A 57,671-nucleotide genomic window follows, 5' to 3' on the forward strand; every position below is an offset into this window, starting at 1 on the left:
TCCTACATGTATCCAACAATTGACGAGGTCCGCTTCCAACCCGTTGCGGCCGCTTCTCCCCTCCCTGGATAGGAGGGGGATAATATCGCTGCTCCCGCCCAACGGATTCGGCCCTCAAAACGCCGTGCGGCCATATTCCTGCCGGTAGAAGGGGTGAGACGAGGAGAGGCCGCCGTCAACGACCAAAGCATGGCCGTTGACGTAGCTGGCTTCGTCCGAGGCGAGGAAGAGGGCGGCCCTAGCGATCTCGTCCGGCTCGCCGCCGCGCTTCATGGGGTTGAGGTGGCCGATCATGTCTTCGCGCCCTACCGCGCGGGCATTGTCGTAGAGCGGCTTCGTCATGCCGGTTTCGATGAGGCCCGGGCAGATCGCGTTGACGCGGATGTTCGCGCCGGCCGTCTGGGTGGCGGCGACCTCGACCAGGCTGATGACGCCGGCCTTGGACGCGGAATAAGCCGGGCCGCCCGCCCCGGCGCGCAGGCCGGCGACGCTGGCGGTGCAGATGATCGACCCGCCGCCGCGCGCCCTCATCACCGGAGCGGCATATTTGATCGCCAGAAACGGACCGATCAGGTTCACGCGCAGGATTTCCTGCCAATCGTCCGGCGATTGTTCGAAGATCGACGCGAGGCCGCCGGAGATGCCGGCATTGGCGAAGAAGATGTCGAGCCCGCCATGATCGGCGACGGCCTTGTCGACGAGGCCGCGCACGTCCTCCTCGCGGCCCGCATCGGCGGCGATCACCCCTTCGGACGCGGCGAGGTCGGCGGCGACGACGGCGGCGCCCTCGGCGCGGAACAAAGCGACGGTGGCCTTGCCGATGCCCGACGCGGCGCCGGTGACGATGGCGGTTTTTCGTGCAAGCCTCATGCGCTGTATCCTATGTCCGCTGCTGCAATTCGGTTCGCGCGAAGGCGCGAAGGCGCGAAGAGTCCGAGTTTCCAGCGCCCTTCCGGCGAAGCCGGATATCGACACCCGCTATCGCGGGATGGCGCGCGCAATCGAAACGCTACGGGCGCGGCATCTTCGCGCCTTCGCGCCTTCGCGCGAACCAAAAGCGGCATATGACGCGGCACCACGCTCACAGCCCGGCGCCGGTGGTGGCGCCGCCGTCGACGATGATCGACTGGCCGGTCATGAAGGTGGACGCATCCGAGGCGAGGAAAACGGCGGCGCCGGCGATCTCGCGCGGCTCGCCGATGCGGCGCATCGGGGTGTGGCGCGTCACCGCCTTCAGCGTGTCCGGATTTTCCCAGAGCGCGCGGGCGAAATCGGTCTTCACCAGGCCCGGCGCGATGCAGTTCACGCGCACGCCGGACGGGCCGAATTCCGCCGCCAGATTGCGGGCGAGCTGGAAATCCGCCGCCTTGGAGATGTTGTAGGCGCCGATCGTCGCCGAGCTGCTGAGGCCGCCGATCGAGCTGACGATGACGATCGATCCGGCCTTGCGCTCCAGCATTTCCGGCGCGACCATCGCGATCAGCCAGTGATTGGCGATCACATTGTTGTCGAGGATCTTGCGGAACTGTTCGTCCGTGATCCCCGCCATCGGCCCGTAATAGGGATTGGAGGCGGCGTTGCAGACGAGGATGTCGATCTTGCCCAGTTGGGCGCGGGTCTCGTCGACCAGGCGCTGCAATTCCTCCTTGGACGAGATGCTGGCGGGGACGACGATCGCGGTGCCGTCGCCATGCTTGGCGTTGATCGCGTCGGCGACTTCGGCGCAGGCCTGTGCCTTGCGGCTGGAGATCACCACTTTCGCCCCCTGCTCCGCCAGCGCCTCCGCGATCGCCCGGCCGATGCCGCGCGAGGATCCGGTGACGATGGCGACCTTGCCGGTGAGATCGAACAGGGACATGTCATTCCTTTCCTCATTTTCGTCATGCCGGACTTGATCCGGCATCCACCTTTTCTTCCCTGCCTTCGCAAAGGCAGGTGGACCCCGGATCAAGTCCGGGGTGACGGAAAACTAAAACACCACCACCGAGCGCGCCGCATCGCCGCGCTTCATCTTTTCGAACCCTTCGTTGACCTGTTCCAGCGGGATCGTCTCGGCGACGATCGAGTCCAGATCGAGCAATCCGCGCAGATAGAAATCGACGAGCCGGGGAATGTCCACCGGGAAGCGGTTCGCCCCCATGAAGGCGCCCTGCAGCTTCTTGCCCGAGAGCAGGTCCATCGCGCCGAGGCCGACCCGGTGATCGAGCGGCATCATGCCGAGGATCGTCGCCGTGCCGCCGCGCCGCAGCGCCTTCACCGCCAGCTCGCCCGAGGCCGGGCGGCCGACCGCCTCGATCGCGTGGTCGACGCCGCCTTTGGTGAGCTCGACGATCTGCTTGGCCGCATCCTCGGCCAGCGGATCGATGGTGTCGGTGGCGCCGAGCCTTTCGGCCAGCGCGCGTTTCTCCGGCACCGGATCGGCGGCGACGATGCGCCCTGCCCCGGCGATCTTCGCGGCGTTGATCGCGGCGAGGCCGACGCCGCCGCAGCCGATCACCGCGACGCTCTCGCCCGGCGTGACCTTGCAGGCGTTGAAGATCGTCCCCGCCCCGGTCGTCACCGCGCAGCCGATCACGGCGGCCTTGTCGAGCGGCATGTCCGGCGGGATGGCGACGCAGGCATGTTCGTGGACGAGCATCTCCTCCGCCAGCGCGGAGAGATTGAGCATCTGGGCGACGGGCGTGCCGTCCTCGGCGGTGATGCGGGGCGGAGCGCCCTTCGGCCGGCGGGTGTCGCCGCCGAGGCAGAGCGCCATGCGGCCGGTGACGCAAAACTCACAATGGCCGCAGAATGCGGAGAGGCAGGTGACGACCGCGTCGCCGGGCTTCAGATTGCGCACCTCGCTCCCCACCGCCTCGACGATGCCGGCGGCTTCGTGGCCGGGGATGCAGGGCATGGGGTGCGGATAGGTGCCGAGCATGAAGTGGAGGTCGGAATGGCACAGGCCGCAGGCGATGGTGCGGATGCGGACCTCGTGCGGGCCGGGGGAATCGAGCCGCGCCTCGCCGATGACGAGGGGCTGGCCGGGGGCGGTGAGGAAGGCGGCTTTCACAGCCCTTTTCCTCCCCTGCTTTTGCAGGGGAGGGGGACCATGCGGAACATGGTGGAGGGGCTTTTTTGGTGAACAAGGAAGCCCCTCCACCGCACTTCGTGCGGTCCCCCTCCCCTCGAAATCGAGGGGAGGAAATTAGGCCGGCGCATGCTTGGCATATTCGATCTTCGCGATGGCGCGGGCGTGGACTTCGTCGGGGCCGTCGGCGAGGCGCAGGGTGCGGATGCCGGCATAAGCGGCGGCGAGGCCGAAATCCTGGCTGACGCCGGCGCCGCCATGGGCCTGAATGGCATCGTCGATGATCCTGAGAGCCATGCGGGGTGCCTTCACCTTGATCATCGCGATCTCGGCGGCGGCGGCCTTGTTGCCGGCCTTGTCCATCATGTCGGCGGCCTTGAGGCAGAGCAGGCGCGAACATTCGATGTCGATCCGCGCCTCGGCGATGCGCTGCTCCCAGACGCTGTGCTCGGAGATGCGCTTGCCGAAGGCGACGCGGCTTTGCAGGCGGCGGGCCATCGCGGCCAGCGCTTCCTCGGCCGCGCCGATCGTGCGCATGCAATGGTGGATGCGGCCGGGGCCGAGGCGGCCCTGCGCGATCTCGAAGCCGCGGCCTTCGCCGAGCAGCATGGCGGCGGCGGGGATGCGGACGTCCTTGAGCTCGACCTCCATATGGCCGTGCGGGGCGTCGTCATAGCCGAAGACGGTGAGGGCGCGCTCGACCGTGACGCCGGGCGCGTCGAGCGGCATCAGCACCATCGATTGCTGCTGGTGCTTCGGGCCGTCCGGATCGGTCTTGCCCATCACGATGGCGACCTTGCAGCGCGGATCGCCGGCGCCGGACGACCACCATTTGCGGCCGTTGACGACATAATCGTCGCCGTCGCGCCTGATCTCGCACTGGATATTGGTCGCGTCCGACGAGGCCACGGCCGGCTCGGTCATCAGGAAGGCGGAGCGTATCTCGCCGTGCATCAGCGGCTTGAGCCACGCATCCTTCTGCTCGCGCGTGCCGTAGCGGTGCAGCACCTCCATGTTGCCGGTGTCGGGCGCGGAGCAGTTGAACACTTCCGAGGCCCAGGGGATGCGCCCCATCTCCTCGGCGCAGAGCGCATATTCGAGATTGGTGAGCTGCGTGCCTTCGAAGGGGAAGCTTTCGTCGACATGGCGGAGCGCATGGCCGGGCGGCATGAACAGATTCCACAGGCCCGCCGCCTTCGCTTGCGGCTTCAGCTCCTCGATCACCGGCAGGGGTTGCCAGCGGTCCCCGCTGTCGAGCTGGCTTTTGTAATCGCCGACGCGCGGGCGAATCCGGGTTTCCAGAAAGTCGCGAATCCGGTCGCGATACGAAGCTTCGCGTTCCGTAAGGGAAAAATCCATGCCGCCTTTCGCCTCCCGTCCGTGTTGACCATTCCTGTCAGAAATGGCGGTTTCTGGCCAGTGGCGGGCGGGATCGGCGCGGTTCGCGCGGTCTTGCGCACGGTCCGCCGCGCACCCCCGTATTATCCCCGTGGAAAGAAACCCTTTTTCGGGCTTTCCAGGAAGCGCGGCGCGATATCCGGCGTCGCCAGAGGGAGATAGCGATGTTTTCGAGGAAGCTGGCGGTCCTGGCCGCCTTTTCGCTGGCAACCGCCGGCACTGTGGCCCACGCCCAGTCGGCGGCGTCGCTGAGCCTGGCCCCCGCCGCCGTGGAGCGCGCCGGCGCCGACGTCGAAGGCGCGAACGAACTGGCCGGCACCACGGTCTGGATTCTGGGCGCCGTGGCGCTCGGCCTGGTCATCTGGGGCATTATCGAGCTCACCGACGACAACGACGAGCCCACCAGCCCCTGATCGGTGCCGACCGCAACCGGTCCGAAGCGCCCCGCAATGCCGGGGCGCTTTTCGTTTCAAAAATATATTGCATAAATATGCAATAATATGCATAGTACTACGATGATTCAGGTGGTCATCCTCGGCGCGTCCGGATTCGTGGGCGCGGAACTGCTGCGGCTTTGCGCCGGGCATCCGCGGCTGCGCGCGGCGCGCCTGTTCGGGGACAGCCAGGCGGGCGCGGCGCTGGCCGAGGCGCATCCGCATCTCGCCCTTGCCTATCCGGACGCGCTTGTCGAGCGTTTCGAGCCGGCGGCGCTGGACGGCGTTGATCTGGTCTTCGCCGCCCTCCCCCACGGCCATTCGCAGCGGATCGCGCCGGAGATCATCAGGCGCGGCATTCCGTTCGTCGATCTGGGCGCCGATTTCCGGCTGAACGACGCGGCGACCTATCAAAGCTGGTACAAGGAGCCGCATGAGGCGCCCGAGCTGCTCGGCGACTTCGTCTACGGCATCCCCGAACTGCACCGGGGCGCCATCGCCGCATCCAAGACTGTGGCGGCAGCCGGCTGCTACCCGACGACGACGATCCTGGCGCTGAAGCCGCTGCTCGGCCTGATCGACCCGGACACGATCAGCGTGAGCGCCGCCTCCGGCGTCAGCGGCGCGGGCAAGGCGCTGAAGGAAGAGACGCATTTCAACAGTGTCGACGAGAATTTCACCGCCTACGGCCTGCTCTCCCACCGGCACACCGCCGAGATGGAGATGGAGCTGGGCGGCAAGGTGCTGTTCACGCCGCATCTCGCGCCGATGAATCGCGGCATCCTCGCCACCTGCACGGCGATGGCCAAAGGCCCGTGCGATCCGCTGGCGGCGCTGACCGCGGCTTATGCGGGCGAACCGTTCGTCCATGTCTCGGCGCGCTCGCCTTCCGTCAAATGGACTTTGGGTTCGAACGCGGTCCACATCACCGCGCGCTATGACGAGCGGACCGGCCGCGTCCTCGCCATCGCCGCACTCGACAATCTGGTGAAGGGCGCGGCGGGCCAGATGGTCCAGTGCGCCAATCTGATGCTCGGCCTCGACGAGACGGCCGGGCTCGCGAGAGTGGGAGTCTGGCCGTGAGCCTCTCCCTTTCCGTCATTCCGGCGGAAGCCGGAATCCATCTTTCCTCTCTGCGATCTCCGCGTCTCTGCGCGAACTCCCTGTTGTTGCGCGCAGAGACGCAGAGACGCGGAGGAAAGGGAGAAAAAGGAAGGTGGATTCCAGCTTGCGCTGGAAGGACGGTTTTAAGGATTGTGAGATGAGCGTGACCGCCGCGCCGGGGTTCGTGGCCTTCGGGCTGCATGCCGGCATCAAGTTCGCCAAGCATGACATGGCGCTGATCGCCACCGACGACGGCCGGCCCGTCACCTGCGCCGCATTGTTCACCCAGAACAAATTCGTCGCGCCGCCGGTGGTGCTGGACCGCGAGCGGCTGGCGGCCAATGGCGGCTTGGCGGCGGCGATCGTCGTCAATTCGGGCAATGCCAATGCGGGAACGGGCAAGCCGGGTTATGCCGACGCCGATGCGATGACGCAGGCGACGGCGGCGGCGCTCGGCATCGACAAGGCGCATGTCCTCGTCTCCTCGACCGGGATCATCGGCGGACGGCTGCCGATGGACAGGATCCTCGCCGCGGTGCCGAAGCTGGCCGCAGGGCTGTCGGCGGACGGCGGCACCGAAGCGGCGAAGGGCATCCTCACCACCGACACCGTGGCCAAGGAAGCGGTGGTCAAGGGATCGACCTTCACCGTCGGCGGCATGGCCAAGGGCTGCGGCATGATCGCGCCGAACATGGCGACGATGCTGGCCTATCTCACCACCGACGCGGACGTAGCGCGGGACGACCTGCAGCGCATATTGAAGGACGCGGCGGACCGGACCTTCAACACGCTCAACGTGGATGGCGCGACCTCGACCAACGACACCGCCATCCTGCTCGCCAACGGCCGGGCCGGGGCGCCGGACATGGCCGAGTTCGCCGACGCCGTGCACAAGGTCTGCGAAGACCTCGCCTTGCAGATGGCCAAGGACGCCGAGGGCATGACCAAGATGGTTATGCTGAAGGTGACCGGCGCGGCCAGCGATGCCGAGGCGCGGGCGGCGGCGAAGAACATCGCCGAGAACAATCTGGTCAAATGCTCCTGGTACGGCTCCGACCCCTATTGGGGCCGGCTGCTCGCCGCCGCCGGATCGTGCGGCGTGGACTTCGACAGCGACGCCTCTTCGGTCGCCTATGGCGGCATCGCGGTGTCGCACGGCGGGATCGAGATCGACCATGACCGCGCCGCCGTCGCCGCGCACATGAAGAACGAGACTGTCGAGATCGAGGTGAATGTCGGCGCCGGCGGCAGCGGCGCCGCGCAGGTGATCGGCATCGATCTCGGCCCCGGCTACATCAAGGAAAATTCGGTCACGTCATGAGCGATAAAAGCCCCGCCCTTACCGCCGAAGTCCTCGTCGAGGCGCTTCCCTATATCCAGCGCTTCGCCGGCAAATCCGTCGTCGTGAAGCTGGGCGGCGCGGCGATCGACAAGGAACTCGACCGCGCGCTCGCGCAGGACGTGCTGCTGCTCCGCTCGGTCGGCGTGCGCTGCGTGCTCGTCCATGGCGGCGGGCCGCAGGTCGACGCGATGATGAAGAAGCTCGGCAAGGAGCCGGAGTTCAAGCATGGCCTGCGCGTCACCGACGAGGAGACGCTGGACATCGTGCGCACCGTATTGGTCGGCAAGGTCAATCGCGACCTGGTCGCGGCGATCAACCGCGAGGCCAATGGCACGCCGGTCGCGGTCGGCGTCGCGGGCGAGGATGGCGGGCTGCTCGTCACCACGCCGCGCGATGCGGCGCTCGGCTTCGTCGGCGACGTGGCGCATGTCCGCGCCGACCGGCTGCACGGCCAGCTCGACCAGGGCTATGTCCCGGTCGTCTCCACGATCGGCGCCGATCCGTCCGGCCAGCCCTACAACATCAATGCCGACGAGGCGGCGATGGCGATCGCGGTGGCGATGGGCGCGGAGAAGATCGTCTATCTGACCGCCGCGCCCGGCCTGCTCGCCGATCCGAAGGACGAGGCCAGCCTGATCCCCCGCCTCACCGCCGCCGAACTGCGCGAACGGATCAGCCATGAGAGTATTTCCAGGGGCATGATCCCGAAGCTGCGCGCCTGCGCCGACGCGGTGGAGGGCGGCGTGGGCTCCGCGCACATCATCGACGGCCGGGTGGCCCATGCGCTGCTCATCGAAATCCTGACCGACAAGGGCATCGGCACGATGATCAAGACGGAGGCCGACTGGTGACCCATTTGCTGAGCATCGCCGATCTGGACGCCGAGGCCTTTCACGAAATCCTGGCGCTGTCCGAGCGCACCGATCTCGGCGCCCCGCTTGCCGGGCAGGGCGTCGCGCTCGTTTTCCAGAAGCCGAGCGCGCGCACCCGCAACTCGATGGAGATGGCGGCGGCGCAGCTCGGCGCCCATCCGGTCTATATCCAGAAGGAGGAAGTCGGCCTCGGCACCCGCGAGACGCCGGAGGACGTGGCCCGGACGCTCGCCTGCTACCACGCCATCGTCGCGGCGCGGGTGATGGACCATCGCGATCTGGTCGCGATGTCATCCGTGATCTCAAAGCCGGTGCTTAACATGTTGTCGGATAAAGATCATCCGCTTCAGGCTCTGGCCGACATTTTAACCATAAAGCAATTGATCGGCAGCCTGGAAGGCGCCCGGATCGCCTATGTCGGCGATGCCGACAACAATGTCGCGCGCAGCCTGGCCCAGGCCTGCGTGCTGGTCGGGGCGGAGCTGACTTTGGCCAGCCCGGACGGCTATCGCCTGCAGGGCGCACCGGCGGGCGTGCACCAGGTGTCGGACCCGGCGCTCGCCGTCTCCGGCGCGCGGATCGTCTATACCGACGTCTGGGTCTCGATGGGCCAGGACGCCGAGGCGGCGCAGCGGCTGAAAGCCTTCGCGCCCTATCAGGTGAACGAGGCGCTGATGGCGAAGGCCGACGACGCCTGGTTCCTGCACTGCCTCCCCGCCCGGCGCGGCGAGGAGGTCACGCACGGCGTGATCGAAAGCGAGAAGAGCGCGGTTTGGAAGCAGGCCGAGAACCGCATGCACAGCGCCCGCGGCGCGCTGGCGTGGCTGGCGGGGATGCGGTGATGTGGAGGCGGCCTGCCCATTCCTCCCCGGAACGGGGAGGGGGACCGTTCGCCGCAGGCGAATGGTGGAGGGGCCGGGGGCTTCTCCGCCGCTCCGACCCCTCCACCAGCCTTCGGCTGGTCCCCCTCCCCGTTCCGGGGAGGAATATATGACCGACATGCGCTCCCGACGATTGCGCGCGCTGGCCGATCTGCTGCGCAAGGGCGAGATCGCCAGCCAGGAGGAAGCGACCGAACGGCTCGCCGCGCTGGGCTATGCGGTCACGCAGGCGACCGTCTCGCGCGATCTGGAGCAGCTGGGCGCGGTCAAGGTGAAACGCGGCGGCACGCTGGCCTACGCCCTGCCCGAGCAGATCGCGGCGAGCGACTGGAGCGCCGGACGGCTGGAGCGCATCCTGAAGGAGTGGGTGCTCTCGATCGAGGCGGCCGGTCCGCTCATCGTCATCCGCACGCCGCCCGGCTCCGCCCATCTCGTCGCCTCGGCGATCGACCAGAGCGACCTGCCGGAGATCGCCGGCACCGTCTCCGGCGACGACACTTTGTTCATCGCCGTCCGCGACGGCCACCCCATCCCCGCCCTCCTCACCCGCTTCCGGGAGCTGATGGGGCAGTCCAATGAGGTTTATGCATGACTGATAGCCCCAAGAAGGTCGTCCTCGCTTATTCGGGCGGCCTCGACACCTCGATCATCCTGAAATGGCTCACGAGCGAATATGGCGCGGAGGTCGTCACCTTCACCGCCGATCTCGGCCAGGGCGAGGAAGTGGAGCCGGCGCGGCGCAAGGCGGAGCTGCTCGGTATCAAGCCGGAGAATATCTTCATCGACGACCTGCGCGAGGAGTTCGTCCGCGACTACGTCTTCCCGATGTTCCGCGCGAACACCGTCTATGAGGGGCAGTATCTGCTCGGCACGTCGATCGCGCGGCCGCTGATCGCCAAGCGCCAGATCGAGATCGCCCGTCAGGTCGGCGCCGACGCGGTGTGCCATGGCGCGACCGGCAAAGGCAACGACCAGGTCCGCTTCGAGCTCGGCTATTACGCCCTGGAGCCGGACATCCGCGTCATCGCCCCCTGGCGCGAATGGGAGTTCGCCAGCCGCGAGCAGCTGATCGACTTCGCCGAGAAGCACCAGATCCCGATCGCCAAGGACAAGCGCGGCGAGGCGCCCTTCTCGGTCGACGCCAACCTGCTCCACTCCTCGTCCGAGGGGAAGGTGCTGGAAGACCCGGCCGTCGCGGCGCCGGAATATGTCCACCAGCGCACCATCTCGCCCGAGGACGCGCCGGACAGGCCGACCGTGATCGAGATCGATTTCGAGGCCGGCGATCCGGTCGCGATCGACGGCGAGACGCTGACGCCCGCCGCGCTGCTGACCAGGCTCAACCGGCTCGGCCACGACAACGGCATCGGCCGGCTCGACCTGGTCGAGAACCGTTTCGTCGGCATGAAATCGCGCGGGGTTTACGAGACGCCCGGCGGCACCATCCTGCTCGCCGCCCATCGCGGCATCGAGAGCATCACGCTGGACGGCGGCGCGATGCACCTGAAGGACAGCATCATGCCGCGCTATGCGGAGCTCATCTATAACGGCTTCTGGTTCGCGCCGGAGCGCGAGATGCTCCAGGCGCTGATCGACAGGAGCCAGGCGCATGTGTCGGGCAAGGTCCGGGTCAAGCTCTACAAGGGCAATGCGACGGTGATCGGCCGCGAAAGCCCGCTGTCGCTCTACGACCAGGATCTGGTGACGTTCGAGGAAGGCCAGTCCGGCTACGACCATCGCGATGCCGCGGGCTTCATCCGCCTCAACGCACTGCGCCTGCGCATCGCGGCGAAGCGGGCGCGGCGCGAGACGTGAAAGTCGGCATTCTCGAGACGGGCAAGCCGCCGGCCCACCTGATCGGCCAGTTCGGGCGCTATCCGGACATGTTCCGCGACCTGCTCGGCAACGGGTTCGATTATGCCGATTACGACGTCGAGGCGGGCGAGCTGCCGGCCGATCCGGCCGCGCACGACGCGTGGATCGTCACCGGATCGCCGGCGGGGGTCTATGAGGACCATGGCTGGATCGCGCCGCTCCTCTCCTTCCTGCGCCGGGCCGAAAGCGCGAAGCTGGTCGGTATCTGCTTCGGGCATCAGGCGATGGCCCATGCGCTGGGCGGCCATGTCGAGAAATCGGACAAGGGCTGGGGCATCGGCCTGCACAATTATCCGATCGTCGAGCGCAAAAGCTGGATGGACGGGGACGGCGCGGCGATGATCTCCGTCCCGGCCTCGCACCAGGACCAGGTGATGCTGCAGCCGCGCGGGACGGACGTGATCGCCTCCTCGGTGTTCACGCCCTATGCCGGGTTGGCCTGGCGCGACCGGCCGGCGCTCTCCTTCCAGTTCCACCCGGAGCTGTCGGCGGATTACACCAAGAAGCTGATCGACAGCCGCCGCCACCGTCTGCCCGACCCGGACGCCGCCATCGCCTCGCTCGACGCGCCCAACGACAATGCGCGCGTCGGCGGCTGGATCCGGCGGTTCCTGCAAGGCTGACGGGAACGCGAGCGCGGCGCGCTGGTTGTCGCTCCGTAACGTGCCGTTCGGGCGCGGAAGGAGAACGACATGAAAGGCATATTGCTGTGGTTGATCGGCATTCCGATCCCGATCATCATCCTGCTCTATCTGTTCGTATTCTGATGACGGCGCGGGCTCCCGCGTCCATGGGAGCCCGATGACCCTCGACACCCTTTCCGTGAACCGCAGCCATGGCGGCACCCAGCATGTGGTGCGCCATGCCAGCGCATCCACCGGCACCGACATGACCTTCTCCGTCTTCGTGCCGCCGCAGGCCGATGACGGCACGAAATGCCCGGTCGTCTGGTATCTTTCCGGCCTCACCTGCACCCACGCCAATGTGACCGACAAAGGCGAATATCGCCGCGTTTGCGCCGAACTCGGCCTGATCTTCGTCGCGCCGGACACATCCCCGCGCGGGGACGGCGTGCCGGACGATCCCGCAGGCGCCTACGATTTCGGGCTCGGCGCCGGCTTCTACGTCGATGCGACGCAGGCGCCGTTCGACCGGCATTACCGGATGTACTCCTACATCACCGAGGAGCTGCCGGCGGCGTTCGCCGGCGCATTTCCGGCGGACATAACGCGCCAGGGGATCACCGGCCATTCGATGGGCGGCCATGGCGCGCTGACGCTCGCGCTCAGGAACCCGGATCGCTACCGCGCCGTCTCCGCCTTCGCGCCGATCGTGGCGCCGGGGCAGGTGCCGTGGGGCGAGAAGGCGCTGGGCGGATATCTGGGCGATGATCGGGCCGCCTGGCGCCGCCACGATGCCGTGGCCCTGATCGAGGACGGGGCGCGCGTGCCCGAAATCCTGGTCGATCAGGGGGAGGCGGACCAGTTCCTGACGGAGCAACTCCGCCCGGAGCTGCTGGAGGCGGCCTGCGCCGAGGCCGGCATCGCCCTGACGCTGAACCGCCGCGCCGGCTACGACCACAGCTATTATTTTATCTCGACCTTCATGGCCGACCATCTGCGCTGGCACGCGGCGCGGCTGGGGGGGCCGTAGCGACGCCCGCCGGACATTCGCCGTCGCGCCGGCCGCTGACGCTGCCGACATCGAGAATGATCTTGGCGCGGCGGGAGAAAGTGAGCGCCTGCCAGCGCCCGCTATTGCCGATCGCGGTGCGGCTGCGCAGGAAGGTGAGGTGGAGGAGCTCGTACTGCTCCGGATCGATCCGGCCCCAATCGATCAGGCAGCTCCATTGCTCCACGTTCCAGGCATAGTCGCGCACGATCCCGTCCTGGTCGATCGTCTCGGCGATGGCCTGATACCAGGCGAAGATCGCGCGCAGCCGCGGCCAGCGTTCCGCCGGGGGCATCGCCGCGAGCCTGGCGCGCAGCCGGGCGATGTCCTCGTTCGGGGGAAGCCGCGTCTGCTGCACCACGGTGTCGATCGCCCAGCGTATCTTGCGCATGGTGATCGCTTCGGCGGGGAACAGCCGCAGCAGCTCGTCGCGGACGAACAGCAGCCGCCGGACATAGGCGTCCACCTGCACCTGCAACATGGCGTCGCTCTCGAAGATCGCGGTCAATTCGGTTGTCAGCACAGGATGGAGCCGTCCTTGCGCATCATGCGCCGCGAGGATTCGTGCCCGGCACGCTTCGCGTACCGGCACCGCGAGGCAATCCCGCGAGAACAGGAGGGAGCCGTAAACCGGAGCGAGCATGGCGAGCACCTCCCGGAAGCGCCGGCGCGAGCCGAAGCCGTCCCGCCACCGTTCCAGCACCGGTTGCAGGCTGCCGGTGCCGTAATTCCATTGCGCCATGCCGACCGAGATGAGCTGGCTGTCGAAATTGCCGACCGGCATCGCCCAGCAGCCCATCGTCTCCGGAATCGCGGTCTCCGCCATCCGCTCGAAGATCGCGCCCCGGTCCAGCCCGATGCCGGCAAGCCGCGCGGCGGCGGCGGGGTCGATCCGGATGAACCGCGCATCGCCGACCCGGCGGCACGTTTCCGCTCTTTCGGCGACCGTTTGACCCTGCACGGCAGGCGCGAGCACTAGGCTCGCGAACGACATGGCCATGAGGGTCGGGAACGGCGTGATCGCGGGACGAGCCATGCCAAATCCTAGCCCAGCCGCGCGCGCATGACATTCCCCAAATGTCGGATAGGAAAAACCCCGCCGCAGCAATGCCTTGGCGGGGTTTAGATGGTGGGCGTGGCAAGGATTGAACTTGCGACCCCTGCGATGTCAACACAGTGCTCTACCACTGAGCTACACGCCCACAAGGGTTCCGGCCGTGGCCAGGGGCCGCGATGTAGCGAGGGGCGCGGCGCCGCGCAACCCCGCTTGATCACAGCTTGCCGTGCTCGTCCTCGCTGAGGAACAAGCGCTCCACCTCGGCGACCAGGTCCTTGAGATGGAAGGGCTTGGAGAGCACCCGCGCGTCGGGGGTCTTGCGCCCGGCCTTCAGCGCCACGGCGGCGAAGCCGGTGATGAACATGACGCGGATGTCGGGCGCGATCGCGGCGGCCTTCTGCGCCAGCTCGATCCCGTCCATTTCCGGCATCACGATGTCGGTGAGCAGCAGATCGAAGCTTTCGCGCTCCAGCAGCGGCAGCGCCGCCGTGCCGCGATCGACCGCCGTCACCTTGTAGCCCACCCGTTCCAGCGCGCGGGCGAGATAGACGCGCATCGAATCGTCGTCCTCCGCGAGGAGGATGCTGAGGCCGAGATGGATTTTGCCGGGCTGTTCCACGCGCAGGCTTATGCGCGAATTCCCGCCCCGTTTCCAGCACCCGTGCACGGGGCGATTGCACCTGTCCCAGCCTGGCTCTACTTTCGTACCGCACATGACCGTCGCCGCCGACCCCCCCTTCCTGCGCATCGGGCCCGAACGGCCGGCATCGCCGGTCGTGATCTCGGTGCCGCATGCCGGCCGCGCCTATCGCGCGGACCTGTTGCTGGCGGCACGGGTCGAACGGTCCGCGCTGGAACTGCTCGAGGACCGCTATGCCGACCGGCTCGTCTGGCAGGCGACCGAAATCGGCGCGACCGCCTTCATCGCCCGCGCGCCGCGCGCCGAGATCGACCTCAACCGCGAGGAGCGCGAGATCGACGCGGCGCTGGTGACGCCGCCGCTGGCCTCGGCGAGCGTGATCCCTTCGCAGCGCGCACGGGGCGGCATCGGCCTGATCCCGTCGCGGATCGCCGGGCACGGCCCGATCTGGCGCGGCCGCATCCCCCGCGACGAGCTGACGCGCCGGATCGTGGAAATCCACCGCCCCTATCACGCCGCGCTCGACGCGGCGCTGCGGGCGGCGCGCGATCGCTTCGGAGGAGCCATCCTGCTGGACTGCCATTCGATGCCGCCGGGCGCGGGCGGAGGGGCAGCAATCGTGTTCGGCGATTGCCACGGCATCACGATCGCGCCGGACCTGCTCGACGCCGCGCTGGCGACGACGCGCGCCCGGGGTTTCGCCGCCGCGGTCAACGCGCCTTATGCCGGCGGCTATATCGTCACCCATCACGGCAGGCCGGAGCGCGCCATCCACGCGCTTCAGATCGAGATCGATCGCGCCGCCTATCTCGACGCCGCCGCACGCGAGCCCGGGCCCGGCTTCGCCGACATTTGCACCCTGGTCGCCGCCGTCGCGGAGGCATTGGGAACGCGGTTGCTCGGCGCGGCCGAGCCGCTCGCGGCCGAATGAGCCCGATAAAAAGACCGCCTCACGAAAATCGCGAGGCGGCCAGGTTCAGGGAGGGCACCTCGAAACGAGGTGCGTCGCGCCGCCGCAAAGGGGGGGAATACGACGACGCGATCTTTTAAGTGGGTGGGATTGGCCGGATTTCAATAGCTGGATGCAACGCAAATCGCCCGGCCCCATGCGAGGCCGGGCGACGAACGCATGTGCGATCCGACCGCCGGATCAGGCGCTGGCGGGCTCCGGCTGGGGCATCTGGGCGGGCACCTTGCCCAGCATCATCTGCCGCCCGAAAATGTCGCGGATCTGCGGCAGCGAGAAGAGATGGGCCATCAATAGCGGCAGGATGCCGTTCTGGTTGATCTTGCGCAGCTGGTCGCCGTTCATGTCGTGCAGCTTGTCCTCCGCGATCATCTGGAAGCCGCGGTAGACGAAGGGCTGATCATTGTCGCCGGCCTGGATCGACACTTCGCCGTCGATCAGCAGGTCCAGATTCTTGAGCTCGGCCATGAAGGCGTTGGTGCGCTGCGCCGACATCTCGAAATCCTCGCAGAATTTCAGGATGGCGTTGAGCTGCTCGGTCGGCTTGTCGCCGTCGAACAGCGCCTCGCCCTCGCCCCCCTCGCCGATCAGGTCGCTGGTCGGATCGAAGCACAGCGACAATTCCTCCGCGTCGGGCTGAAGCCGGGCGAGCAGATAGGGATAGCGGCGCACATAGGCCGGAACGTAGAACGGATTGAACGGCGCGCCTTCCTCATCGACGAACACGTTGACGCCTTCGTTGAGGCCGAGCAGCGCGAGCGGAACCGGATTGTCTCCGGCCGAAAAGACGATCGGATAATAACGCTGGGCGTGGACGAATTCGTCGATCGTCAACGGCACGGCATGGACATTGGCGAAGAAAGGCGCCTTCTCGTTCGGGCGGTTGCGATAGCCGCCATGGACGGTGCTCTGAAGCGGCAGAAGATCCTTGTAGAGGACCGGAAGTGTGGCCGGCGGCTGCGACGCCATGTGAAATCTCCATCGAAGCTGTGGGAGCGGCCAGCCGGGGCAAGCCGCGAATTCAAGCGCATCCGTCTATGAGCGGCGCGGCATTTAGGCAAGCCTGTCCTGAGCGAACCCGAAGGGCCCGTCCCGAGCTTCGCCATCCGGCACGAGCTTGCCGGGGTTCATGATCCCGGCCGGATCGATCGCCCGCTTGATCGCGCGCAAGGCGCCGAGCCGGGCCGCGCCGCCCAGCCGGGCGAATTCGGCGAGCTTCATCTGGCCGATGCCGTGCTCGGCCGAGATCGAGCCGCCGGCTGCGGTGACGAGATCGTGGACGAAGACGGTGATCGCCGTCCCGTCCTGCGCCAGCCAGCCCGGCCCGGCTCCGCCCGGCGCCATCACGTTGAAATGGATGTTGCCGTCGCCGAGATGGCCGAAGGCGTTGACCCGCGTGCCCGGAAAGCGCGCCTCCACGGCCGCCGCGCCCGCCTCGACGAAGCCGGCCATGTCGGCGACGGCGACCGAGATGTCGTGCTTGGCGGCCGGGCCGGCGGCCTTCTCTCCCTCGGCGATCGCCTCGCGCAGCCGCCACAAAGCCTCGGCCTGCGCCTCGCTCGCCGCTATCGTCGCGTCGGCGGCGATGCCCGTTTCGAACGCGGCCCGCAGCGCCTCGTAGAGCGCGGCGTCGGGCGGCGGCGCCGATACCGGCGCGGTCGCCTCGATCAGCGCATACCAGGGGTGAGACGCCGCCAGCGGATCGCGCGTGCCCGGCACATGGGCCAGCACCAGATCGAGCGAGCGGCGGGGCACCAGCTCGAAACTCTCCACCGCGTCGCCGGCCGCCGCCTCGACATGACGCAGCAGCCGCATCGCGGCCGTGGGGCTCGCCAGCCCGACCCAGGCCACCACCCGCGCGCCGATCGCCGGCTCCAGGCGCAGGCTGGCGGCGGTAACGATACCGAGCGTGCCCTCCGCGCCGATCAGAAGCTGGCCGAGATCGTAGCCGCGATTGTCCTTCTTGAGCGCGGTCAGCCCTTCGAACAGGCTGCCGTCCGGCAGCACCGCCTCGATCCCCAGGACGAGCCGGCGCATATTGCCGAAGCGCAGCACCTGCGTGCCGCCGGCATTGGTCGAGACGAGGCCGCCGATCGTCGCCGAACCCCTGGCGCCGAGCGAGAGCGGGAAGCGGCGCCCGGCGGCAAGCGCCGCGTCATGCAGATCGGCGAGGATCACGCCCGCTTCGCACACCGCCAGCCCCGCCTCGGCATCGAGCGCGCGGATGCGGTTCATGCGCCGCAGGGACACGATCACCGCCGCGCCCGATCCGTCCGGCGTCGCGCCGCCGACCATCGACGTGTTGCCGCCCTGCGGCACCAAAGCGACTCGTTCCGCGGCGCACAGCCGGACGATCTCCGCCGCCTCCTCGCGGCTGGCGGGCGAGAGCAAGGCCGCCGCCCTGCCGTGAAAACGCCCGCGCCAATCGGTCAGCCAGGGCGCCATCGCGCCGGGATCGGCGGTGAAGCCCTTCGGCCCGAGCAGCGCCCGGAGCCTGTCGATCAGCGAGGGTGACGGATCCGCCATGGCCCCGGGATAATCGCCCTGCCCGCACGGGGCAATTCATCGGTCGTTCAACTTGTTGTGGTGTATCCCGGCCCCTTCATGGAGGCAGACCGTTGATCCTGGCGGGGGCAGCCGCCCTGCTGATGCTCGTCTCCTGGGGCGGCGGCGGAGAGGCGCGCGTCAAGCGCGCCCAATCGGAGAGCTTCACGGTCGAGCAACGGATCATCGTGCGGATACCGCGCACCAGCACGCCGCGGGGCATCGCCACAAGGCCGGTCGCCTGGCGCGAAGGGCGCGGCCAGCGCTGCGTGGCGGCGCGGCGGATCGTCGGCGCCGGCCTGCTCGGCCCGAACAGCGTCGATCTCGTCCTCAGCGACGACACCCGCGTGCGCGCCATGCTCGGCCGGCGCTGTCCGGCGCTCGATTTCTACCGGGGCTTTTACGTGTCGGCGAGCGAGGACGGCCGCATCTGCGCCGATCGCGACACGATCCGTTCGCGCAGCGGCGCCGAATGCGAGATCGACCAGTTCCGCATCCTCCATCCCGTCGCGGAGTAGGACAGTTCAAAGCCCCTTTGCTTGACAAAAGCCCGCCGCTTGGCCCAAGCGGCGCAGTGAAGCGCCCTCGCCCCGGCGGGCCGCATATCCCGGAACACGCATGACCTTCGCCGATCTCGGCCTTTCCGACGAATTGCTCCGCGCCGTGACCGAGGCGGGCTACGACACGCCCACCCCGATCCAACGCCAAGCCATCCCGTCCGTCCTGATGATGCGCGATCTGATCGGCATCGCCCAGACCGGCACCGGCAAGACCGCCGCCTTCGTGCTGCCGATGATCGACATATTGGGCCAGGGCCGCAGCCGGGCGCGGATGCCGCGCTCGCTGATCCTGGAGCCGACCCGCGAGCTCGCCATGCAGGTCGCGGAGAATTTCGAGAAGTACGGCAAGTATCACAAGCTCAACATGGCGCTGCTGATCGGCGGCACGAACATGGCCGACCAGATCAAGAAGCTGGAAAAGGGCGTCGATGTGCTGATCGCCACGCCCGGGCGCCTGATGGACCTGTTCGGGCGCGGCAAGATCCTGCTCACGGGGTGCACCCTGCTCGTCATCGACGAGGCGGACCGGATGCTCGACATGGGCTTCATCCCGGACATCGAGGACATCTGTTCCAAGCTGCCGAACAACCGCCAGACCCTGCTCTTCTCCGCGACCATGCCGCCGGTGATCAAGAAGCTGGCCGACAAGTTCCTGAGCAATCCCAAGCAGATCGAGGTCGCGCGGCCCGCCACGGCAAACACGTCGATCGACCAGCGCATGCTGCGCGTCGATTCGCGCAAGAAGAAGGACGCGCTCGTCGAGCTGCTGCGCGGCGAGGCGATCAAGACCGCGATCATCTTCTGCAACCGCAAGACCGTGGTGCGCGAGCTGGCCACCAGCCTGAAGCGGCGCGGTTTCGCCGCCGGCCAGATCCACGGCGACATGGAACAGCCCGAGCGGATCGCCGAGCTGGCCCGCTTCAAGAGCGAGGAGATCAACATCCTGGTCGCCTCCGACGTCGCCGCGCGCGGGCTCGACATCAAGGGCGTCAGCCACGTCTTCAACTATGACGTGCCCTGGCATCCCGACGATTATGTCCACCGCATCGGCCGCACCGGCCGGGCGGGACGCACCGGCGTCGCGATCACCCTGGTCGGCAAGGAGGATGTCGAGGCGATCGAGAATGTCCAGAAGCTGATCGGCACCAAGATCGCCGAGCTGGACGGCGCGCCTCAAGCGCCGGCGCGGGACGATGCCGGGCACGAGGCGCCGCGCGAAACATCTTCGCGGCGCAAGCGGGGCGAGCGCGGCGAGAAGAAAAAAGACGAGCCGCGCGCCGAGCGGCCCGCGCGCGTCACCCGCGAAGACCGGCGCCCCGCCCGCGCGCCGGAACCGACGGACGAGGCCGCTCTGGTCGACGAGGGCTGGAATGGTCCCGTGCCGGGCTTCCTGGGCAAGGGTTTCGGCGGCTAGAAATGACGGCGGAGGCGGTGCCCTCCCCCTGCGTTCAGATCTGCACGCTCGATCCGGCCGGGACGCTCAGCCTCGGCTGCGGCCGCACGCTGGCCGAGATCGGCGAATGGGCGGCGGCATCGCCCGAACGGCAATGCGAAATCGTCGCCGCCGCGGCGGCAAGGCTTGCGGACGGCTTCAGCCGCTGATCAGCACGATGTCCCAGGTGAAGCGCGCCGTGCCGTCGGCGGCGGCGCGCGCGGCGCGGGCGATCAACGCCGACGCGTCCGGTTGCTCCCGCAGCAATATGTCCGTCTCGTTCAGCGCCTCTCCGGGGAAATACATCTGTGTGGTCAGCCGGTCCTCGCGGCCGGCGATCTCGAAATGGATATGCGGCGTGCGCACCTGACTGCCCGGTCCGCCGATCGGATAGGCGCCCGGCTTGATCGTGAGCAGCCGGTAGCGGCCCTCCGCATCGGTCCGGATATGGCCGAATCCCTGGAAATGATCGTCCAGCGGCAGACCGCTCCCGTCGCTGGCATGGGCGTAGCGTCCGGCGGCATTGGCTTGCCAAACTTCGATCACTGCCCCGGCGACGGGCGCACCGCGCGCCGAAAGCACCTGGCCGGTCAGCTCGATCGCCATGCCGGCGGCACGGGCAGTGTGGCCGTCGATCAGCGTCAGATCGGCGTCATGATCGTCGGGCCGGCGCACCGGGTAGAATGGCCCCACCACCTGAAACGGCGTGGGCGTCAGTGCCGATGATTGCGCGTAGGCGGCGCTCGCCACCAGACCGGACCCCGTCGCGATCTGCGCGATCGCCGCGCGTCGTGAAATCCGCATGCCCCGACTCCCCCAAATCGTTGCGAAGGCGTGAGGATACGCCTTTGCCCAAGGGGCCACAATCGGATTCAGGTCCGCGCGCCGCCGCGATAGCGCGCCCTGAAAGCCTCCGCATATTCCGTCAGCCGCGCTTGGGCGATGGCGGCGCGCAACTCGGCCATCAGCCGCTGATAGAACCACAGATTGTGCTCGGTCATCAGCATCGCGCCGAGAATCTCGTTCGAGCGGACGAGATGGTGGAGATAGGCCTTCGACCAGCCGCCGGCGGGCGAATCCGGATCGATCGGCTCCGGGTCTTCGGCGAACTTCGCGTTGCGGATGTTGATCGGGCCGTCGCGGGTGAAGGCCTGGCCGGTGCGGCCTGAGCGGGTGGGCAGCACGCAATCGAACATGTCGATGCCGCGCTCGACCGCGCCGACGATGTCATCCGGCTTGCCGACGCCCATCAGGTAGCGCGGCTTGTCGGCGGGAAGCTGGCCCGGCGCGAAATCGAGGCAAGAGAACATCGCCGCCTGCCCCTCGCCCACCGCCAGCCCGCCGACCGCATAGCCGTCGAAGCCGATCCCGGTCAGCGCCTCGGCCGAGGCCGCGCGCATCCCCTCGTCCAGACCGCCCTGCTGGATGCCGAACAGCGCGCCCGGATTGCCAAGCGCGTCGAACGCATCGCGCGAGCGCCGCGCCCAGCGCATCGATCTTTCCATCGCCGCACGCTGGCCCGGAATCGGGTCGGTGGTCTTCACCAGTTGATCGAACGCCATGACGATATCCGAGCCGAGCAGCGTCTGGATTTCCATCGACCGCTCGGGCGAGAGCATGTGGCGGCTGCCATCAAGATGGCTGGCAAAGGCAACGCCCTCCTCGCTGACCCTGGTGAGCTCGCTGAGGCTCATCACCTGATAGCCGCCCGAGTCGGTCAGGATCGGCCGCTCCCAGCCCATGAAGGCGTGCAGTCCGCCCAGCTTCGCGACCCGCTCCGCGCCGGGGCGCAGCATCAGGTGATAGGTGTTACCGAGCAGGATGTCGGCGCCGCTGGCGCGCACGTCGGCCGGCTTCACCGCCTTCACCGTCGCGGCCGTGCCCACCGGCATGAAGGCGGGCGTCGCGATCTCGCCGCGCTTCATGCGGATCATGCCCGTTCGGGCACGGCCGTCAGTGGCGGAAATGGCGAACTCGAAGCGCGGCGTGTCGGTCATCCGCGCCCTCTAGGCTCAATCCGGGCAGCGCGTCCATGCGTCGCGCGGCGAGGCCGGCAGATGATCGAGCGTATCGGCCACGTCGAACCAGCCGGATTCGCGCGCCTGCCGGTCGAGCAGATAGCCGTGCCCGGCGCCGTAGATCACGACAACACGCTCGTCCGGCCCGGCGAGGGCGCGCAGATTGTTGAGGATGCGCAGGTTGCGCGCATACCAGCTTCCCACCCAGGCCGCGCCCGGATTGGCCGTGTTGTCGCCGATCGCCGCGATCTCGTAATAACGTCGCTGATCGTGTGCCCGCGCCGATGGGAGATTGAGCTTTCGCAGCCAGGACGACACCGGAGTGCACGGCATCAGCGCCGCCTGCGCATTGACCTCCGCTTGCGCCACGCCCACCCGCGCGCGCCATGCATCGCCCTGGCCGTTCGCCTCGGCCCAGGCCGGATAATCGTAATCTTCCTCGACGCCCGGCGGCATCTCGTTCCAGTCCACCGCATGGACTCGCTCAAGCCCCAGCCGCGCCGCCAGCCGGAGCCCGATCTGGTCACGTTCGTCTGCGCTCAACCGATAGCGTCCGGCGCGATACTCGTTATAGCGGGCGTCGAGCCGGTCCTGCCGGCTCGCCGACCATTCCACCGCCACCCGCGTCGGCCGGAAGGCCGCCAGCCGCTCGACGATCGCCTCGATCTCGCGCTGCCGTTCCGGCGTCGTCACGTCGGCGATGCGGATGTTGACGATGTCCTGACCCGGATTGTCGAAATGCGGTGCGCCGACGATCAGCAGCGCCGGCCGCTCGCCATCGGCGGCCAGCGCCGGCACGGCCGCGATCAGGCCCGCGAGCAGGGCGGTAAAAGGCTTCATGCTGGAAACTCCGAGTTAGTGTAATACTAATATAATACACTAACAAGCCGAACCCAAGTCAAGCCTTGAGCGCAAGCTCCCAGATTTCGCCCATTTCGGGTTTGCCGAATGTGTGGTGGACTTCGGTCGAGACGATGCGGAATCCCGCGCCTTCATAGATGCGCCGCGCGCTCAGGAGGACGCTGTGGGTCCAGAGCCGGACCTTCGTATAGCCCGCCGCCCGCGCGAACTCGACGCATTCGCGCACCAGCGCGCCGCCGATACCCAGCCCGCGCGCCCAGGTTTCGACATGGAGGAGACGGAGCTGCCCGACGCCGCCGCCCGCATCGACCAGCATCACCGCGCCCGCCATCATGCCGGCCCGTTCGGCCACCCAGCATTGCTCGCGGCCCGGCTTGAACTCCCTTAGAAAGGCGGTGGTGACCTCGCCCAGCAGCACCTCCATCGGCCGGGCCCAGCCATAGGGTTCGTAGAGGATCGCCTGGCGCGCGGCGATCGTCGCCAGATCGCCGGTGCGAAAGGCGCGGATGTGCCAGGGCACCTCTTTGCCGCTCAGCAGCCCGATGACGGTGGCGAGCGCGGCGACGAGCGTCTCGCGATCGCCTTCGCCCAGCCCCTCGATCCGTGCAGCGGTGACTTCGCATGTATGGGCGTCGAGGGCGGCGAACATCGCGCGGCCCGCATCGGTCAGCGAAATCGGCCGCCGCCGCGCATCGCTGCCGCGCCCGCGCGCGATCCAGCCTTTCGCCTGGAACCGCCGCAGCATCCGGCTGACATAGCCCGCATCCAGCCCCAGCTCGGCCTGCAATTCGCTGGCCACCGGCGCGTCGCGCTGCGCGATCTCGTAGAGCAAGCGCGCCTCGGCCAGCGACAGCTCGCTCTCCATATAATGCGCGTCGAGCACCCCGGCGAAGCGTGTGTAGAAGCGATTGAATGCGCGCACGGCAGTGACGGCATCGGTCATGGCCGATGGGATGCGCTCATATAGTTGCCAATGTCAACTATATTCACCTGGGCAGCAGCAGGCTCGCATCTCCGTAAGAATAAAAGCGGTAGCCCTCCACAATCGCGTGCGCATAGGCTTTTTGCATCGTTTCCAAGCCCATCAGCGCCGAGACCAGCATGAACAGGGTCGAGCGTGGCAGGTGGAAATTGGTGACGAGACCGTCGATCGCGCGGAAACGGTAGCCGGGCGTGATGAAGATCGCAGTGTCGCCCTCGAACGGACGCACCCTCCCCGCTTCGTCCGCCGCGCTTTCCAGCAGGCGCAGCGAGGTCGTTCCCACCGCGACGATCCGGCCGCCCGCCGCGCGCGCCGCGTCGAGCCGCGCGGCGGTGGCCGCGTCGATCCGGCCCCATTCGGCGTGCATGACATGCGCGGCGGTGTCGTCCGCCTTGACCGGCAGGAAGGTGCCCGCGCCGACATGCAGGGTCAGCGTCTCGTGGCCGATCCCGGCCTCGGCCAGCGCGGCCATCAGCTTCGGCGTGAAATGGAGCGCCGCGGTCGGCGCCGCCACCGCGCCTTTCTCGCGCGCGAACATCGTCTGGTAATCCTCGGCGTCGCGCGCGTCGGCGGCGCGCTTGCCGGCGATATAGGGCGGCAGCGGCATCCGCCCGGCGCGTTCGAGCAGCAGCTCGACCGGCTCGTCGCCTTCGAAGCTCAGCAGAAAGGAGCCGTCCGCCGCCTTGCCCGAAGCGACCGCGCCGACGCCCGCGCCGAAATCGATCCGTTCGCCGTCGCGCAGCCTCCTGGCGTTGCGCACGAAGGCGCGCCAGGCGCGCGGCCCCGCGCGCTTGTGCAAGGTCGCGCCGATCCGCGCCTCCCCGCGCACCCCCTCGAGCTGGGCGGGAATGACGCGGGTGTCGTTGAACACCAGCACGTCGCCCCGCCGCAGCAGGCGCGGCAAATCGGTCACGGCACGATCGGCGAGGCCGGCGGGCGACACCGCGAGCAGCCGCGCCGCATCGCGTGGGGAAGCGGGCCTCAGCGCGATCCGGTCCGGCGGCAGATCGAAATCGAAAAGGTCGACGCGCACCTTAGCGGGGCGGCTGTGCCGCCGGATTGTCGGGCGCGGGCACCAGCACGACCGGCGTCCCGGGGGGAACGCGCGCCGGTGCCGACTGCGCCGCGGCGGCCAGCCGGTCGGCCTCCGCGCGCAGCTGGTCGGCGCTCATCGGGGGCACATTGTCGGAGCCGATGGAAGCGCGGACGATCCGGCCCGGCGCCAGCGGCGGCTCGCCGCGCTCCAGCGCATCGACATAAGCCATGCCGCTCACCACCCGTCCGAGCATCGTATAGTTGCGGTCCATGTTCAGCCGGGGCGCGAGCATGATGTAGAACTGGCTGTTGGCGCTGTTCGAATCCTGCGTGCGCGCCATGCCGAGCGCGCCGCGCATATGCGGCAGGCCATTGAACTCGGCATCGAGATTGGGAAGATCGGAATCGCCGGTGCCGGTGCCGGTCGGATCGCCGCCCTGGGCCATGAAGCCTTCGATCACCCGGTGGAAGACAAGGCCGTTGTAGAAGCCCCGCCGGGTCAGCGTCTTGATCCGCTCGACATGATTCGGCGCGACATCCGGCCGCAACTGGATCGAGACCCGCCCGCCGGTGGACAGATCGAGATGCCAGGTGTTTTCCGCCTCCAGCGGCGGGGTCGGCGGCGGCGCGGCGGGGGCGGACACCGACGCGCCCTGCGCGGCGAGCACGCCGGCCATGAACAGGCCGGTCAATCCGGCGAACAGGTAACGCAAGCGCATGGCCATGACTCGATGATCCCGATGGTGGAGTTGGAGGATTAGTAATGCGCCGTCGGGCGCGCCTCAAGCGCGGATCAGCTTCCCTTGCGCCCGATCCGTTCGACCCGCGCGCGTACCTCGTCCGCCACCGTCGGGGTGACGAAGCGGACGATGGCGCCGCCATAGAGCGCGATCTCCTTGACCAGCTTCGACGCGATCGGCTGGAGCGACACGTCGGCCATCAGGAAGATCGTCTCGATGTCGTCGTTGAGCTGCTGGTTCATGCCGGCCATCTGATATTCGTATTCGAAATCGGCGACGGCGCGCAGCCCGCGCACGATCATCGCCGCGCCCTCGCGCACCGCGAAATCCATCAGCAGCGAATCGAAGGCGACGACGCTGATATTGCCGGGTACGTCTTGCGTCTCGCGCACGACCATCGCGAGCCGTTCCTCCACCGTGAACATCGGCGATTTGGAGGGATTGGTCGTCACCCCGATCACCAGCTTGTCGACCAGATGCGCGGCGCGCCGGATGATGTCCATGTGGCCGAGCGTGATCGGATCGAACGTGCCCGGATAGACCGCTGTCTTCATCTCGTTCCCCCGATCCCGGCTCAATGATCCCGCTCGACCGCGAAGCGGGCGACGGCGCGCAGCAGGTCCGCCTCCGGGCCGAAGCCGCGCAGCTGGTCGATCGCCTGATCGACCAGCGCATGGGCCTGCCGGCGCGCGCGCTCGGCGCCGAGCAGCGACACGAAGGTTTCCTTGCCCGCGTCGCTGTCCTTGCCGACGCGCTTGCCGGCCTTTTCCTCGCTGCCTTCATGGTCGAGCAGGTCGTCGGCGATCTGGAAGGCGAGGCCGATGTCGCGGGCATAGCCGCGCAGGCCGGTGCGTCCCTCGGGCGGCACCTTGCCCATGATCGCCGCCGCCTCCAGGCACCAGCCGATCAGCGCGCCGGTCTTGAGCTGCTGCAACCGAGTGACGGCGGCGAGATCGAGCGTCATCTCCTCGGCCATCAGGTCCATCACCTGCCCGCCCGCCATGCCGTCCGGCCCGGAGGCGCGGGCCAGGGTGGCGGCCAGCTCAACGCGGACGAACGGGTCCTCGTGCGTCGCCTCGTCGGCGAGAATCTCGAAAGCCAGCGCATGAAGGGAATCGCCGGCGAGGATGGCGGTGCATTCGTCATAGGCGCGGTGCAGCGTCGGCTTGCCCCGGCGCAGGTCGTCATCGTCCATGCAGGGCAGATCGTCATGGATCAGCGAATAGACATGGATGCATTCCACCGCGAGAGCGGCGCGCAGCGCCCGCGCCCGATCGACCTTGAATAGCGTGCAGCCGGCCGTCACCAGCAACGGCCGCATCCGCTTGCCACCGCCGATCGCCGCATAGCGCATCGCATCGTAAAGCCGCGCGCGCGGATCGGCGGGAACCGGCAGCAACGCATCGAAGGCGCGGTCGATCTCCGCGCCGATCTCGGCGAGCGCCGATGCCAGAGTCGGCGACGGAGCGTCCACCGCCGGTATCATTCGCCGCCGAACGGCGTCGTGCCCGCGGGCGCGCCGTCCGGCCCGAACTGGATTGCCTCGATCCGCGCCTGCGCCGCCTGCAGCCGCGCCTCGCATTGCCGCTTCAGCCGGTCGCCTTCCTCATAGAGCTTGATGGCGTCATCAAGCGGCGCCTCGCCGCTTTCGAGCCGGCGCACGATCTCCTCCAGCCGTTTCAGCGCGGCTTCGAACGAGAGTTCGGCAATGTCGCCCCCGGTGTCGGTCATGCCACAGCTTTGAGCGCGGCGGCGGCCAGGGTCAAGCCGAGGCGATCGCCCGATACCAATGGACGCCGTCGCGAACCTCGCGCGCCGCACGCCCGTCGACCTCGAGATGGCGCAGGTGGGCGAGCGCCTCGCCGGTGGCGAGGCCGATATGATCGCCCACCGCGCGGGCGAAGAGCACGCCGAAACAGTCCACCGCGCGGCGCGGCTCGGCGAGATGGGCATGGAGCGCGTCGAGCCGGCCGCGATGCCCTTCGGCCAGCGCGTCGAGCCGCGTGTGCAGCCCGGTGAATGGCTCGCCATGCGACGGCAGGACGAGGAGCTCGTCGGGCAGCGTGCGCAGCTTCGCGATCGAGGCGAGCCAGTCACCAAGCGGATCGGCTTCCGGCTCGCTGAGCGACAGCGAGACGTTCGACGTAATCCGCGGCAACACCTGATCGCCGGCGATCATCAGCTTGTCCGCGTCGTTCACGAGGCAGGCATGTTCGGGCGAATGACCGCTGCCCACCACCACGTGCCAGTCGCGCGCGCCGATACGGACGCTGTCGCCCTCCTCCATCCGCACGAAGCTGACCGGCACCGGGCTAACCATCGCGGCGAAACGGCCCCAGCCTTTCTCCGCTTCCGCCGCGATCGCCTCCGCGCTCCAGCCGGCGGCGCGCCAGTAGACGAGCGCTTCGGCCGGCGGGGCGTCGCGTATGTCGGCGGTGAGCATCCGGGCGAACAGCCATTCGCCGCGTGTCGCCCACAGCCGCACGCCGAACCGCTCGGTCAGCCAGCCGGCGAGGCCGATATGGTCGGGATGGAAATGGGTGACGATGACGCGCGTTACCGCTCGCCCGGCGAGCGAACCGGCGAGCAACGTCTCCCAGGCTTCCCGCGACGGCGGGATGTCGAGCCCGGTATCGACCAGCGCGACGCCCGCGCCGTCCTCGATCACCCAGATGTTGATATGGTTGAGCGGCCCCGGCACGGGTAGCCGGGTCCAGCCGACCCCGTCGGCGATCTCGATCAGCGCGCCATATTCAGGCCCGGAGCGCCCGAGCGGATAGGTCAGGCCGCGATGGGTATAGGCGCCGGACGTCAGCGAGGCGTCCGGCGACGTGCCCTCAGCTGCGGAAGGGATCGACAAAGCCCTGGTCGGCTTCGCTGGCGCCTTCGGCGGCAAGCGCGGCTTCGGCATCCCGTGTCGCCTGCTCGCGCTCGGCGCGCAGCTCCTCGATCAAGGCGGCGCGGTCACGGTCCATGCCGGCGTCCTGGCGCGACGGATCGAGGCCGGCGGCCTTGGCGGCCTTGGCCACCGAGGCATCCAGCTCGCGCTGCGAGGTGAGGCCGAGCGTGACGGGATCCTTGGGCTGGATGTTGGCGATGTTCCAGTGGCTGCGTTCGCGGATCGCCTGGATGGTTGAGCGGGTCGTGCCGATCAGCTTGCCGATCTGGCCGTCCGACAGCTCCGGATGGTTGCGGATCAGCCAGGCGACACCGTCCGGCTTGTCCTGCCGCTTGGAGACGGGCGTATAGCGCGGCCCCTTGGTCCGCACCGCCTGATCCGGCTCCTTCTGCATCTGCAGCTTGTAGGCCGGATCGTTCTGGCCCTTCTCGATCTCGTCCATGGTGAGCTCGCCCGAGCGCAGCGGATCGCGCCCGGTCAGCTTGGTCGCGGCGGTGTCGTCGGCGATCGCCTGGACTTCGAGGATGTGGAGACCGCAGAACTGGGCGATCTGCTCGAAAGTGAGCGCGGTGTTGTCGACGAGCCAGCTGGCCGTCGCGTGGGGCATGAGCGGCTGGGCCATGGAATCCTCCGGAAACAATAAGGGCCGCCCCTCGCGGAGCGGCCGGTGCGTGGGCGCGATTTAGGCGCGCCTGCCGCGCGGCGCAAGCCAAAGCGTTTGAAAAGCGGCGGACGGCCGGTAACTAGCGATCATGGCCACGCTGCTGCGCTTCATCACCTGCGGATCGGTGGACGACGGCAAGTCCACGCTGATCGGCCGGCTGTTGAAGGACAGCGGGGCGTTGCCCGAGGACCGGGCGGCCGACCTCGCCGATCTCGCCTTCGTCGCCGACGGGCTCGAGGCCGAGCGCGAACAGGGCATCACCATCGATGTTGCGCACCTGTCCTTCGCGACGCCGCGCCGGCGCTTCATCCTCGCCGACGCGCCGGGACACGAGCAATATACCCGCAACATGGCGACCGGCGCGTCGAACGCGGAACTGGCCATCGTGCTGGTGGACGCGACGAAGGGCGTGCTGGCGCAGACCCGGCGCCATGCGGTCATCGCCCGCCTGCTCGGCATCCGCAGCTTCTGCCTGGCGGTGAACAAGCTGGACCTGCTCGATTTCGACGAAGACCGCTTTACGGCGATTCGCGACGATTTCGCCGCCTTCCTCGCCGAAGCGGGCGGTGCCGAGCTTACCGCCATTCCGCTCGCCGCGCTGCACGGCGACAATGTCGTTACCCGGTCCGTCCGCACCGCCTGGTATGACGGGCCGACCCTGATCGAGCATCTGGAGCGGGTGGAGATCGCGGCCGCGCCGGATGGGCCGCTGCGGCTGCCGGTCCAGCAAGTGATCCGCGACAATGGCGACCGCTTCTATGCCGGGACGATCGCCGCAGGAACCGTCGCGCCCGGCGACGAAGTGACGATCCAGCCGTCCGGGCGGCGGACGCGGGTGGCGCGGATCGTGACGATGGACGACGATCTGGATCGGGCAGGCACCGGCCAGTCGATCGCGCTGGCCCTCGCCGAGCATGTCGATTGCGCGCGCGGCGACATGATCTGCGCGCCCGACGCGGCGCCGCAAGCCGCCGACCAGTTCGAGGCCAGCCTGATCTGGATGGACGAGGCGCCGCTGCTGCCCGGCCGCCATTATCTGCTGAAGATCGGCACCCAGACCGTCCCGGCGACGGTGCAGAAGCCCAAGCACCGGGTCTGCGTCGAGACGATGGCGCGGCTGGCGGCGAAGACGCTGGAGCTGAACGAGATCGGCGTGGCCAATGTCTGGACCGCGCGGCCGATCCTGTTCGAGCCCTATGAGACGAACCGGACGCTCGGCGGCTTCATCCTGATCGACCGGACGAGCAACGCGACGGTCGCCGCCGGGATGATCCACTTCGCGCTGCACCGGGCGGAGAATGTCCACGCCCAGGCGCTGGCGATCACGCCGGAGCGGCGCGCGGCGCTGATGGGACAAACGCCGCGCCTGCTCTGGTTCACCGGGCTCAGCGGCGCGGGCAAATCGACCATCGCCAATCTGGTCGAGGCGAAGCTGCACGCGCTGGGGCGGCATACGTTCCTGATGGACGGCGACAATGTGCGGCTCGGCCTCAATCGCGATCTCGGCTTCACCGCCGCCGACCGGGTCGAGAATATCCGCCGGGCGGGCGAGGCGGCGAAGCTGATGACCGATGCCGGCCTGATCGTGCTCGCCGCCTTCATCAGCCCGTTCCGCGCCGAGCGGGAGATGGTGCGCGCGATGCTGGGCGAAGGGCGCTTCGTCGAGATCTTCGTCGATACGCCGCTGGCGGAGGCCGAGCGGCGCGACGAGAAGGGGCTCTATGCGCGGGCGCGGGCCGGGGAGATCGCCAATTTCACCGGCATCGGATCGCCCTATGAGCCGCCCGAGGCGCCGGAGCTCCGGATCGACACGACGGCGATGCGCGCCGAGGAGGCGGCGGACGCGATCGTCCGCTATGTGGAGGGGGTATGAGCGACGATCTCGACACCCGCATCACCGCCTCGCGCGGGCTCGCCCGCTGGCTGGAGCGGCAGCGCTGCAGCCTCGCCTTCACCTCCTATCAGACGGGACGGCTGTTCCTGGTCGGGCGGATGGGCGACGGGCGCCTCTCCTTCCACCACCAGCGCTTCGAGCGGGCGACCGGCCTCGCCGCCACCCGCCAGCGCCTCTACCTCGCCGCCGGGCACCAAGTCTGGCGGCTGGAGAACGTGCTGGGCGAGGCGGAACGGGTGAGCGGCGATTACGATCGGCTCTACGTTCCGCGTGCCGCGCAGACGACCGGCGATATCGACCTGCACGAGCTGGCGATCGACGGCGGCGGCCGGCCGGTCTTCGTCGCCAGCCGCTACAATTGCCTGGCGACGTTCAGCACGACGCACGGCTTTGCGCCGGTGTGGAAGCCTGGCTTCATCTCGAAGCTGGCAGCGGAGGATCGCTGCCATCTGAACGGCCTCGCCATGAAGGACGGCGCGCCGGCTTATGCGACCGCGGTGGCGGCGTGCGACGTGGCCGAGGGCTGGCGCGAGCGGCGGGGAGCTGGCGGCGTGCTGATCGACATCGCCGCCGACCGGATCGTGGCCGAAGGGCTGTCCATGCCGCACAGCCCGCGCGTCGCGGAGGACGGCACGGTCTGGCTGCTCGATTCCGGGCGGGGCGCGATCGTGCGGGTCGATCCGGGGAGCGGGGCGCGGACCGAGCTGGCCTTCTGTCCGGGCTTCCTGCGCGGGCTGGCGCTGCATGGCGGCCATGCGATCGTGACCCTGTCGCTACCGCGCGAGAGCGCGTTCGAAGGACTGCCGATCGCCGAGGAGCTGGCGAAGCGCGGGGCGGCGCCCTGGTGCGGGATTGCGGTCATCGACCCGGCCAGCGGCGACATGGTGCAATGGCTGCGGCTGGAGGGCGCGGTCAGCGAGCTGTTCGAGGTGGCGGTCATCGCGGACGTCGCCTGCCCGATGGCGATCGGACCGGGGACGGCGGAGATGCGGGACGTGACCTCGTTCGAGGCCCTACCTTAAGTCACTGATCCAGCACGAAATCGTCGAACCAGGAGATACGGAACTGGCGGCCGTCGGTGGTGTAGCCGGCGAGTCCGAGGCGGCTTTGCGGCCAGAAAGCCTGGCGCTGGCGCTCGGTGAGCTCGCCGCTTTCGATCACCGCGCCGAGCCCGGCGATCCGCTCCTCGGGATGGGCCTGCGACCAGCGCTCGATCGTCGAGCGGGTGGCGAGCAGCAAAGCCATCACGACATGGGTGCGGCGATGCTCCGGATCGACCGCCGTGCGGATCATCGCGAGCCGGGCGCGCACCGCCTCCACCCGCTCCAGCGAGACGGTCATCACACCGACCAGCGCGCCGTCGCGATAGGCCACAGCCGCGAGCTGCTTGGCGCGCGCCGCCGGGTCCACGTCCGGCGGCAGCAGGCCGAGGCGCCGCCAGAATTCGACCGCGTCCGCCTCGATCTTCGGCGTCGTCACCCGCCACACCGCGCGCAGATCCACGTCGGTCGCGGCGGGGGTGAGCGGGCGGGCCATAAGCGATCTAGCCTTTCAGGAACTTCTTCACGCCGCGCGCCGCCTGGCGGATGCGCTGCTCGTTCTCGACCATGGCGATGCGGACATAGCCCTCCCCTTCCTCACCGAAGCCGACGCCGGGGCTGACCGCCACGCCCGCCTCCTGCAGCAGGCGCTTGGCGAAGGCCATCGAGCCCTCCTTGCGCCATTCCTCCGGAATCGGCGTCCAGGCGAACATGCTGGCCTCCGGCGACGCGATCTCCCAACCCGCGCGTCCGAAGCTTTCGACCAGGCAATCGCGGCGGCCCTTGTAGAGCTTGCGGTTCGCCGCGACGATGTCCTGCGGACCGTTGAGCGCGGCGGCGGCGGCGGCCTGGATCGGCGTGAAGGCACCGTAATCCAGATAGGATTTCACCCGGCCGAGCGCGCCGACCAGGTACGGATTGCCGACCGCGAAGCCGATCCGCCAGCCGGCCATCGAATAGGTCTTGGACATGGAGGTGAACTCGACCGCCACCTCCTTCGCGCCTTCGACCTGGAGGATCGAGGGGGTGGGCATGTCGCCATAATAGATTTCGGCGTAGGCGAGATCGGAGATGACCCACAGGCCGTGCTCGCGCGCGAAGGCGACGACCTTCTCGTAGAAGGGGAGATCGGCGACATAGGCGGTGGGGTTGCTGGGATAGCCGATCACCAGCACGGTGGGCTTGGGCACCGTGTAGCGCACCGCCCGCTCCAGCATGTCGAAGAAATCCGGCCCCGGCGCGGCGGGGATGGAGCGGATCGCGGCGCCGGCGATGATGAAGCCGAACTGGTGGATCGGATAGGAGGGATTGGGCGCCAGCACCACGTCGCCCGGCGCGGTGATCGCCTGGGCGAGATTGGCGAGACCCTCCTTCGAGCCCAGGGTGACGATCACCTCATTGTCGGGATCCAGATCGACCCCGAAGCGGCGCCGGTAATAGCCGGCCTGGGCGCGGCGCAGCCCGGCGATGCCCTTGGACGCGGAATAGCCGTGCGCGCGCGGGTTGCGCGCGACCTCGGCCAGCTTCTCGATCACATGGGGCGGCGGCGCGCCGTCCGGATTGCCCATGCCGAGATCGATGATGTCCTCGCCCCGCGCGCGCGCCGCCGCCTTCATCGCGTTCACTTCGGCGAAGACATAGGGCGGCAGGCGGCGGATGCGGTAGAAATCGGTCATGGCGATTCGGCTGTGGCCAGAGCGGACGGACGGTGCAAGCCCCAACCGCCAACAACCTGCGGAAGTTGACGAACCTGACGCCATGTCGGGGAGGAATCGCCCCCACCCGAACGACCGACGCCGGCTTCAACCAGGCCCTTTCGAAAAGAGATGAGTTCAGGCGTCATCGGGCAAGGCTGACAGAGGATTTCCTACTTGTATCCAACAAAGAATGCCCGTTCGAAACGGTCTCTTGTCGTCCCCGCGATCGACGTGCAACCTCTTCCCTTCGCCAGTCGGCTTGTACATCAGGCTCGGCGCAGCCGACGATTGGGGGTTTTGCATGAACAAGCGCGAGATCAATCCGACGCCGTGGCTTCAGCATTTCAGCCTGAATCACGGCATCGAGGTCAGCGGCGCCCAGCGGACGCTGTATCTTTCCGGCCAGACATCGACCGATGCCGATGGCGCGACGCTCCATCCCGGCGATCTCGTCGCGCAGTTCGGCAAGGCATGGAGCAACGTCAAGGATGCGCTGGCGGAGGCCAATATGGCGCCGACCGACGTGGTCCGGCTCAATATCTACACGACCGACGTGAACAGGTTCATGGCCGAAGCCGAGGCCATCATCCCGATCTTCGCGCAAGACGGCGTCCAGACCTCATGCACATTGCTGGGGATCGCGGGCCTGTTCGAGCCGGACTTGCTGGTGGAGCTGGAAGCCACCGCCGTCGCCTAGGATCCGTACTCAATAGCCGCAACGGCCGTGACGGGATGGATTTCGGGTCAGGGCAAGGAGCGAGGAGGGAGCGATGCTTCGCGTCGTGACCGACGAGGGACGCGGCCCTGGCGCGAAAGCCGCCCTCCTTGCCGGCGGCCTTCTCCAGACGATCCCGATCATTGCGGCTATTGAGTACGGACCCTAAACGGCGACCGCCTCCGCCATCAGATGCTGGTGCACCGCCGCCGCGCAATCGCGGCCTTCGCGGATGGCGAGACCGGCCGGCAACCGCCGTCCGATTATCGTTGGTGCCCCGCCACGCCGATATTGCGGAACCACTCCTGATCCCCGCGGCGGCGCGCGGAGATCACGGCTTCATGCAATTCGAACATGCCGGGATAGATGTTTCGTTCCGCCGTGGGACTGTCCGCCAGACGCATATAGGCCTCCTCTTCCGAATAAGCCGGCCAGCGCGGCTGCCCCGCCACTTCCGGGACGCCATTGCGCGCGAAGCCGACCCAATAATCGATCATCGCCGCCGACAGGGCGATGTCCTCGGGATTGTCGAGCCCGGGCCAATTATCCGGCAGGACCGCGTCCGGGCCGACCTGCCCGAACAGATAGGGCAGTTCGGCGGCGTGGAAGGCGCACAGATCGCGCGCCCGGGATTCCGGATCGCACCGATCGAACAGATAGAGATAGGCGGGAACACCGGCGGCCGCATATCTTTGGACCAGATGCTCGCTCGACCATGCGAACACGGCATCGCGCAGCACCGCGAGCATGCTCTCGCGCATGTCGGACGCGGGATAGAGCGCGAGGAAGGCCGGGGCGAGATCGCCATAGTTCCGCGCGACCGCCGCCTCATAGGCCTGTGCGGTCTCGGGCATGGGCGGCAAGGGAATGAGGCCGGCGCGCATCTCGCCGCCGGTGAAGCCGGTGAGCAGCGGCACCCGCGCATATTCGCCCGCGTCGAACGCGTCGAGCAGCTGGCGGGGCAAGACCCAGCCGTCCATCATCGTGCGCGCATCGAAGCGCGCCCGGAATGCGGCGAGAGTCAGCGCCTCTGCATCCATCGCGCGCAGATCCGCCAGGTTCGTAGCGCCGATCTCGCGGGCGAGCGCCGTCCCGTTCTCTTCGCCGGAAGGCAGGCCGTAAGCCGCGCGCCGCAATTCCGGCATGTTGCGCAAATTGGTGCTCTGCGCGATCGCCTTGTGAAACAGGCCCTGCGCCGGCGGGCTGGCCAGCAAATGCGTCACGCTGAGCGCGCCGGCCGATTCCCCCATGATCGTGACATTGCCGGGATCGCCGCCGAACGCGGCGATATTGTCCCGCACCCAGCGCAAGGCGGCGATCTGGTCGAGCAGGCCGTAATTGCCGGCCGCGCCGTGGGGAGATTCGGCGCTGAGCTCCGGATGCGCGAGCCAGCCGAGCACACCGAGCCGATAATTGATCGAGACGAAAACGACCCCGCGCCGCGCGAGCGGGGCGCCGTCGTACAGCGGCTCCGCGCTGCCCCCGATGCGGAGCGAACCGCCGTGAATCCACACGATCACCGGCGCGCGCGCCGCGTCGGCCGGCGACCAGACGTTGAGCGAGAGGCAATCCTCGCTCATCGCCTCGATCCGGCTGTAATAGATGCTGGTCGGCGGCAGCGGCGGCTGGACGCAGCGCGGGCCGAAGGCGGCGGCGTCGCGCGTGCCGCTCCACCGCGCGGGCGGCTCCGGCGGGCGCCAGCGCCGGTCGCCGACCGGCGGCGCGGCATAGGGAATGTTCCTGAAGACGCGAAGGTCGCCGTCGAGCGTACCGCTGAGCCGGCCCTCGGCCACCGTCACGGCCGGCCGGTCCTCGGCCTGTGCGGCGGTGCCCAGGCCGGCCAGCAGCAAGCCGGCCAGCAGGCGCGCCAATCCCCTTATCCCACGCATCGACCCTCCACTCCGCGGCGCTTGTCAGCCGCTTGCCTTGAAAATACACTCACTCGTGTGTGAATATCAATAACAGCGCGCGGGAGAGAGGAGCATGACCATCGCGAACGCCACGAGGCGGCAGTTCCTGGCCGGCAGCACGGCATTGCCGCTGGCTGGCCTGGGTTTCCCCTCGGCGGGGCAGGCCTCGCCCTCCCATTCGGTGGCGGCCGACCTGCAACGCTATATTGGATTTGGCGGCAAGCAGTCCGGCGGCGCGGGCGACAATGCGTGCGGCGAATGGCTCGCGGAGGAGCTGGCGCGCGCCGGCTTCGCGGTCGAGCGGCAGAGCGTGGCGGTGCCCTTCTTCGCACCGGAGCGCTGCGCGCTGGTCTGCGGCGCGGCGCAAGCGGCGGTCTGGCCGCAGCCGATCGTGCGGCCGACGCCTGACGGGGGAATCGCGGCGCCACTGGTTCGCGTCGATGCCGACGGCCATGCCGCCGTGCCGCTCGACGGCGCCATCGCGCTCGTCGATCTGCCCTTCGGGCGCTGGTCCAGTGCCACCGCGCCCCGGCTCAAGCGGCCGATCGAAGCGGCGTTCGCAGCCGGCGCCGGCGCCGTCGTCGCGATCGTCAACGGCCCGACCGGCAAGGTGATCGCGCTCAACGCGGACGGCCGCGAGCCGATGTTCGCCGGACCGGTCGCTTTGCTCGCGCCGGAGGATGCGGCGCCGTTCCGTGCTGCCGCCGGACGCGGCGAGCGGGGGGTGCTGCACCTTACCGGCGAGGCCGGGCGGCGGCCGGGCTTCAACCTGATCGGCCGGATCGACCGGGGCGCGGCCCGCTGGCTGATCGTCTCGACGCCGCGCTCGGGCTGGTTCACCTGTGCCGGCGAGCGGGGCGGCGGGATCGCCGCCTGGCTCGATCTCGCGCGCTGGCTGCCCGGCGCGGCGCCGCGCTTCAACCTCGCCTTCATCTGCAACAGCGGTCACGAATATGAATATCTCGGCGCCGAGGAGATGCTGCGCGAGATCGCGCCGCGCCCCGCCGAGACCGCCTTCTGGCTTCATCTCGGCGCCAATGTCGCGGCGCGCGACTGGCATGAGGCGGTGGGCGGGATGCGACCGCTGCCCGGCACGGACAGCCAGCGTTACCTGGTGACGAGCCCGTCCCTGCTGCCCGTGGCGCGGCGCGAGTTCGCCGGCCTGGCGGGGCTCGAGGCGCCCTATGGCAGCGATGTGCTGTCGGCGGGCGAGCTCACCAACGTCATCGCGGCGGGCTATCCGCTGGTCGCCGGCGTGTTCGGCATCCACCGCTTCCACCATGTCGCGGACGACGACGAACGCTGCGTCGATGCCGGCGAAGTGGCCCGCGCCACCGCCGCCTTCCGCCGGCTGGTCGCGCATGTGGTGGCGACCGTCTGAGCTTATTCGTCGATATTGCGGCGGAAGGTTTCGGGCAGGAAGATGAGGCCGACGATCACAGTCATCGCCGCGACCAGGACCGGATACCAGAGCCCGTAATAGATGTTGCCGGTCGCCGCGACCATCGCGAAGGCGACGGTGGGGAGAAAGCCGCCGAACCAGCCATTGCCGATATGGTAGGGCAAGGACATGGAAGTGTAGCGGATGCGCGCCGGGAAGAGCTCGACCAGCATCGCGGCGAGGGGCGCATAGGCCGACGTGACCAGCAGCATGATCATCACGATGACCGCGATCACCAGCGGCCGGTTCACCCGCTCCGGATCGGCGCGGGCGGGATAACCCGCCTCGGCCAGCACGGCGCCGACCTCGGCGCGAAACGCATCGATCGCGGCCGCGCGCGCCTCGCCCGTCACCCGGGCCGGATCCGGCGCGGCGATCGCGGTGCCGGCGACGCGAACCTCGGCCACGGTGCCGGCCGGCGCGGCGACATTGGTGTAATTGACGCCGCTGCGCGCCAGGTAGGCCTTGGCGATGTCGCAGCTCGTCGTGTCGAACGTGTTCTTGCCGATCGGATCGAACTGGAAGGAACATTCCCGCGCCGGCGCGACGACGGTGACCGGCGCGCGCTCGACCGCTTCGGCCAGCGCCGGATTGGCCGCATGGGTCAGCAGCTGGAAGAGCGGGAAGAGCGTGAAGGTCGCGATTGCGCAGCTCGTCAGGATGATCTTCTTGCGGCCGATCCTGTCGCTCAGCCAGCCGAAAAACACGTAGGTCGGCGTGCTGATGACGAGCGCGATGACGAGCAGGATATTGGCCGTGCCGGAATCAATCCGGGCGATCCGCTCCAGGTAGAAGAGTGTGTAGAACTGGCCGGTATAGCCGATCACCCCCTGCCCCGCGACGGCGCCGAACAGGGCGATCAGCACGAACTTCAAATTCCCCCAGCGCGCGAACGCCTCCCTGAGCGGCGCCTTCGAGGTCGTGCCCTCCTCCTTCATCTTCTGGAAGACCGGGCTTTCGGCGAGCTGGAGGCGGATCCACAGCGAGATGGCGAGCAGCAGGATCGAGACCAGGAAAGGCACGCGCCAGCCCCAGTCCGCGAACGCCTCCTCGCCGAGCAGCCAGCGCAGCCCGATCACCAGCAGCAAAGCGGTGAACAGCCCGATCGTCGCCGTGGTCTGGATGAAGCTGGTGAAGAAGCCGCGTTTCCCCTGCGGCGCATGTTCGGCGACATAGGTGACGGCGCCGCCATATTCGCCGCCGACGGCGAGCCCCTGCAGCAGCCGCAGGAAGACCAGGATGATCGGCGCGGCGATACCGATCGAAGCGTAATTGGGCAGAAAGCCGACCGCGAAGGTCGACAGGCCCATCAGCGTCATGGTGACGAGGAAAGTATATTTGCGCCCCACCAGATCGCCCAGCCGGCCGAAGACCAGCGAGCCGAACGGCCGGACCGCGAACCCCGCCGCGAACGCGCCGAGCGCCAGGATGAAGGCGGTGGTTTCGTTGACGCCGGAGAAGAACTGGGCGGAGATATAGGTGGCGAGCAAGCCGTAAAGGTAGAAATCATACCATTCGAACGCCGTCCCGAGCGACGAGGCCAGAATGACCTTCTTCTCGGTGCGCGTCGGCGCGTGATGCTTCGGTAGCGTGTCTTCGTTCGCCATTCCGTCCTCCCCCGAAAGGCCGCCCTGTTCGCCGGGCGGTCCTTTCCAACCCTCCCGCTAGCGCGCCGCCATCAGGGCCTCCCCGAAGCCGGCATTGGCCAGCTCGCGCTCGGCCTGCGTGAAACCGTAAGCCGGCACGATCTCGTTCGCCCGGTCGCCGATCTCGTCCCAGGTCTCGATCACCCGGTCGGCCGCTTCCGCGCCGCCGCCGACATGGTGGCCGTCGGTCAGCGTCACGAAGGCGCGGGCGAAATGGCCGGCGCCGGCGCACAGGATCGCGCGGGTCGGCGCCTCTTCGGCGACCAGCGCGAGCAGACCCGGGCTGACCAGAGCGGGATCCAGCTTCGCCAGCGCCTCGGGTGCCATCAAGCCGCCGGTCATCTGCGTGGCGGCCGTTGGGGCGAGACAGTTCACCCGGATATTGTAGCGTTCGCCTTCCAGCGCCAGCGTCTGCATCAGGCCGACCAGCGCCATCTTCGCCGCGCCGTAATTGGCCTGGCCGAAATTGCCGTAGAGACCGGACGATGAGGTGGTCATCACGATACGGCCGAACTGCTGCGCGCGCATCGCTTCCCACACCGCCTTGGCGCAGATCGCCGCGCCCATCAGGTGCACGTCCACGACCAGCCGGAAATCGTCGAGTGTCATCTTGGCGAAGCTCTTGTCACGCAGGATACCCGCATTGTTGACCAGGATATCGATCCGGCCCCAGGCAGAGATCGTCCACTCCGCCATCGCGGCGATCGACTCCGCATCGGTGACCGAGGCGGGCATGCCGACCGCCTCGCCGCCGGCGCGCTGGATTTCCTCCGCGACCGCCTGGGCATTGGCGGCATCGAGATCGTTCACCACTACCTTCGCGCCGCGCGCTGCCAGCAGCAGCGCATGGCAGCGGCCCAGCCCACCGCCGGCGCCCGTGACGATCGCCACCCGTCCGTCCAGCCTTGTCGCTTCGTTTCGATTTTCCAGCATCAGCTTCACTATCCCGATAGTTAATTATTTAGCTGGCGACACCCGCGGCAGGGATTGTCGCCTTGCTTTCACCGCGATTTGCAGATTGTGCGGAAGCCCGCCGCCATGAATTTCGCCATTCGCTTCTTCACGGCGCTATAATCGTCCGACCGGCACAAGCCGCCAGACAGCTTGTCGATACGGCCGGTGCGAGCCAGGGTCAGCATCAGCGCGCCGGTGACGAAATGATAGCCCCAGAAAATGTCTTCCTCGGAAGCTTCCGGTAGCGCCTTCCTGAGGATTTCGATCAGCCGCAGGACGACGGGATCGAAATATTTGTCCATGAATTCCGCGCCTTCGGGGCTGTTCGAGGCGCGGGCGCCGAACGCGCCGTAATTCTTCCACCCTTCGCCGCCCTGAATGTAGAGGTCGAGATCGGTGTCGAGAAAGGCGTGCAGCGCGCCCTCAACGGTGGGCTTGCCCCCAGTGGCGGCGTCATATTCGTCGAGCGCTTTCATCCGCAGGTCGATGGTGACCTTGGCGCGCCGGGCGAAAACGGCTTCGAACAGGGTCCGCTTGTCGTCGAAATAATAGTTCACGAGCGTGTGGTGGACGCCGACCTGCTTGGCGACGTCCTTGAGAGTGACGCCGTGAAAACCGTGCGTAGAGAACAAATATTCGGCCGTATCGAGGATCTGTTCGGTCGTCTCGGCGCGCCGCTCGGCCTTTGTGGGCCGCCTGCGCTGGCTGGCTGCTGACAAGACTCGCCCCTTCCGTTTCGGTGCCTCGGCGCGAACCGAAGGCGTACGCGCCTGATTCATGCTTGGCTATATTCCGCCCTGAGACGTATCTTGTCGATCTTGCCGGTAGAAGCCAGCGGCATGTTGGGAACCCGGACGATCGTTTCCGGCATCCACCAGGGCGCGACGCGACCGCGCAAGGCATCGATCAGGACGTCGTCGCCGATCGCAGCGCCATTGCGCATCTCGATCAGCAGGATCGGGCGTTCGCCCCATTTGGGATCGCTGCGGCCGATCACTGCGGCCAGCGACACCTCCGGCAGCGCCCCCACGATCGCTTCGATCTCGCTGGGGTTGATCCACTCGCCACCGGACTTGATCAGGTCCTTCGCGCGACCGGTGATCGTGACATTGCCGGCCTCGTCGATACGGGCAAGATCGCCGGTATCGAACCAGCCGTCCCGCGTCGCTGGCCGATCCTCCCCGAAATAATGATCGACCACGGTGGGGCCGCGCACATGCAGCCGCCCTTCGATATTGCGTTGCTCGCCGAGTTGTGCACCCTCTGCGTCCGCAAGCATCAGATCAATCCCGACCGCCGGACGTCCGGACTGCGATGCCAGACGATCCGGCGCGCCCGGCAGCGAGGCGGTTCCAAGCGGTGACAGCTCGGTCATGCCCCAGGTGGTCTGCACCTGGATGCCGCGATCCTCGATCCGCGCCATCAGTGCCGGCGGCATCGGCGCGCCGCCCACCATGATGCGGGCGAGCGACGGCAATTGCCGGCCGGTTTCGTCGAGATGGTCCATCAGGCCGAGCCAGACCGTGGGAACCCCCACGCCGATCGTCGCGCGCTCGGCCTCGATCAGATCGGCAAGACTGGCACCGTCCGCCTGCCGGCCGGGAAGGATGAGCTTGCCGCCGACCGCCGGCACCGAGAAAGGCAGGCCCCAGGCATTGGCATGGAACATCGGGACGACCGTCAACACCGAATCCCGGGATGTGAGCCCGGTCACGTCCGCCTGCAATTGTCGCAGCGTGTGCAGATAATTGCCGCGATGCGTATAGGTGACGCCCTTGGGCGAGCCGGTCGTTCCGGACGTGAAGCACAGGCCGCACGGCGCAGTTTCGTCAAAACCGCCCCATTCGATCTCGTCGGGATCGCCGGCGATCGCATTCTCGATCGCGACGACCGTCCGCCCTTCCGCATGGGCCGCCATGGCATCGGCCGGCCCGTCGATGACGATGATCTGCGCGATCGAAGGCGCGCCGGCCAGCATCTCGCTCGCCAGCACGGCCAGATCGGCGCTGACGATCAATATCCGCGCTTCGGACTGCCGCACCATGGCCGCGCTTTGCTCGCCGAGCAGACGCGGGTTGAGCGTATGGCAGACGGCGCCCATGCCCATGATGGCGTACCAGGCCTCAAGATGCGCCTGCGTGTTCCAGGCCAGCGTCGCCACGCGATCCCCGCGAGACAGGCCCCGTCGCGCAAGCGCGGCCGAGACATGCCGGGCGCGTTCAAGCAGGGCCGGATAGGTGATCCGGTCGATCGCGCCGTCGCTTCGGGCTGTGACAACTTCACTGCGGGGGTGCCATTTGGCGGCGTGGAGCAGGAACTTGTCGACCGTCAGAGCGAAGGGCTGCATCGTGCCGTCCGTCATCGGCACCCCGGCGCCTGCGGCGGCATGGAGGGGGCGATGACGCCGACATTCCAGGTCCAGCCGATGCCGGCCGCTCGGCGGCGGCAGACGACCTCTTCATGCAGCTCATAATGACCGGGGAGGAGATCATTCCCCGCCCGCGGCGTTCCGGCGAAGCGCATATAGGCCTGATCCTCGCCATAGGGATGCCACATGGGCTGCCCCTCGGCGGCCGGCCGGCCGCTCCGCGCGAAAGAGGCCCAATAGCCCATGATCGCCTGTTCAAGCGCGCGTTCAGCAGGCGTGTCGGGAATAGCGGGCCAGCCCGGCGCAGTCAGCCGGGTCGTGCCGAAGGCATATGGGATTTCCATCGCGTGGAAGGCGTGGAGATTGGCGGCTTCGGTCGCGAGCGTGCCATGATCGAAATAATAGAGGAAGGAGGACTGGCCGAGCGCGGTCTGCTTCGCCGCGAGCCGTTCCGCGGTCCAGCCGTACATCGCATCGCGCGTCGTCGCGAGCATGCTCTCTTCGAGATTGTCGGACGGGTAGAAACGCAGGGCGGCGTCGGCGAGATCGCCATAACCGTTGCGGACCGCTGCCACATAGGCCGCCGCATCGGCGGGCGGCGCCGGCGGCAGGAGGATGCGCAGCGAACGGATCTCGCCGTCGTTGAAACCGGCGAGAACCGGAACCGGCGCCTGTTCCCCTCGATCGAACGTGTCGACGAGCTGGCGGGGCAGAATCGCGCCATCGATCGTGCCCCAGGGGATGTAGCCGGCGGTGACGGCCGCTTCGGTCAGCTGCTGCGCGTCCATCGCGCGCAGGTCGGCAAGGCCGCCGGCGCCGACCTGACCCTGGAGCCAGATGCCGACCGCCTCTGCCGGCGGGGCACCGTAGCTGGGCGCGCGCAGCTCCGGGGTGGACAGCATATAGGCACTTTGCGCGATCGCCCGGTGGAACAGGCCGCGCGCACGGGGCGAGGCCATCAGATAGGTGACGCTGAGCGCCCCGGCGGATTCGCCGGAGATCGTGACCTGCGCAGGATCGCCGCCGAAGGACGCGATGTTGCGGTTGATCCAGCGCAAGGCGGCGATCTGGTCGAGTAGGCCGTAATTGCCGGATACGCGCTCGTCCGATTCCCCGCTGAGCTCGGGATGGGCGAGATAGCCGAGCACGCCGACGCGATAGTTGATCGACACGACCACAAGCCCCTGCCGGGCCAGTGCCGCGCCATCATACATCGCCAGCCGGCTCGCGCCCGAAGTCAGCGCGCCACCGTAAATCCAGACGAGCACCGGCGCATTCTCGGCATTTTCAGGCGCCCAGATGTTGAGCGTCAGGCAATCCTCGCTCGTCGGGCCGACATCGTCGGCATAGATGCTGGGCCCGCGCCGCGCGGGCTGGATGCACGACGCGCCGAAACTCGTCGCGTCGCGCACGCCTTCCCAGCGCGGCATTTCGGCCGGCGGACGCCAGCGCCGCTCCCCGACGGGAGGCTGCGCAAAGGGCAATCCCCTGAAGACGCGGATGCCGTCCTCGACCGTGCCGCGCGCCGCGCCGGCCGGGGCTTGCGCCACCGCCGGTTCATGCGCCGCGGCCGGAACCGCAAGACAACTCATCAGTGCCAGGATTACGCTTCGCACAAACAGGGGCATCGGTCGTTTCCCGCCTTTCGACTAGAACTGATAACCGGCGCGGATGCCGATCGTGCGAGGGCGCATCCTGGCATAACGGCCATCGAGAAACGCCTCGGGATGGACGTAGGTGACCTTATCCTCGTCGAAGACATTTTCCATATAGGCCGTGAGATTCAGCCGGCCGATCGTGGTGCCGGCATAGAGGTTCACGTTTGTCCAGGCTTCGGTGTAATCGAAGGTCGGACTCGCCGCATTGGGATTGCCGGGGACGTTGGGGAACTGGTTCGGGAAGGACCCCACATGGGAGACGTTCACCGCGGCATAGGCGTTGGTGTCCGAACCCACCGCGAAATCGTAGCGCAGCGTGCCGGAGCCCTGGAACCGCGGCGAGGCGAGGCGCACGCCGAGAACGGCGCCGGAAATCGCCGCTTCGAGCGGGCTGAGCTCGGTCACCTTGGCCTCGTTGAACGATCCGTTGAGCGAAAGGCTCAGCCCCCGGAAGGGCCGGGCCATGATCTCGAACTCCAGACCGTAGCTTTCGGCCCCGCCGATATTGGTGGCGAACTGGATGGAGTCCGAAATGCGGTTCGCCTGGACCTGGATGTCCTGCCAGTCGATATAATAGGCAGCGATGTTGGCGGTGAGATTGCCGCCCAGCCAGCGACCTTTCACCCCGACCTCGTAATTGGTGACGCTGTCCGATCGCGCCCCGTCCGGGATCACGATATCGTTGGGATTGAGCGTGCTGACCAGGCCGGCGCGCGCGTTCACCACAGGCGTACGGAAGCCGGTGGAAATGGTCGCATAGGTGGTGACGTTCGGCGTCGGCCGCCACGACACGCTCACCTTGTACGACAGCCGGTCGTCCTCGACCCGCAGGCCGGTCGCGGCCGGGATCGGCACGACCGTAAGCGGAATGTTGGAAAAGCCGCCGAGCGCGACGGCCAGATAATTGCTGTTATAGCCGCCGGCGCGGGTGAAGGACTGAACCTCGGTCCGGCCATAACGCAGGCCGCCGGTGATCCAGAAATCGTCACTGAAGCGATAGGTGAGCTCGCCGAAGCCGGCGATTTCACTTTGGTCGGTATAGGAGTTGAAGCGCTGATAATATTCGTCCGGCAGCCCGGTCAGCCCGCGCGCGGCAAGGAATTCCGGCGACGAGCGGTAGGCGAAATCGACCGTGCGCCGCTTGGTGTAATAGAAGAAGCCGGCCACCCAGTCGACCGGGCCGCCATGGCTTGAGACGAGCCGCGATTCCTGGACGAACAGATCGTCGAAGCCGAAGGCGTCGAGCGCGAAGGGGATGAACTGGCCGAACGTGCCGGCGAGGTCGACGTAGAAGGATGCGTCATATTTCGACAAGGTCGTCGAGCTGATCAACTCGGCGAAGTCGAATTCGTAATTGACCGTCACATTGAAATTGGACAGCTCGCCCTGGAACAGGTCGGGCCGGTCGGACCGGCGCACGAAGGTTCCCAGCGCCGGATTGGTGAGCGCGGAATCCTCGGGCTTGCTGTGCTCGTAGGAGGCGAGCAGCCGGACCGTCATCCGGTCGCTGGGCCGCATCAGCAGGATTGCGCGGCCGCCATAGGCTTCCAGCGCGTTCGAATCCTCGATGCCGGTACCGATATTGTCGATCCAGCCGTCTTCGTTACGGTAATAGCCGACGATCCGCAGCGCCATTCCATCGTCGATGATCGGGACGTTGATCATGGCATTGTAGCGCTGGCGCAGGGAATCGGAGCCGGTCAGGCCGAAATCGACCTGCGCAGACGCCTCGAAGCGATTGAAATTCGGGCTGCGCGTCAGGATGCGCATGGCGCCGGCGAGCGAGTTCGATCCGAAAAGGGTCCCCTGCGGACCGCGCAGGAACTCGACCCGCTCCACGTCATAAAGGTTCGGATCGAGGATGGTCGAATTGCCGTTCGCCGAGATCGGCAGCTCGTCGATATAGATCGCGACCGCGCTTTGCAGTCCGGCGCTGTAGCCGTTGGTGTTGATGCCGCGGCTGGTGAAATTGTTGAAATTCTGGGTCGGCCGGTTGACGACGATGCCCGGCGTGTTCTGCGCCAGACCCTCATAGCCGACGATGCCGAGCTCGTTCAATTCTTCCTGGCTGAACGCCGTGACGCTGAGCGGGACGTCCTGCAGGCGCGCGGCACGGCGCGTGGCCGTGACGATGATCGCCTGGTCGTCCTCGGCCGACGCGGAACGTCCGGCCGCGGACCCGGTTTCGGTCTGGGCCGATTCGGCGCTGTCATATGATGGTTGCGCCCAGGCCGTGCCGGGCGTGAACATAACGGCGGCCGCCGCCGAAACGGATGCGAGAAGCCTGGCCTTCATGCAATTGTCCTCCCCTGTGGCAAGCGGGTCGTGCGCGCCCTCTTTTCCGGGTCTTTTTGTAGCGCACCGTGCCTGCCTGTCAATACTCACTATCGAGCGTGTGAATGACTTTGCGCATCACCGGGCGGCTGTTGTTGAGGTGAGCATCCGCCGATCAGCCTTGCGTTCGGGTGCCGGCCATCTCCCTGCCCAAGGCCCGCGCCAGCGCGAGGAAGAGCAGCACCGCCAGCGCGTAGAAAGGCACCAGCGTATAGAAGGCCATTTGCAGCGAATTGTCGGGATAGGCCGCGCGGAACCAGTCGCTCGCGAGGCCGACCCAGGTAGGCCCGAAGCCCAGGCCGATCAGGTTCATGACGAGCAGCAGCAACGCGCCGGCCAGCACCCGCTGATTGGGCCGTACCGATTCCTGGACGAGCGTGACCGCGGGCGAAAGATAGAAGTAATTGAGGCCGGTCGGCAGCGCGAGGAAGAGCAAGGCGATCTGCCAGGTCGGCGCCCAGACGAAACCGATGAAGAGCGGCACGGCGAGCACCAGCCCGACGGCCGGGATATAGGCATAGGCCCGCTTCGTTCGTGCCGTGAAGCGATCGGTCAGCCGGCCGGACACGTACATGCCGAGCGTGGTGAAGATGCCGATCAGCAAGGCGTACCAGATGGCGATTTCGTTCAGCGTCATCGCTTTTTCGCGCATCAGGAAGAGCGTGGTGAAGTTGAGCGAACCATAAGTGATGAACTGGGTGGCGCCGCAGGCGAGCGCGAGGAGGAGAAGCGTCGGCCGGGTGAAAAACATCCGACAGGTGTCCTTGAAACGCGCCGGCGGCTCGGCCGCGATAGGCGCACCGTCCGGTGCCACATCGAGCCCGCCCCGCTTCGGCTCGCGCACGACGAGCAACACGACCAGGGCGGCGATGATGCCGATCACGCCGATCGCGATGAAGGCATCGCGCCAGCTATAGGCGGCGGCGATCGACGCGCCGAAGGCGACGCCCAGCATCGCGCCGATCGGCGGTCCGAAATTGTAGAGGCCGAGCGCCGTGCCGCGCGTCCCTGGCGGAAAATAATCTGAGATGATCGCATAGGAGGGCGGCACGCCGCCCGCCTCGCCCAGGCCGACCGTCATTCGCGCCACCGCGAGCTCCGGATAGTTGCGCGCGAGCCCGCAGGCGACCGTCGCCGCGCTCCACAGGGCGCAGGCGAAGGAGACGACCTTCACCCGGTTGGTCCGATCGGCGAACCAGGCGACCGGGATCGAGACAACGCAGTAGAAGATCGCGAAATAGAGGCCGCTGATCAGGCCGATCTGCCCGTCCGTGATGCCGAGCTCGTCCTGGATCGGCTTGGCAAGGATCGACAGCAGCTGGCGGTCCAGGAAATTGAGCACATAGACGAAGCACAGAAGCGCGAGCACGACCCAGGCGCGCGCATCCGGCCGGACCACGGGCGCCCCCAGTGCTTCGTGAGATCGAGAGACGGCCTCCGTCATCTGCGGTCAGGCGCCAATTCGAACGATGTAGTGGCGCTCCGCCCTGGGCCTCTTGCCTTGGTACCACCCGGCGCGCTGGCCGAAGCCACGATCAACATCTCTGCCCGGATCGCCGACGCCATGCCAATTCCCTCTCCCAATAACACGATTGTATGCCTCGTGCCTTACCTGCAAAGTTGCACGGGGATATTGGGCAAGTCAACATTCACTATCACGTTTGTGAATGTTAGATTCCAGCCGGCCGACGGCTTCTCAAAGCGTCGCTTCCCAGCCTGTCGGCATGACCGCTTGGCTTATGGCGTCGCCTCCGCCACCAGGTGAGCGTGCACCGCCGCGGCGCAGTCGCGGCCTTCGCGGATGGCCCAGACGATGAGGCTCTGGCCGCGACGCATGTCGCCGCAGGCGAAGATGTTGGGGCGCGACGTGTCGTAGCGGCCGGGGGCGGTGGCGATCGCGTCGCGGGGGGTCAGTTCGACGCCCGCTTTGCCCGCGACGCCGTCCAGCGGCGTGCCGGTGAAGCCCATCGCGAGGAGGACGAGATCGGCCTTGAGCACGATCTCCTTGTCCGCCTGCGCGCAGACCAAAGCGGTGACGCGGCCGTCCTGGCCTTCGAGGCGGGAGGTGGTGACGGAGAATTCGCGTTCCGCGCCTTCCTCCTGCGAGGAGGAGGTGCGCAGCTTCATCGGCCAGAGCGGCCAGGTGAGCGCCTTGTTCTCGTGGGCCGGGGGCTCGGGCAGGATTTCGAGCTGGGTGACGCTGGCCGCGCCCTGGCGGTTGGCGGTGCCGATGCAGTCGGAGCCGGTGTCGCCGCCGCCGATCACGATCACATGCCTGCCCGTCGCCAGGATCGGCGCGTTCGCCTCCGGCAGGCCGGCGACGCGCCGGTTGGCCTGCGTCAGATAGTCCATCGCGAAATGGACGCCGTCCAGCGCGCGGCCCGGCACGGGGAGGTCGCGGGGCTGCTCGGCGCCGCCGGCGAGGACGAGCACGTCATAATCGTCCATCAGCCGATCGACCGAGACGGTGACGCCGACCTCGATATTGGTGCGGAAGATGACGCCCTCTACCTCCATCTGGGCGACGCGCCGGTCGATCAGGTCCTTTTCGAGCTTGAAGTCGGGAATGCCGTAGCGGAGCAGGCCGCCCGCCTTGTCGGCCTTTTCGAACACGGTCGGCGAATGGCCGGCGCGGGCGAGTTGCTGCGCGCAGGCGAGGCCGGCCGGGCCGGAGCCGACGATGGCGATGCGCTTGCCGGTGCCGCGATCGGCGTTGCGGGGCGTGACCCACCCCTCCCGCCAGCCGCGATCGACGATCTCGCACTCGATCGTCTTGATGGTGACGGGCGTGTCCTGAAGGTTGAGCGTGCAGGCCGCCTCGCACGGAGCGGGACAGACGCGGCCGGTGAATTCGGGGAAATTGTTGGTCGCGTGGAGGCGGTCGAGGGCCGCGCGCCACTGGTCGCGGCCGACCAGATCGTTCCAGTCGGGGATGAAATTGCTGACCGGGCAGCCGGTGTGGCAGAAGGGCACGCCGCAATCCATGCAGCGCTCGGCCTGCCGGACGATGCCGTCGCCGGGCAGCGGTTCGACGAACTCGCGCCAGTGGGCAAGGCGCTCCGCGACGGGGCGGTAGGCGCGGTCCTTGCGTTCGATCTCGAGGAAGCCGGTGGGGTTGGTGGTCATCTCAGGCGGCCTCCGCCTTCAGGCCGGCGAGGGCGCGGCGATATTCGACCGGCATCACCTGGACGAACCGGGCAAGCGCGGCCGGCCAGTCGGCGAGCAGTTCGGCGGCGCGCTTGCTGCCGGTGAGCTTGCGGTGGTTTTCGACCAAGGCGCGCAGGCGATCGGCATCCTCGACCGCCTCCAGCTCGACGCCGGCGCGGTTGCAGCTTCCTTCCAGCTCGGCCTGCGGATCCCAGACCCAGGCGATGCCGCCCGACATGCCGGCGGCGAAATTGCGGCCCACGGGGCCGAGCACGACGACCAGACCGCCCGTCATATATTCGCAGCCATGATCGCCGGTGCCCTCGACCACCGCGACCGCGCCGGAATTGCGCACCGCGAAACGCTCGCCCGCGACGCCGGAGAAATAGGCCTCGCCCTCGATCGCGCCGTAGAGGCAGGTGTTGCCGACGACGATGTTGGCGGCGGCCTCGCGCGGCGCGGCCTCGGGCGGGCGGACGATCAGGCGACCGCCGCTGAGGCCCTTGCCGACATAATCGTTGCCGTCGCCGATCAGCTCCAGCGTCACGCCGCGCGCGAGGAAGGCGCCGAAGCTCTGGCCCGCCGTGCCGGTGAGCAGGGCGTGAAGGCTGCCTTCGGGCAGGCCGGCATGGCCGTGCCGCCGGGCGATCTCGCCGGAGACGAAGGCGCCGACCGAACGGTCGATATTGGTCACGTCCATCTCGATCCGCGCCGGCATCGGGCGGTCGAGCAATTCGACCATGCGCGCGTCGAGCCTGGCGACCGGCGCGTGGGGGATCGGCGCGTCGTTGCGGCGCGCATCGCCCTCGGCGACGTGGAGCAGCCGGCCGAGCTCGACGCCCTGCGCCTTCCAGTGCGCCTCGGCCGACGCGGCGTCGAGCAGGTCGGCGCGGCCGATCATTTCGTCGAGGCTCCTGAGGCCGAGCGCGGCCATGATCCCGCGCAGCTCCTCGGCGACGTAGAAGAAATAATTGACGACATGCCCGGGCTGGCCGGTGAAGCGGGCGCGCAGCACCGGGTCCTGCGTCGCGATGCCGACCGGGCAGGTGTTGAGATGGCATTTGCGCATCATCACGCAGCCCGACGCGATCAAGGGCGCGGTGGCGAAGCCGAACTCGTCGGCGCCGAGCAAGGCGGCGACGGCGACGTCCCGACCGGTGCGCAGGCCGCCGTCCGCCTGCACGCAGATGCGCCCGCGCAGGCCGTTGCGGACCAAAGTCTGCTGGGTCTCGGCGAGGCCGATCTCCCAGGGAAGGCCGGCATGGGTCAGCGAGGTGAGCGGCGAGGCGCCGGTGCCGCCCTCATAGCCCGAAATGGTGACATGATCGGCGAGGCACTTGGCGACGCCGGCCGCGACCGTGCCGACGCCGACCTCGCTGACCAGCTTCACCGAGATGCGCGCCGGCGGATTGACCGAGCGCAGATCGTGGATGAGCTGGGCCAGATCCTCGATCGAATAGATGTCGTGATGCGGCGGCGGCGAGATCAGGCCGACGCCGGGCGTGGAATGGCGGACGCTGGCAATATGCCTGTCGACCTTGTGGCCTGGCAGTTGTCCCCCCTCGCCCGGCTTGGCGCCCTGCGCGACCTTGATCTGGATGTCGTCGGCATTGACCAGATATTCGGCGGTGACGCCGAACCGGCCCGAGGCGACCTGCTTGATCGCCGAGCGTTCGGCGGTGCCGAAACGCTCCGGCTCCTCGCCGCCCTCGCCGGTGTTGGACTTGCCGCCGATCCGGTTCATCGCGATGGCGAGATTGGTGTGCGCCTCGCGGCTGATCGAGCCGAAGCTCATCGCGCCGGTGGCGAAACGCTTCACGATCTCGCTGGCGGGCTCGACCTCGTCGAGCGGGACGGCCGGGCCGGCGGGGCGGAAATCGAGCAGGCCGCGCAGGGTGAGCAGTCGGCGGTCCCGCGCGTTGATCTCCGCTGCGAAGGCCCGGTACTTGTCCGGCAGGTTGCCGCGCACCGCGTGCTGGAGGTTCGCGATGCTGTCGAACGTCCAGGCATGCGCCTCGCCGCCGGCGCGCTGGCCGTAGAGGCCGCCCATGTCAAGCAGCGTGTCCTCATCGCCCCAGGCGAGGCGGTGGCGGCGCGCCGTCTCCTCGGCGAGGCCGGCGAGGCCGATGCCTTCCACCGTCGTCGCGGTGCCGGTGAAATAGCGGTCGACCAACGGCTGGGCGAGGCCGATCGAATCGAAGATCTGCGCGCCGCAATAGGACTGGAAGGTCGAGATGCCCATCTTGGACATCACCTTCAGCATGCCCTTGCCGAGCGCCTTGATGTAATTGGCCCGCGCTTTCTCCGGCGGCAGCGCGATCCGGCCGCGCGCGCAGAGGTCGTCGATCGTGTCGAAGGCGAGCCAGGGATTGACCGCCTCCGCGCCATAGCCGGCGAGGACGCACATATGATGGACCTCGCGCGCCTCGCCGGTCTCGACGACGAGGCCGGTCTGCATCCGGAGGCCCTGGCGGATCAGGTGATGATGGACCGCGCCGGTGGCGAGCGCCGCCGGGATCGGGATGCGCTCCGCGCTCGCGGCGCGATCGGAGAGGATCAGCATGTTGATGTCGGCGAGCACCGCTTCGGTCGCTTCCCAGCAGAGCCGTTGCAGCGCGGCTTCGAGCGACTGGACGTCCCCGCCTTTCGGCCAGGTGGCGTCGAGCGTCTGGGTGCGGAAGGCACCGTCCAGCGTCTCGTGGATCGAGCGGATCTTCTCCAGATCCTCGTTGGTGAGGATCGGCTGCGCCGCCTCGAGGCGCTTGTGCGAGCCGGCCTGGTGGCCGAGCAGGTTGGGGCGCGGGCCGATCATGGTGACGAGGCTCATCACGAGGCTCTCGCGGATCGGGTCGATCGGCGGGTTCGTCACCTGCGCGAAATTCTGTTTGAAATAGTCGTAGAGCAAACGCGGCTTGTCCGAGAGCACGGCGGGCGGCGTGTCCGTTCCCATCGATCCGACCGGATCGTCCGCCAGCGCGCCCATCGGCGCGAGGAAGAATTTCAAATCCTCCTCGGTATAGCCGAAACCCATCTGGGTGCGGCGAAACACATTGTCGTCCGGCGGGCGGCGGATCGGGTTGCAGCCGGGCGGCAGGTCGCGGACGTCGAACTGGGTCGCGGCCAGCCAGTCGCCATAGGGCTCCTCGTCGGCCAGCTTCGCCTTGACCTCCGCGTCCTCGACGATCCGGCCTTCCTCCAGGTCGATGAGCAGCATCTTGCCGGGCTGGAGCCGCCACTTGCGGACGATCTTCTCCTCCGGGATCGGCAGCACGCCGGATTCGGAGGCCATGACGACGAGGTCGTCGTCGGTGACGACGAAGCGCGCCGGGCGTAGGCCGTTGCGGTCCAGCGTGGCGCCGATCTGGCGCCCGTCGGTGAAGGCGATGGCGGCGGGGCCGTCCCACGGCTCCATCAGGGCGGCATGATATTCGTAGAAGGCGCGGCGCTTCGGCTCCATCCGCGCGTCGCCCGACCAGGCCTCCGGGATGAGCAGCATCATCGCGTGCGGCAGCGAATAGCCGCCGGCGATCAGCAGCTCGAGCGCGTTGTCGAGGCAGGCGGTGTCCGACTGGCCGTGCGGGATGATCGGCCACATCTTGTCGAGATCGGCGCCGAGCAAAGGCGATTCGAGCGTGCGACGGCGCGCGTTCATCCAGTTCACGTTGCCGCGCACCGTGTTGATCTCGCCGTTGTGCGCAATGAGGCGGTAGGGATGCGCGAGCCGCCAGGACGGGAAGGTGTTGGTCGAGAAGCGCTGATGCACCATGGCCAGCGCCGACACTGTCAGCGGATTGCCAAGGTCGGTGTAGAAACCGCCCACCTGGTTCGCGAGCAGCATACCCTTGTAGACGAGCGTCCGGCTGGAGAAGGACGCGATGTAGAAATCCGGCAGGCCGGGCAGATCGCGCTTCAGCGCTTCGGCCTCCAGTGGATTGAGAGTCTGCTTGCGGATCGCGAGCAGCTTGCGCTCGAACGCGTCCTGGTCCCGGACATTCGGCCCGCGCGCCACGACCGCCTGGGCGATGACCGGCATCGATTCAAGCACCGCCGCGCCCAGTCCGGCCGTATCGACAGGCACGTCGCGCCAGCCGACCAGCACCTGCCCCTCGATCCGGATAAACCGCTCGAACCGCTCGACCGCCGCCTGCCGGCTCGCCGCATCGCGGGGCAGGAAGCACATCGCCACGGCATAATCGCCTCTTGCGGGCAGGCTGAGCCGCGCTTTTTCCGCCCAGTCTCGGAACAGGGCGTCGGGGATCTGGATCAGGCAGCCGGCGCCGTCGCCCATCAGCGGATCGGCGCCGACGCCGCCGCGATGATCGAGATTGGCGAGAATGTGGAGGCCCTGCGCGATGATCGCGTTGGAGCTCATGTTCCTTACATGCGCGACGAAGCCCATCCCGCACGAGTCATGCTCGTTGCGGGGGTCATACAGACCCTGCGATGCCGGCGCCGTCGCCAATCCTGGCTCTCCCCGTCCAGCGAAACGTCTCCGCTTGTTGCGCTGCAACAGACTGTCGCAGGGGATGCGGAAGTGCAAGCCCCACCATAATCAGAGCAAGAATCCTCCAAAACGCTGCATGGAACTGGTGTTTTCATGCACAATGTGGAGATTTCGCGCGCCTAATGGCCTGTCCGGAAGGGAATGTCGGCATTTTCACGTGATTGTCCGGGCGGAACCTAGGCACCTATCGGATCGATGCCAAAGCGTCTAAATGATAATTGTGGTGCATTGTTGGGTGACAGGGGGAATGACATTGGACCGCGCGGGTAGGGCTGTCGTGGCGGGATTAGCACACGACCATGACTGAAATGCGCCTACCTCCCGTCGGTTTCTGGAGCTATGCGCGCCAGGACAACGATCTATCGAACGGCAAGCTGAGCAGCCTGCGTATCTTGCTCGTGTCCGAACTGCAGCAGCAATATGGACGGGAGCAGATTCGGCTGTTCCAAGATATCACCACGATTCCGATCGGCGCGGACTGGGAAAGCGAGATTTCGGGCTATTTGAGGGACGCAACCTTTTTCATCCCGATCATCACGCCAAACTTTATTCAGAGCGAATGGTGCTGCCGCGAGGTGTCGATTTTTCTCGATCGCCAGGCAGGGCTGTTCGTAACTTATCCGGACCTCCCACGACGAAGTCGTATCTTTCCTTTATATCTTATCGATATCGAGGGAGTGGACGCATTTGATCCGAATGCCCTTGCGACCCTTAAAACATTGCAATGGTTCGACTTCCGACACTTGCGGCACAGCAACTACGAGAGCGAGGCAGCTCGCAAGGCTTTGTCCGAACTCGCCGCGAGCATGCGCACCTTGCTCCAGATGAGGATCACCACTGCGCCGCATACCGAGAAACCCGCTGCGCCGAGCGCGAAATCCGCGCCCGCCGCAGCGCGCGCTTCCGCCTCGGAATCGGCCACCGCTACAATCGGCGCGCCGCAAGCCAAAGCCATGGCGAGGACGCAGGAAAAGGGGTCGAGTCTATTTGGACGATGGACTGGATGGACGACCGAACACAGAAATCGGCTGTTGCTTGCGCTTCCAGGGCTTGCTGCATTGATCCTGATTTGGCTGCTGGTGCGATCGGGGGGAGGTGACGCTGATACCACGCCGGAAGCCTCAATCGCCGAGACGGCGACGCCCATCAAATCTACAGTCGAGCGCGTCGAACCGCAAAACTGGCTTTACGGCCGATGGGGGATTAACGGCAACTGCTCGTCCCCAATGGTGATTTCCGGCGCTCCGGGCCGGCTCGTGATCGAGTTTGGGGGGAACCGCCATGAACGCTCGACTAGGGGAGCCTCGGCTGCCTGGGTAGTAACGGATGGAGGAACCTACACGCGCATAGGCACCGTCGTCAGAGCCCGCGAGCAGGATATCGACTACGAGATGACCCGATGCCCAAATTGAAGATCGCAGTCATACTCTCGTGCCTTGTAGCGACCGCGCTCGCCGCGCCGGAGGCCGTACTCAGCCAGACCAGCTTGCTTGCCTGCGACATACAGTGGCAGCGGGCCGGATCAGGTAGGCCGAGCCAACGGATCGCTCAGTATCGCCGGTTCATCGCTTCTTGCCCGCAGGATTCGCGGGTCGGAGAAGCGCGAGCGCGAATTGCACAATTGGAGCGGTCGGCGACATCGACGTCGCCACGGCGGGAACGACAGACAACCGCCCCTCCAACAGGACACCCTGCCCAAACAATTTCTACCGCTCGAGCCGCCCTGGAAAGCACGCAAGAGAGGCAATGGACAATTTCCGAACCAAACAACGATGAATATTCCTATCACATGGGCCTAGTTCAGAGAACTTTACTGAGCAGGGCATCTTTTCCCGCGTTTGTTGCGCTCGCAGAAACCAACGATTCACGGGCACAATGGGTGGTGGGCTTCTGCTATGCGTATTGCACGAATGAAATACGAGGCGGTTCCCCAGATAGCGCACAAGCCGAAGCCTGGCTTCGTAGGTCAGCCGATCAGGGCTTTCTGCTGGCTCGAATCTATCTCGGCCATTTTTATAGCGGTTGGCTTAGAGGTCGGCGTGCCGCAGAAAGAGCGAACTTCACACAGGCACTAGCCGAATATACTCAGGCGACAGAGCAAGGCTCTGGATGGGCTGCATGGGAAATTTCTCATTTGTACTTTTCGCGACAGATGGGAGATAGCAATTGGGATGTGCAGAGATATGATATGGAACGCCTTAGATGGATACGCCGCGCGGCAGATTTGGGGTATCCGTTAGCACAATATTCCTTGGGTAGAGACCATCTTTATTGCGGACGTCCGGAACTTGGAGTCAGACGAGACCGAGCGGAAGCTATACGACTGATAACGCGAGCGGCTGAAACCGGTGTGAGGGCCGCGCATGCAGCACTTGAGGGGATAAGAAATGGAACAGATCGTTACTTTTGCGATTGATTGCAATGAATGATTAGTGTGAGATTCAGATACGCCAATATTTGGTCTTAACCGCGCCGTTCAAATCTATATCCATAGTCAATGTCAGAGAGCTTGGCACATGATCGATATCTTCATCGGTACCTTAGTGGCCGCTACCAACAATGATTACAGCCAAACGTGGAATCGGGTATCCGAATCATATGTTGCCTGGACCGAGTGTGTCGTTCGGGGAGTTGGCGATCAATCTCCTGCGGAAAATGTCCAGACACAAGGAGAAGGAATTGTCCGATCCTGCGAGGCAGAACAGCTAAATTACAGATCATCCTACTCCGCTCTCATTGCTCTCGATGCAAGATTCTCAGAAGATGTTGAATTTAATAAAGAGGAAGATGGCTGCCGGCGCGTAATAACCAGAAGTTGCATTGTTGATGAAATGGTTGAACTCGTCAGACATGGTATGGTAAGACGTGCGGAGGCAAACATCATAGCCAATGCCACCGGGTATCGATGATTCACTACTGGTCCACCACACATCCGCATCGCCGTCGGCACTTGGGTGTGGACCCGCGCTACATCGTTCAAGCCTCCTGCGAAGCAAGTCATCTGATCAAGATCTGACCGAAAGCTAAGGATCGCGGATCGACCGCTCGACGACCGGCGGCGCGTCCTGCCAGCCGCCGCCCAGCGCCAGGAACAAGGTGACGAGATTGTCCGAGCGCTGCGCTTCCGACTGGGCGAGCGCGGCATCGGTCTGGGCGAGCACGCGCTCGGCATCGAGCACGACCTGGAAGCTCTCTCGCCCGGCCTGGTAGCGCAGCCGCGCGATACGGGCGGCTTCGGCGCTCTGGTCGCGTGCGCGGGTCAACGCCGTGACGCGGTCCAGCTCGCGAGCATAGTTGGTGAGCGCGCTTTCCGTCTC

At 67.2% G+C, this 57,671-nt stretch carries 51 protein-coding genes and 1 tRNA gene (1 of these 52 running past the window's edge); 19 read left to right on the forward strand and 33 right to left on the reverse strand.

Annotated features, from left to right (window positions below; genetic code table 11):
• Nucleotides 1-114 precede the first annotated feature (114 nt).
• The 4 genes from KF780_13085 to KF780_13100 form a co-directional block, all read right to left on the reverse strand.
• Nucleotides 115-870, reverse strand: a complete 756-nt coding sequence (locus tag KF780_13085; protein ID MBX3562733.1) for an SDR family oxidoreductase — start codon at nt 868-870, stop codon at nt 115-117.
• 211 nt (nt 871-1,081) lie between these two features.
• Nucleotides 1,082-1,858 carry an SDR family oxidoreductase gene (locus KF780_13090; protein ID MBX3562734.1) on the reverse strand — a complete coding sequence of 259 codons (777 nt, stop codon included), beginning with the start codon at nt 1,856-1,858 and terminating at the stop codon, nt 1,082-1,084.
• A gap of 111 nt (nt 1,859-1,969) precedes the next feature.
• The gene (locus KF780_13095; protein MBX3562735.1) at nt 1,970-3,052 is read right to left on the reverse strand and encodes a Zn-dependent alcohol dehydrogenase; all 1,083 of its coding nucleotides are present in this window, start codon (nt 3,050-3,052) and stop codon (nt 1,970-1,972) included.
• Between the two features lie 135 nt (nt 3,053-3,187).
• Entirely contained in the window at nt 3,188-4,429 is a 1,242-nt protein-coding gene (locus KF780_13100) for an acyl-CoA dehydrogenase family protein (GenBank protein MBX3562736.1), read from the reverse strand.
• Nucleotides 4,430-4,632: 203 nt separating this feature from the next.
• On the opposite strand from KF780_13100, the gene KF780_13105 reads away from it, so the two are divergent.
• The 9 genes from KF780_13105 (at nt 4,633) to fghA (ending at nt 12,629) form a co-directional block, all read left to right on the forward strand.
• Nucleotides 4,633-4,881, forward strand: coding sequence for a hypothetical protein (locus tag KF780_13105; GenBank protein ID MBX3562737.1), 249 nt, complete (start codon nt 4,633-4,635; stop codon nt 4,879-4,881).
• 102 nt (nt 4,882-4,983) lie between these two features.
• Nucleotides 4,984-5,985: an N-acetyl-gamma-glutamyl-phosphate reductase gene (gene argC / locus KF780_13110; GenBank protein ID MBX3562738.1), complete on the forward strand. Its 1,002-nt coding sequence runs from the start codon at nt 4,984-4,986 to the stop codon at nt 5,983-5,985.
• 178 nt (nt 5,986-6,163) lie between these two features.
• Nucleotides 6,164-7,327, forward strand: a complete 1,164-nt coding sequence (gene argJ, locus KF780_13115) for a bifunctional glutamate N-acetyltransferase/amino-acid acetyltransferase ArgJ (GenBank protein MBX3562739.1) — start codon at nt 6,164-6,166, stop codon at nt 7,325-7,327.
• A complete protein-coding gene (gene argB / locus KF780_13120) occupies nt 7,324-8,199 on the forward strand; it encodes an acetylglutamate kinase (GenBank protein MBX3562740.1) in 876 nt (291 codons plus the stop codon). The genes argJ and argB overlap by 4 nt, the downstream gene beginning before the upstream one ends.
• Entirely contained in the window at nt 8,196-9,062 is an 867-nt protein-coding gene (argF, locus tag KF780_13125) for an ornithine carbamoyltransferase (GenBank protein ID MBX3562741.1), read from the forward strand. Before argB ends, argF begins: the two co-directional genes overlap by 4 nt.
• Nucleotides 9,063-9,210: 148 nt before the next feature.
• On the forward strand, nt 9,211-9,693 hold the full coding sequence (argR, locus tag KF780_13130; GenBank protein ID MBX3562742.1) for an arginine repressor: 483 nt from the start codon (nt 9,211-9,213) through the stop codon (nt 9,691-9,693).
• Nucleotides 9,690-10,916: an argininosuccinate synthase gene (locus KF780_13135; GenBank protein MBX3562743.1), complete on the forward strand. Its 1,227-nt coding sequence runs from the start codon at nt 9,690-9,692 to the stop codon at nt 10,914-10,916. The genes argR and KF780_13135 overlap by 4 nt, the downstream gene beginning before the upstream one ends.
• Entirely contained in the window at nt 10,913-11,599 is a 687-nt protein-coding gene (locus KF780_13140; protein ID MBX3562744.1) for a type 1 glutamine amidotransferase, read from the forward strand. The genes KF780_13135 and KF780_13140 overlap by 4 nt, the downstream gene beginning before the upstream one ends.
• Before the next feature lie 178 nt (nt 11,600-11,777).
• Nucleotides 11,778-12,629: an S-formylglutathione hydrolase gene (fghA, locus tag KF780_13145; protein ID MBX3562745.1), complete on the forward strand. Its 852-nt coding sequence runs from the start codon at nt 11,778-11,780 to the stop codon at nt 12,627-12,629.
• Here the strand turns inward: fghA and KF780_13150 are convergent.
• From KF780_13150 to KF780_13160, 3 genes are all read right to left on the reverse strand, one after another.
• Entirely contained in the window at nt 12,580-13,683 is a 1,104-nt protein-coding gene (locus tag KF780_13150; protein MBX3562746.1) for a hypothetical protein, read from the reverse strand. The two genes, fghA and KF780_13150, sit on opposite strands and share 50 nt — an antisense overlap.
• A gap of 91 nt (nt 13,684-13,774) precedes the next feature.
• Nucleotides 13,775-13,849 (reverse strand) — tRNA-Val (locus KF780_13155).
• Nucleotides 13,850-13,918: 69 nt separating this feature from the next.
• Nucleotides 13,919-14,419: a response regulator gene (locus tag KF780_13160; GenBank protein ID MBX3562747.1), complete on the reverse strand. Its 501-nt coding sequence runs from the start codon at nt 14,417-14,419 to the stop codon at nt 13,919-13,921.
• Between KF780_13160 and KF780_13165 the strand changes: the two genes are divergently transcribed.
• A complete protein-coding gene (locus KF780_13165) occupies nt 14,418-15,275 on the forward strand; it encodes an N-formylglutamate amidohydrolase (GenBank protein ID MBX3562748.1) in 858 nt (285 codons plus the stop codon). The two genes, KF780_13160 and KF780_13165, sit on opposite strands and share 2 nt — an antisense overlap.
• A gap of 219 nt (nt 15,276-15,494) precedes the next feature.
• Here KF780_13165 and KF780_13170 read toward each other — a convergent pair whose 3' ends face one another.
• Together KF780_13170 and KF780_13175 are read right to left on the reverse strand one after the other, a co-directional pair.
• The gene (locus KF780_13170) at nt 15,495-16,280 is read right to left on the reverse strand and encodes a SapC family protein (GenBank protein ID MBX3562749.1); all 786 of its coding nucleotides are present in this window, start codon (nt 16,278-16,280) and stop codon (nt 15,495-15,497) included.
• Nucleotides 16,281-16,364: 84 nt separating this feature from the next.
• Nucleotides 16,365-17,837 (reverse strand): FAD-binding oxidoreductase, encoded by a 1,473-nt coding sequence (locus KF780_13175; GenBank protein ID MBX3562750.1) that lies wholly within the window; start codon nt 17,835-17,837, stop codon nt 16,365-16,367.
• Nucleotides 17,838-17,929: 92 nt separating this feature from the next.
• On the opposite strand from KF780_13175, the gene KF780_13180 reads away from it, so the two are divergent.
• From KF780_13180 to KF780_13190, 3 genes are all read left to right on the forward strand, one after another.
• Entirely contained in the window at nt 17,930-18,373 is a 444-nt protein-coding gene (locus tag KF780_13180; protein ID MBX3562751.1) for a hypothetical protein, read from the forward strand.
• A gap of 100 nt (nt 18,374-18,473) precedes the next feature.
• Complete coding sequence (locus KF780_13185; protein MBX3562752.1) at nt 18,474-19,829, forward strand: DEAD/DEAH box helicase; 1,356 nt, start codon at nt 18,474-18,476, stop codon at nt 19,827-19,829.
• A gap of 2 nt (nt 19,830-19,831) precedes the next feature.
• Nucleotides 19,832-20,017, forward strand: a complete 186-nt coding sequence (locus KF780_13190; GenBank protein ID MBX3562753.1) for a DUF1289 domain-containing protein — start codon at nt 19,832-19,834, stop codon at nt 20,015-20,017.
• Here the strand turns inward: KF780_13190 and KF780_13195 are convergent.
• The 11 genes from KF780_13195 to KF780_13245 all read right to left on the reverse strand — a co-directional run bounded on the left by KF780_13195 (nt 20,007) and on the right by KF780_13245 (nt 29,004).
• Entirely contained in the window at nt 20,007-20,651 is a 645-nt protein-coding gene (locus tag KF780_13195) for a hypothetical protein (GenBank protein ID MBX3562754.1), read from the reverse strand. The genes KF780_13190 and KF780_13195 overlap by 11 nt on opposite strands.
• 68 nt (nt 20,652-20,719) lie before the next feature.
• A complete protein-coding gene (gene tgt / locus KF780_13200; protein MBX3562755.1) occupies nt 20,720-21,844 on the reverse strand; it encodes a tRNA guanosine(34) transglycosylase Tgt in 1,125 nt (374 codons plus the stop codon).
• 15 nt (nt 21,845-21,859) lie between these two features.
• The gene (locus KF780_13205; protein MBX3562756.1) at nt 21,860-22,705 is read right to left on the reverse strand and encodes a hypothetical protein; all 846 of its coding nucleotides are present in this window, start codon (nt 22,703-22,705) and stop codon (nt 21,860-21,862) included.
• Between the two features lie 58 nt (nt 22,706-22,763).
• On the reverse strand, nt 22,764-23,669 hold the full coding sequence (locus tag KF780_13210; GenBank protein MBX3562757.1) for a MarR family transcriptional regulator: 906 nt from the start codon (nt 23,667-23,669) through the stop codon (nt 22,764-22,766).
• 43 nt (nt 23,670-23,712) lie between these two features.
• The gene (gene queA, locus KF780_13215) at nt 23,713-24,741 is read right to left on the reverse strand and encodes a tRNA preQ1(34) S-adenosylmethionine ribosyltransferase-isomerase QueA (GenBank protein MBX3562758.1); all 1,029 of its coding nucleotides are present in this window, start codon (nt 24,739-24,741) and stop codon (nt 23,713-23,715) included.
• Between the two features lies 1 nt (nt 24,742).
• Nucleotides 24,743-25,462, reverse strand: coding sequence for a peptidylprolyl isomerase (locus KF780_13220; protein ID MBX3562759.1), 720 nt, complete (start codon nt 25,460-25,462; stop codon nt 24,743-24,745).
• A 74-nt stretch (nt 25,463-25,536) separates the two neighbouring features.
• The gene (gene coaD / locus KF780_13225) at nt 25,537-26,037 is read right to left on the reverse strand and encodes a pantetheine-phosphate adenylyltransferase (GenBank protein ID MBX3562760.1); all 501 of its coding nucleotides are present in this window, start codon (nt 26,035-26,037) and stop codon (nt 25,537-25,539) included.
• A 20-nt stretch (nt 26,038-26,057) separates the two neighbouring features.
• Nucleotides 26,058-26,969: a polyprenyl synthetase family protein gene (locus KF780_13230; protein MBX3562761.1), complete on the reverse strand. Its 912-nt coding sequence runs from the start codon at nt 26,967-26,969 to the stop codon at nt 26,058-26,060.
• Nucleotides 26,966-27,214 carry an exodeoxyribonuclease VII small subunit gene (locus tag KF780_13235; protein ID MBX3562762.1) on the reverse strand — a complete coding sequence of 83 codons (249 nt, stop codon included), beginning with the start codon at nt 27,212-27,214 and terminating at the stop codon, nt 26,966-26,968. Before KF780_13235 ends, KF780_13230 begins: the two co-directional genes overlap by 4 nt.
• Nucleotides 27,215-27,245: 31 nt before the next feature.
• Nucleotides 27,246-28,394, reverse strand: a complete 1,149-nt coding sequence (locus tag KF780_13240) for an MBL fold metallo-hydrolase (GenBank protein ID MBX3562763.1) — start codon at nt 28,392-28,394, stop codon at nt 27,246-27,248.
• Entirely contained in the window at nt 28,321-29,004 is a 684-nt protein-coding gene (locus KF780_13245) for a DUF1013 domain-containing protein (protein ID MBX3562764.1), read from the reverse strand. The genes KF780_13240 and KF780_13245 overlap by 74 nt, the downstream gene beginning before the upstream one ends.
• A 130-nt stretch (nt 29,005-29,134) precedes the next feature.
• Here KF780_13245 and cysC point away from each other — a divergent pair, with 130 nt between their 5' ends.
• Nucleotides 29,135-30,919 carry an adenylyl-sulfate kinase gene (cysC, locus tag KF780_13250; protein ID MBX3562765.1) on the forward strand — a complete coding sequence of 595 codons (1,785 nt, stop codon included), beginning with the start codon at nt 29,135-29,137 and terminating at the stop codon, nt 30,917-30,919.
• On the forward strand, nt 30,916-31,962 hold the full coding sequence (locus KF780_13255) for a TIGR03032 family protein (protein MBX3562766.1): 1,047 nt from the start codon (nt 30,916-30,918) through the stop codon (nt 31,960-31,962). The genes cysC and KF780_13255 overlap by 4 nt, the downstream gene beginning before the upstream one ends.
• Nucleotide 31,963: 1 nt before the next feature.
• Here KF780_13255 and KF780_13260 read toward each other — a convergent pair whose 3' ends face one another.
• The gene (locus tag KF780_13260) at nt 31,964-32,476 is read right to left on the reverse strand and encodes a hypothetical protein (protein ID MBX3562767.1); all 513 of its coding nucleotides are present in this window, start codon (nt 32,474-32,476) and stop codon (nt 31,964-31,966) included.
• Nucleotides 32,477-32,483: 7 nt separating this feature from the next.
• The gene (locus tag KF780_13265) at nt 32,484-33,656 is read right to left on the reverse strand and encodes an LL-diaminopimelate aminotransferase (GenBank protein ID MBX3562768.1); all 1,173 of its coding nucleotides are present in this window, start codon (nt 33,654-33,656) and stop codon (nt 32,484-32,486) included.
• Between the two features lie 322 nt (nt 33,657-33,978).
• Here KF780_13265 and KF780_13270 point away from each other — a divergent pair, with 322 nt between their 5' ends.
• On the forward strand, nt 33,979-34,374 hold the full coding sequence (locus tag KF780_13270) for a RidA family protein (protein ID MBX3562769.1): 396 nt from the start codon (nt 33,979-33,981) through the stop codon (nt 34,372-34,374).
• Nucleotides 34,375-34,655: 281 nt separating this feature from the next.
• On the opposite strand, the gene KF780_13275 is transcribed toward KF780_13270, so the two are convergent.
• A complete protein-coding gene (locus KF780_13275; protein MBX3562770.1) occupies nt 34,656-36,281 on the reverse strand; it encodes a carboxylesterase family protein in 1,626 nt (541 codons plus the stop codon).
• A 100-nt stretch (nt 36,282-36,381) separates the two neighbouring features.
• Between KF780_13275 and KF780_13280 the strand changes: the two genes are divergently transcribed.
• Nucleotides 36,382-37,683: a hypothetical protein gene (locus KF780_13280; GenBank protein MBX3562771.1), complete on the forward strand. Its 1,302-nt coding sequence runs from the start codon at nt 36,382-36,384 to the stop codon at nt 37,681-37,683.
• A gap of 2 nt (nt 37,684-37,685) precedes the next feature.
• On the opposite strand, the gene KF780_13285 is transcribed toward KF780_13280, so the two are convergent.
• From KF780_13285 to gltB, 9 genes are all read right to left on the reverse strand, one after another.
• Nucleotides 37,686-39,350 carry an MFS transporter gene (locus KF780_13285; protein ID MBX3562772.1) on the reverse strand — a complete coding sequence of 555 codons (1,665 nt, stop codon included), beginning with the start codon at nt 39,348-39,350 and terminating at the stop codon, nt 37,686-37,688.
• Between the two features lie 57 nt (nt 39,351-39,407).
• A complete protein-coding gene (locus tag KF780_13290) occupies nt 39,408-40,322 on the reverse strand; it encodes an SDR family NAD(P)-dependent oxidoreductase (protein MBX3562773.1) in 915 nt (304 codons plus the stop codon).
• Between the two features lie 68 nt (nt 40,323-40,390).
• Nucleotides 40,391-41,122: a TetR family transcriptional regulator gene (locus KF780_13295; protein MBX3562774.1), complete on the reverse strand. Its 732-nt coding sequence runs from the start codon at nt 41,120-41,122 to the stop codon at nt 40,391-40,393.
• Complete coding sequence (locus KF780_13300) at nt 41,119-42,705, reverse strand: AMP-binding protein (GenBank protein MBX3562775.1); 1,587 nt, start codon at nt 42,703-42,705, stop codon at nt 41,119-41,121. Before KF780_13300 ends, KF780_13295 begins: the two co-directional genes overlap by 4 nt.
• Nucleotides 42,702-44,339, reverse strand: a complete 1,638-nt coding sequence (locus tag KF780_13305; GenBank protein ID MBX3562776.1) for a carboxylesterase family protein — start codon at nt 44,337-44,339, stop codon at nt 42,702-42,704. The genes KF780_13300 and KF780_13305 overlap by 4 nt, the downstream gene beginning before the upstream one ends.
• Before the next feature lie 21 nt (nt 44,340-44,360).
• Entirely contained in the window at nt 44,361-46,664 is a 2,304-nt protein-coding gene (locus tag KF780_13310) for a TonB-dependent receptor (GenBank protein MBX3562777.1), read from the reverse strand.
• Between the two features lie 154 nt (nt 46,665-46,818).
• Nucleotides 46,819-48,147, reverse strand: a complete 1,329-nt coding sequence (locus tag KF780_13315; protein MBX3562778.1) for an MFS transporter — start codon at nt 48,145-48,147, stop codon at nt 46,819-46,821.
• A 293-nt stretch (nt 48,148-48,440) separates the two neighbouring features.
• Nucleotides 48,441-49,829, reverse strand: a complete 1,389-nt coding sequence (locus KF780_13320; protein MBX3562779.1) for a glutamate synthase subunit beta — start codon at nt 49,827-49,829, stop codon at nt 48,441-48,443.
• A 1-nt stretch (nt 49,830) separates the two neighbouring features.
• Nucleotides 49,831-54,249: a glutamate synthase large subunit gene (gltB, locus tag KF780_13325; GenBank protein ID MBX3562780.1), complete on the reverse strand. Its 4,419-nt coding sequence runs from the start codon at nt 54,247-54,249 to the stop codon at nt 49,831-49,833.
• Between the two features lie 404 nt (nt 54,250-54,653).
• On the opposite strand from gltB, the gene KF780_13330 reads away from it, so the two are divergent.
• The gene (locus tag KF780_13330; GenBank protein MBX3562781.1) at nt 54,654-55,766 is read left to right on the forward strand and encodes a toll/interleukin-1 receptor domain-containing protein; all 1,113 of its coding nucleotides are present in this window, start codon (nt 54,654-54,656) and stop codon (nt 55,764-55,766) included.
• Nucleotides 55,767-56,870: 1,104 nt separating this feature from the next.
• Complete coding sequence (locus tag KF780_13335; protein ID MBX3562782.1) at nt 56,871-57,263, forward strand: hypothetical protein; 393 nt, start codon at nt 56,871-56,873, stop codon at nt 57,261-57,263.
• Between the two features lie 114 nt (nt 57,264-57,377).
• On the opposite strand, the gene KF780_13340 is transcribed toward KF780_13335, so the two are convergent.
• Nucleotides 57,378-57,671, reverse strand: the end of a protein-coding gene (locus KF780_13340; protein ID MBX3562783.1) for a TolC family protein. 1,149 nt of this gene lie beyond the right edge of the window; only the last 294 of its 1,443 coding nucleotides appear in the window; its start codon lies off the right edge, out of view; the stop codon is at nt 57,378-57,380.

The organism is Sphingomonas sp. (genome assembly GCA_019635535.1).
GTDB lineage: Bacteria > Pseudomonadota > Alphaproteobacteria > Sphingomonadales > Sphingomonadaceae > Allosphingosinicella.

Excerpts from the sequence above, each read along its gene's own strand:
- KF780_13085 (MBX3562733.1), bottom strand. The coding sequence starts at position 870 with ATGAGGCTTGCACGAAAAACCGCCATCGTCACCGGCGCCGCGTCGGGC.
- KF780_13090 (MBX3562734.1), bottom strand. The coding sequence starts at position 1,858 with ATGTCCCTGTTCGATCTCACCGGCAAGGTCGCCATCGTCACCGGATCC.
- KF780_13100 (MBX3562736.1), bottom strand. The coding sequence starts at position 4,429 with ATGGATTTTTCCCTTACGGAACGCGAAGCTTCGTATCGCGACCGGATT.
- KF780_13105 (MBX3562737.1), top strand. The coding sequence starts at position 4,633 with ATGTTTTCGAGGAAGCTGGCGGTCCTGGCCGCCTTTTCGCTGGCAACC.
- argC (MBX3562738.1), top strand. The coding sequence starts at position 4,984 with ATGATTCAGGTGGTCATCCTCGGCGCGTCCGGATTCGTGGGCGCGGAA.
- argJ (MBX3562739.1), top strand. The coding sequence starts at position 6,164 with ATGAGCGTGACCGCCGCGCCGGGGTTCGTGGCCTTCGGGCTGCATGCC.
- argB (MBX3562740.1), top strand. The coding sequence starts at position 7,324 with ATGAGCGATAAAAGCCCCGCCCTTACCGCCGAAGTCCTCGTCGAGGCG.
- argR (MBX3562742.1), top strand. The coding sequence starts at position 9,211 with ATGACCGACATGCGCTCCCGACGATTGCGCGCGCTGGCCGATCTGCTG.
- KF780_13135 (MBX3562743.1), top strand. The coding sequence starts at position 9,690 with ATGACTGATAGCCCCAAGAAGGTCGTCCTCGCTTATTCGGGCGGCCTC.
- fghA (MBX3562745.1), top strand. The coding sequence starts at position 11,778 with ATGACCCTCGACACCCTTTCCGTGAACCGCAGCCATGGCGGCACCCAG.
- KF780_13150 (MBX3562746.1), bottom strand. The coding sequence starts at position 13,683 with ATGGCTCGTCCCGCGATCACGCCGTTCCCGACCCTCATGGCCATGTCG.
- KF780_13165 (MBX3562748.1), top strand. The coding sequence starts at position 14,418 with ATGACCGTCGCCGCCGACCCCCCCTTCCTGCGCATCGGGCCCGAACGG.
- KF780_13160 (MBX3562747.1), bottom strand. The coding sequence starts at position 14,419 with ATGTGCGGTACGAAAGTAGAGCCAGGCTGGGACAGGTGCAATCGCCCC.
- KF780_13170 (MBX3562749.1), bottom strand. The coding sequence starts at position 16,280 with ATGGCGTCGCAGCCGCCGGCCACACTTCCGGTCCTCTACAAGGATCTT.
- KF780_13175 (MBX3562750.1), bottom strand. The coding sequence starts at position 17,837 with ATGGCGGATCCGTCACCCTCGCTGATCGACAGGCTCCGGGCGCTGCTC.
- KF780_13185 (MBX3562752.1), top strand. The coding sequence starts at position 18,474 with ATGACCTTCGCCGATCTCGGCCTTTCCGACGAATTGCTCCGCGCCGTG.
- KF780_13190 (MBX3562753.1), top strand. The coding sequence starts at position 19,832 with ATGACGGCGGAGGCGGTGCCCTCCCCCTGCGTTCAGATCTGCACGCTC.
- KF780_13195 (MBX3562754.1), bottom strand. The coding sequence starts at position 20,651 with ATGCGGATTTCACGACGCGCGGCGATCGCGCAGATCGCGACGGGGTCC.
- tgt (MBX3562755.1), bottom strand. The coding sequence starts at position 21,844 with ATGACCGACACGCCGCGCTTCGAGTTCGCCATTTCCGCCACTGACGGC.
- KF780_13205 (MBX3562756.1), bottom strand. The coding sequence starts at position 22,705 with ATGAAGCCTTTTACCGCCCTGCTCGCGGGCCTGATCGCGGCCGTGCCG.
- KF780_13210 (MBX3562757.1), bottom strand. The coding sequence starts at position 23,669 with ATGACCGATGCCGTCACTGCCGTGCGCGCATTCAATCGCTTCTACACA.
- KF780_13220 (MBX3562759.1), bottom strand. The coding sequence starts at position 25,462 with ATGCGCTTGCGTTACCTGTTCGCCGGATTGACCGGCCTGTTCATGGCC.
- coaD (MBX3562760.1), bottom strand. The coding sequence starts at position 26,037 with ATGAAGACAGCGGTCTATCCGGGCACGTTCGATCCGATCACGCTCGGC.
- KF780_13230 (MBX3562761.1), bottom strand. The coding sequence starts at position 26,969 with ATGATACCGGCGGTGGACGCTCCGTCGCCGACTCTGGCATCGGCGCTC.
- KF780_13235 (MBX3562762.1), bottom strand. The coding sequence starts at position 27,214 with ATGACCGACACCGGGGGCGACATTGCCGAACTCTCGTTCGAAGCCGCG.
- KF780_13240 (MBX3562763.1), bottom strand. The coding sequence starts at position 28,394 with ATGCCGAAGCCGCGCTTGCCGCCGAAGGCGCCAGCGAAGCCGACCAGG.
- KF780_13245 (MBX3562764.1), bottom strand. The coding sequence starts at position 29,004 with ATGGCCCAGCCGCTCATGCCCCACGCGACGGCCAGCTGGCTCGTCGAC.
- cysC (MBX3562765.1), top strand. The coding sequence starts at position 29,135 with ATGGCCACGCTGCTGCGCTTCATCACCTGCGGATCGGTGGACGACGGC.
- KF780_13255 (MBX3562766.1), top strand. The coding sequence starts at position 30,916 with ATGAGCGACGATCTCGACACCCGCATCACCGCCTCGCGCGGGCTCGCC.
- KF780_13260 (MBX3562767.1), bottom strand. The coding sequence starts at position 32,476 with ATGGCCCGCCCGCTCACCCCCGCCGCGACCGACGTGGATCTGCGCGCG.
- KF780_13265 (MBX3562768.1), bottom strand. The coding sequence starts at position 33,656 with ATGACCGATTTCTACCGCATCCGCCGCCTGCCGCCCTATGTCTTCGCC.
- KF780_13270 (MBX3562769.1), top strand. The coding sequence starts at position 33,979 with ATGAACAAGCGCGAGATCAATCCGACGCCGTGGCTTCAGCATTTCAGC.
- KF780_13275 (MBX3562770.1), bottom strand. The coding sequence starts at position 36,281 with ATGCGTGGGATAAGGGGATTGGCGCGCCTGCTGGCCGGCTTGCTGCTG.
- KF780_13285 (MBX3562772.1), bottom strand. The coding sequence starts at position 39,350 with ATGGCGAACGAAGACACGCTACCGAAGCATCACGCGCCGACGCGCACC.
- KF780_13290 (MBX3562773.1), bottom strand. The coding sequence starts at position 40,322 with ATGCTGGAAAATCGAAACGAAGCGACAAGGCTGGACGGACGGGTGGCG.
- KF780_13295 (MBX3562774.1), bottom strand. The coding sequence starts at position 41,122 with ATGAATCAGGCGCGTACGCCTTCGGTTCGCGCCGAGGCACCGAAACGG.
- KF780_13300 (MBX3562775.1), bottom strand. The coding sequence starts at position 42,705 with ATGACGGACGGCACGATGCAGCCCTTCGCTCTGACGGTCGACAAGTTC.
- KF780_13305 (MBX3562776.1), bottom strand. The coding sequence starts at position 44,339 with ATGCCCCTGTTTGTGCGAAGCGTAATCCTGGCACTGATGAGTTGTCTT.
- KF780_13310 (MBX3562777.1), bottom strand. The coding sequence starts at position 46,664 with ATGAAGGCCAGGCTTCTCGCATCCGTTTCGGCGGCGGCCGCCGTTATG.
- KF780_13315 (MBX3562778.1), bottom strand. The coding sequence starts at position 48,147 with ATGACGGAGGCCGTCTCTCGATCTCACGAAGCACTGGGGGCGCCCGTG.
- KF780_13320 (MBX3562779.1), bottom strand. The coding sequence starts at position 49,829 with ATGACCACCAACCCCACCGGCTTCCTCGAGATCGAACGCAAGGACCGC.
- gltB (MBX3562780.1), bottom strand. The coding sequence starts at position 54,249 with ATGGGCTTCGTCGCGCATGTAAGGAACATGAGCTCCAACGCGATCATC.
- KF780_13330 (MBX3562781.1), top strand. The coding sequence starts at position 54,654 with ATGACTGAAATGCGCCTACCTCCCGTCGGTTTCTGGAGCTATGCGCGC.
- KF780_13335 (MBX3562782.1), top strand. The coding sequence starts at position 56,871 with ATGATCGATATCTTCATCGGTACCTTAGTGGCCGCTACCAACAATGAT.